General features: G+C 47.7%; 35 protein-coding genes and 2 pseudogenes (2 of these 37 running past the window's edge). 19 read left to right on the forward strand and 18 right to left on the reverse strand.

Annotation, left to right across the window (positions count from 1 at the left end; genetic code table 11):
- From cobA to nirB, 5 genes are all read right to left on the reverse strand, one after another.
- Positions 1-722, reverse strand: the 5' end (the start) of a protein-coding gene (gene cobA, locus JMN17_RS18185) for a uroporphyrinogen-III C-methyltransferase (protein ID WP_202328824.1). It extends 724 nt beyond the left edge of the window; 722 of the gene's 1446 nt are visible here — the first part of the coding sequence; its start codon is at positions 720-722; its stop codon lies off the left edge, out of view.
- Positions 723-786: 64 nt separating this feature from the next.
- Entirely contained in the window at positions 787-1107 is a 321-nt protein-coding gene (nirD, locus tag JMN17_RS18190; RefSeq protein WP_087993151.1) for a nitrite reductase small subunit NirD, read from the reverse strand.
- 32 nt (positions 1108-1139) lie between these two features.
- Positions 1140-3557: an NADPH-nitrite reductase gene (gene nasD / locus JMN17_RS18195; RefSeq protein ID WP_087993152.1), complete on the reverse strand. Its 2418-nt coding sequence runs from the start codon at positions 3555-3557 to the stop codon at positions 1140-1142.
- Between the two features lie 120 nt (positions 3558-3677).
- Entirely contained in the window at positions 3678-5810 is a 2133-nt protein-coding gene (nasC, locus tag JMN17_RS18200; RefSeq protein ID WP_087993153.1) for an assimilatory nitrate reductase catalytic subunit NasC, read from the reverse strand.
- Positions 5811-5816: 6 nt separating this feature from the next.
- Positions 5817-8132 carry a nitrite reductase large subunit NirB gene (nirB, locus tag JMN17_RS18205; RefSeq protein WP_202328825.1) on the reverse strand — a complete coding sequence of 772 codons (2316 nt, stop codon included), beginning with the start codon at positions 8130-8132 and terminating at the stop codon, positions 5817-5819.
- A gap of 180 nt (positions 8133-8312) precedes the next feature.
- On the opposite strand from nirB, the gene JMN17_RS18210 reads away from it, so the two are divergent.
- The 5 genes from JMN17_RS18210 (at position 8313) to zinU (ending at position 13603) form a co-directional block, all read left to right on the forward strand.
- The gene (locus JMN17_RS18210) at positions 8313-9518 is read left to right on the forward strand and encodes an MFS transporter (RefSeq protein WP_087993155.1); all 1206 of its coding nucleotides are present in this window, start codon (positions 8313-8315) and stop codon (positions 9516-9518) included.
- 112 nt (positions 9519-9630) lie between these two features.
- Positions 9631-10545 carry a GTP cyclohydrolase FolE2 gene (gene folE2 / locus JMN17_RS18215; protein ID WP_202328826.1) on the forward strand — a complete coding sequence of 305 codons (915 nt, stop codon included), beginning with the start codon at positions 9631-9633 and terminating at the stop codon, positions 10543-10545.
- Entirely contained in the window at positions 10542-11117 is a 576-nt protein-coding gene (locus JMN17_RS18220; RefSeq protein WP_087993157.1) for a L,D-transpeptidase, read from the forward strand. The genes folE2 and JMN17_RS18220 overlap by 4 nt, the downstream gene beginning before the upstream one ends.
- Before the next feature lie 83 nt (positions 11118-11200).
- Positions 11201-12373 carry an NAD(P)-binding domain-containing protein gene (locus JMN17_RS18225; protein ID WP_202328827.1) on the forward strand — a complete coding sequence of 391 codons (1173 nt, stop codon included), beginning with the start codon at positions 11201-11203 and terminating at the stop codon, positions 12371-12373.
- Positions 12374-12409: 36 nt separating this feature from the next.
- Positions 12410-13603, forward strand: coding sequence for a zinc metallochaperone ZinU (gene zinU / locus JMN17_RS18230; RefSeq protein WP_202328831.1), 1194 nt, complete (start codon positions 12410-12412; stop codon positions 13601-13603).
- A 227-nt stretch (positions 13604-13830) separates the two neighbouring features.
- On the opposite strand, the gene JMN17_RS18235 is transcribed toward zinU, so the two are convergent.
- Together JMN17_RS18235 and JMN17_RS18240 are read right to left on the reverse strand one after the other, a co-directional pair.
- The gene (locus tag JMN17_RS18235) at positions 13831-14511 is read right to left on the reverse strand and encodes an amino acid ABC transporter permease (RefSeq protein WP_087993160.1); all 681 of its coding nucleotides are present in this window, start codon (positions 14509-14511) and stop codon (positions 13831-13833) included.
- Positions 14512-14520: 9 nt separating this feature from the next.
- Positions 14521-15384, reverse strand: coding sequence for a transporter substrate-binding domain-containing protein (locus tag JMN17_RS18240; RefSeq protein ID WP_087993161.1), 864 nt, complete (start codon positions 15382-15384; stop codon positions 14521-14523).
- A gap of 166 nt (positions 15385-15550) precedes the next feature.
- On the opposite strand from JMN17_RS18240, the gene JMN17_RS18245 reads away from it, so the two are divergent.
- From JMN17_RS18245 to bglC, 7 genes and pseudogenes are all read left to right on the forward strand, one after another.
- A complete protein-coding gene (locus tag JMN17_RS18245; RefSeq protein WP_087993162.1) occupies positions 15551-15778 on the forward strand; it encodes a hypothetical protein in 228 nt (75 codons plus the stop codon).
- 20 nt (positions 15779-15798) lie between these two features.
- Positions 15799-16255, forward strand: a pseudogene (locus tag JMN17_RS18250) (RDD family protein).
- A gap of 82 nt (positions 16256-16337) precedes the next feature.
- Positions 16338-16670 (forward strand): YckD family protein, encoded by a 333-nt coding sequence (locus tag JMN17_RS18255; RefSeq protein WP_087993163.1) that lies wholly within the window; start codon positions 16338-16340, stop codon positions 16668-16670.
- 135 nt (positions 16671-16805) lie between these two features.
- Complete coding sequence (locus JMN17_RS18260) at positions 16806-17228, forward strand: MarR family winged helix-turn-helix transcriptional regulator (protein ID WP_202328833.1); 423 nt, start codon at positions 16806-16808, stop codon at positions 17226-17228.
- The gene (locus tag JMN17_RS18265) at positions 17216-17557 is read left to right on the forward strand and encodes a DUF3147 family protein (RefSeq protein ID WP_087993165.1); all 342 of its coding nucleotides are present in this window, start codon (positions 17216-17218) and stop codon (positions 17555-17557) included. The genes JMN17_RS18260 and JMN17_RS18265 overlap by 13 nt, the downstream gene beginning before the upstream one ends.
- Positions 17558-17576: 19 nt before the next feature.
- On the forward strand, positions 17577-18305 hold the full coding sequence (locus JMN17_RS18270) for an AAA family ATPase (RefSeq protein ID WP_087993166.1): 729 nt from the start codon (positions 17577-17579) through the stop codon (positions 18303-18305).
- Between the two features lie 72 nt (positions 18306-18377).
- The gene (gene bglC, locus JMN17_RS18275; RefSeq protein ID WP_087993167.1) at positions 18378-19811 is read left to right on the forward strand and encodes a 6-phospho-beta-glucosidase; all 1434 of its coding nucleotides are present in this window, start codon (positions 18378-18380) and stop codon (positions 19809-19811) included.
- A gap of 36 nt (positions 19812-19847) precedes the next feature.
- Here the strand turns inward: bglC and JMN17_RS18280 are convergent, their stop codons facing one another.
- From JMN17_RS18280 to hxlA, 5 genes are all read right to left on the reverse strand, one after another.
- Positions 19848-20246 (reverse strand): competence protein ComJ, encoded by a 399-nt coding sequence (locus JMN17_RS18280; RefSeq protein ID WP_087993168.1) that lies wholly within the window; start codon positions 20244-20246, stop codon positions 19848-19850.
- Between the two features lie 27 nt (positions 20247-20273).
- A complete protein-coding gene (gene nucA / locus JMN17_RS18285) occupies positions 20274-20723 on the reverse strand; it encodes a DNA-entry nuclease (protein WP_141113425.1) in 450 nt (149 codons plus the stop codon).
- 173 nt (positions 20724-20896) lie between these two features.
- Positions 20897-22624, reverse strand: a complete 1728-nt coding sequence (gene tlpC, locus JMN17_RS18290; RefSeq protein ID WP_202328834.1) for a methyl-accepting chemotaxis protein TlpC — start codon at positions 22622-22624, stop codon at positions 20897-20899.
- A gap of 113 nt (positions 22625-22737) precedes the next feature.
- Positions 22738-23295: a 6-phospho-3-hexuloisomerase gene (gene hxlB / locus JMN17_RS18295; RefSeq protein WP_087993170.1), complete on the reverse strand. Its 558-nt coding sequence runs from the start codon at positions 23293-23295 to the stop codon at positions 22738-22740.
- Positions 23296-23299: 4 nt separating this feature from the next.
- The gene (hxlA, locus tag JMN17_RS18300; protein WP_087993171.1) at positions 23300-23932 is read right to left on the reverse strand and encodes a 3-hexulose-6-phosphate synthase; all 633 of its coding nucleotides are present in this window, start codon (positions 23930-23932) and stop codon (positions 23300-23302) included.
- 230 nt (positions 23933-24162) lie between these two features.
- On the opposite strand from hxlA, the gene hxlR reads away from it, so the two are divergent.
- The 6 genes and pseudogenes from hxlR to JMN17_RS18330 form a co-directional block, all read left to right on the forward strand.
- The gene (gene hxlR / locus JMN17_RS18305) at positions 24163-24525 is read left to right on the forward strand and encodes a transcriptional activator HxlR (protein WP_087993172.1); all 363 of its coding nucleotides are present in this window, start codon (positions 24163-24165) and stop codon (positions 24523-24525) included.
- Between the two features lie 576 nt (positions 24526-25101).
- The gene (srfAA, locus tag JMN17_RS18310) at positions 25102-35865 is read left to right on the forward strand and encodes a surfactin non-ribosomal peptide synthetase SrfAA (protein ID WP_202328835.1); all 10764 of its coding nucleotides are present in this window, start codon (positions 25102-25104) and stop codon (positions 35863-35865) included.
- Positions 35866-35877: 12 nt separating this feature from the next.
- Entirely contained in the window at positions 35878-46629 is a 10752-nt protein-coding gene (gene srfAB, locus JMN17_RS21835) for a surfactin non-ribosomal peptide synthetase SrfAB (protein ID WP_202328840.1), read from the forward strand.
- 36 nt (positions 46630-46665) lie between these two features.
- Positions 46666-50496: a surfactin non-ribosomal peptide synthetase SrfAC gene (gene srfAC / locus JMN17_RS18320; RefSeq protein ID WP_202328842.1), complete on the forward strand. Its 3831-nt coding sequence runs from the start codon at positions 46666-46668 to the stop codon at positions 50494-50496.
- Between the two features lie 27 nt (positions 50497-50523).
- Complete coding sequence (gene srfAD, locus JMN17_RS18325) at positions 50524-51252, forward strand: surfactin biosynthesis thioesterase SrfAD (protein WP_087993067.1); 729 nt, start codon at positions 50524-50526, stop codon at positions 51250-51252.
- A gap of 208 nt (positions 51253-51460) precedes the next feature.
- Positions 51461-51631: pseudogene (locus JMN17_RS18330) on the forward strand (MFS transporter); the annotation flags it as partial.
- A gap of 14 nt (positions 51632-51645) precedes the next feature.
- Here the strand turns inward: JMN17_RS18330 and JMN17_RS18335 are convergent.
- Both JMN17_RS18335 and JMN17_RS18340 read right to left on the reverse strand, forming a co-directional pair.
- Complete coding sequence (locus JMN17_RS18335; protein ID WP_202328844.1) at positions 51646-52203, reverse strand: YcxB family protein; 558 nt, start codon at positions 52201-52203, stop codon at positions 51646-51648.
- Positions 52204-52256: 53 nt separating this feature from the next.
- The gene (locus JMN17_RS18340) at positions 52257-53195 is read right to left on the reverse strand and encodes a DMT family transporter (RefSeq protein ID WP_202328846.1); all 939 of its coding nucleotides are present in this window, start codon (positions 53193-53195) and stop codon (positions 52257-52259) included.
- A 124-nt stretch (positions 53196-53319) separates the two neighbouring features.
- Between JMN17_RS18340 and JMN17_RS18345 the strand changes: the two genes are divergently transcribed.
- Positions 53320-54654 (forward strand): aminotransferase-like domain-containing protein, encoded by a 1335-nt coding sequence (locus JMN17_RS18345; protein ID WP_202328848.1) that lies wholly within the window; start codon positions 53320-53322, stop codon positions 54652-54654.
- Here JMN17_RS18345 and JMN17_RS18350 read toward each other — a convergent pair.
- From JMN17_RS18350 to JMN17_RS18365, 4 genes are all read right to left on the reverse strand, one after another.
- Positions 54649-55323 carry a 4'-phosphopantetheinyl transferase gene (locus JMN17_RS18350; protein WP_202328856.1) on the reverse strand — a complete coding sequence of 225 codons (675 nt, stop codon included), beginning with the start codon at positions 55321-55323 and terminating at the stop codon, positions 54649-54651. The two genes, JMN17_RS18345 and JMN17_RS18350, sit on opposite strands and share 6 nt — an antisense overlap.
- A gap of 53 nt (positions 55324-55376) precedes the next feature.
- Complete coding sequence (locus JMN17_RS18355; RefSeq protein ID WP_087993060.1) at positions 55377-56234, reverse strand: TIGR03943 family putative permease subunit; 858 nt, start codon at positions 56232-56234, stop codon at positions 55377-55379.
- A 12-nt stretch (positions 56235-56246) separates the two neighbouring features.
- Entirely contained in the window at positions 56247-57242 is a 996-nt protein-coding gene (locus JMN17_RS18360) for a permease (protein WP_087993059.1), read from the reverse strand.
- A gap of 120 nt (positions 57243-57362) precedes the next feature.
- Positions 57363-57671 carry the end of a YczE/YyaS/YitT family protein gene (locus tag JMN17_RS18365; RefSeq protein WP_202328858.1) on the reverse strand. The gene runs 339 nt beyond the window's last position, so 309 of the gene's 648 nt are visible here — the last part of the coding sequence; the start codon falls outside the window, past its right edge; the stop codon is at positions 57363-57365.

Raw genomic sequence — 57671 nt, forward strand, 5'->3', positions numbered from 1 at the left:
TGAAAATTGACGATATCCCCGATGACGATAATCGCAGGGTTTGTGATCTGGTGTTCCTGTATTTTCTGCTGAATGTTCACAAGCGAGCCTTTCACACTCCGCTGGCGGCCCCACGTTCCCCATTGGACCACAATGACAGGAACGGAAGGAGATTTTCCGTACGCAATGAGCTGCTGGCAAATATAAGACAAATTCTTAACGCCCATGTAAAAGACAAGGGTTTGAACGCTTCTGGCAAGCCCTTCCCAATCGAGATTCGGCGTTCCTTTTAATGATTTATCATGTGCTGTAATCATGGCAAAAGATGATGCGAAATCCCGATGCGTGACGGGGATGCCCGCATATAACGGCGCTGCAATTCCGGAGGTGATACCCGGCACCATTTCATAGCGGATGCCGTGCTCATAGAGAGCTTCTGCTTCCTCGCCGACTCTGCCGAATACGCTCGGATCTCCGCCTTTCAAACGGACGACGGTTAATCCTTTTGATGCTTTTTCAACCAGCAGGGCATTAATTTCTCTTTGTTTCATAAAATGGCGGTCTGGCAGTTTTCCGCAATAAATAAATTGGCAGGCTGGTGATGCGAATTCGAGCAGCTTCGGGTTGGCGAGCCGGTCATATAAAATAACATCTGCTTTCTCCAGCGCCTGTTTCCCTTTGATGGTGAGCAGCCCCGGATCGCCGGGGCCTGCTCCCACGAAATATACGATTCCGTTCTTCATGTCATGTCATCCTTCCGTCACTGTAAAAATGAAGGATCACTTGAAAAGTGATCCGGTCTTTTGATCAATATACGAGATAAACATGTTCTCCTTCGATCAGCGTTTCGTATGTTTTGACGCATCCGTGATCCGGTGCTTGGACGGTTCCATCTTCTAAGGAGATTTTCCAGTCGTGCATCGGGCAAAAAACATATTCGCCGCTGACGATACCTTCCGCCAGAACGCCGCCCTTGTGCGGACAGCGGTTTTCGATGGCACGGACGCTTCCGTTTGAAAGCTTAAAAACCGCGAGTTCCTTATCTTCAATATACACTGTTTTGCCTAATTGTTCAGGCAATTCTTCAATTTTTCCGATCCATACTTTTGTTGCGCCTTTGTTTACCATGTTCATTCCTCCTTCATGTTTGTTTTTTGTCATTATGATGTGGTCACGACGTTTTCAAATAATTCTTTAGAGGTTTGTTTATTTTCCAAAAAGCCCTTCCACGGATCCTTGTGGACAGAGAGTGTTTCATTCATTCGGTCGTTCAGCTCCTGCCGTTTTTCCGGATCGTTTAACACGGATTGGACATGGGATAAACCGACGCGCTCAAGCCATGCGGATGTACGCTCCAGATAGTTTGCGGTTTCGCGGTAGTATTGCAGATAAGCGCCTGCGTATTCTAAGACTTCTTCATTTGTTTTCACCTTCATCAGCAAATCGCCGGCACGTAAATGAGTTCCGCCGTTTCCGCCGACATAAAGCTCCCAGCCTCCATCAATGCCGACAACGCCAAGGTCCTTAATGCCGGATTCCGCACAGTTTCGCGGGCAGGCAGACACGGCCATTTTCACTTTATGAGGCGTGTTCAGCCCTTCGAATTTTTTCTCAAGCGCAATGCCCAGTGCCATGGAGTCTTGCGTGCCGAAGCGGCAGAATTGCTCGCCTACGCACGTTTTTACTGTGCGGAGCGTTTTCCCGTACGCGTAGCCTGACGGCATATCGAGATCTTTCCATACCCTCGGAAGGTCTTCTTTTTTCACGCCGATGAGATCAATTCGCTGGCCGCCGGTCATTTTAACGAGCGGGATCTCATATTTGTCGACGACATCGGCAATCTTGCGCAAATCTGTGGAGTTGGTCACGCCGCCGTACATCCGGGGCACGACTGAATATGTTCCGTCTTTTTGAATATTGGCGTGCATTCGTTCGTTAACAAAGCGGGAAGTCCGGTCATCTTCGTATTTGGTTGGATTGATCATGCCTAAGTAGTAGTTCAAAGCCGGCCGGCATTTGGAACAGCCTTCTGGCGTTTTCCAGCCGAGTACGTTCATGATTTCTCTTGTATGTGACAGCCCTTTGGCTTTGATTTCTTCTACGATTTCATCTCTCGACAATGTCGTGCAGCCGCAAATCGCTTCTTTTTGCGCTGACGCATCAAAGTCTGATCCGAGTGTATGCTGGAGGATTTCTTCTACGAGTGGTTTACAGCCTCCGCATGAACGGGATGCACCGGTGCATGCTTTGATCTCGTCCGTTGACGAGCAGCCTTTTTCCTGTATGGCTTGAATAATCGCACCTTTTGACACGCCGTTACAGCCGCAGATGATTTCATCGTCGCTCATCGCCGCGGTAATGCTTGTGCCTGCTTCTTGGTTGAGAGGCTGTAAGATTGATATTTTAGAGGTTTCAGTGATGTCGGCTTCTTTTTGAATCATAGAAAACAGGCGATTGCCTTCGCTGCTGTCGCCGAATAAAACAGCACCGACAATTTGATTGCCCCTCAGGACGATTTTTTTATAGATGCCGTCCTGCTCATCGAAGACTTTAACTGCTTTTTTCTCCTCTGATTCATCAAAGTCACCGGCAGAGAAGACCTCGACGCCTGATACCTTTAACTGAGTGGAGAGAACGGAGCCTTCATACGGTTTTGTTTCGATGCCGCACATATGCTTCGCCAGCACTTTTGCCTGTTCATAGAGCGGCGCCACGAGCCCGTATGCGATCCCCCGATGCTCAGCGCATTCGCCGACCGCATAAATGTGCGGGATTTCAGTTTCCATATAATCGTTGACGATGATTCCGCGGTTCACCGGAATGCCGCTTTCGGCTCCGAGCGCTGTATTCGGGCGGATGCCTACGGCCATGACGACTAAATCTGCTTCAATGCTTGTGCCGTCTGTGAAGCGGAGGCCTTCAACACGGCCATCACCGATAATCTCTTCGGTTTGTTTTTCAAGCAAGAATGTCATTCCTTGTTTTTCTAGCTCGTTTTGCAGCAGGCGTCCCGCCGCTGCATCAAGCTGTCGTTCCATCAAAAATGGCGCGAGGTGGATGACGGATACCTCCATGCCGAGATTCAGCAGTCCGCGGGCGGCTTCTAAACCGAGCAGGCCTCCTCCGATGACGGCTGCTTTTTTATATTGTTTTGACGCGGCGAGCATCGTGTCTGTATCTTTTATGTCCCGGAAAGCGGTGACGCCTTTTTTGTCTGCGCCCGGAATCGGAAGGATAAAAGGGACAGAGCCTGTCGCCAGAATCAATTCGTCATAAGGCTGGATTCTGTCTGCATCTGTGATGACCGTTTTGTTTTCCGGGTCCACCTTGATGACTGTTTCATTTGTATACAATTGAATATTGTTTTCTTCGTACCAGTCCCAATCATTTAACGTAATATCTTTAATGTCGGTATCGCCTTGAAGCACTTTTGACAAAAGGATTCGGTTGTAATTGGGATGCGGTTCGGCACCGAAAATTGTGATCTGAAACTCGTCTTTTGCAACACTCAGTATCTCTTCAATGGCTCTTACCCCGGCCATTCCGTTTCCAACAAGAACTAGTTGTTTTTTTCCCATCAGATGATCCGCTCCTTATCAATGTTTTTTCCAGCGTAGCACAGCAAAAAGGAATATTTAAGATACATGTTATAAAATGTAACAAAATATACGAAAAGTTCTAAAAATTTTATGAAAAATTTAAAAAGGTCTGATTCGGACGGCGCATACTTTGAAACCGGGCATTTTACAGGCTGGATCTAAGGCTTCGCCGATTAAATCATTCACATTTTGAGCATCTGCCCAATGAATGGGAACAAAAACGGTGTCTTTTCTGATTTGTTCCGATAATTTGCTGCGGACGGTGATGCTTCCCCGCGGGGATTCTATTTTTACGAGCACACGGTCTTCAATATGGAAGGACGCCGCTGTTTGCGGATGAATTTCCATAAACGATTCAAAATGTCTCGCGGCAAGGGCGGCGCTTTTTCTCGTTTGAACGCCTGTTAAGTAGTGAGACATGACTCGGCCTGTCGTTAAATAAAGCGGATAATCGGCTGTCGGCTTCTCTTTTGGAACGGCCGGGTCGTTTGGAATCACACTTAGTGCCGCTTTTTGATCCGGATGGGCGAATGAGTCCGCAAACAAGCGCCCGGTTCCGGGGTGATCAGCTTCGGGACACGGCCAATGAATGCCGCCTTCACGTTTGAGTCTGTCGTATGTGATGCCCGAATAATCGGCAATCCCGCCTCGGCTCGCTTCTCTCAATTCATTAAAAATATCCTTAGCTGACGTGTAAGAAAAGTAGCGGCCTTTCCCGAGAGCGGATGCGATGTCACAAATAATCTGCCAATCATGCTTTGTTTCACCGGGACATGGCCGGGTTGCTTCTCTTAATGTCACGCGGCCTTCGACATTTGTCATGGTGCCCTCATCTTCTAAATAAGAGGAGGCGGGCAAAATCACATCTGCGTATGCCGCAGTCTCAGACATAAACAAATCGATCGCAACAAAGAATGTCAGTTTTCTCAGAGCTTTTTTTACGAAATTTGCATTTGGGCTGGAGACAGCAGGGTTGGAGCACATAAGGAACAGTCCTTTGATGTCGCCGTCATTGATTTTTTCTATCATTTCATAGGCCGAGACACCTTTTCGAGGGAGTTTATCCTGATGAATTCCCCACACTTTCGCAATATGCGCGCGGTGTTGTTCATTTTCGATAGAACGGTAGCCCGGAAGCTGATCGGCTTTTTGTCCATGCTCTCTTGCGCCTTGTCCGTTGCCTTGTCCGGTGATCGCCCCGTAGCCCGAATAAGGTTTGCCGATTTTTCCTGTGATCAGCACCATGTTTAAAAAGCCCTTTACAGCCGCTGTTCCATCGGTTTGCTGTTCAATCCCGCGCGCCGTAAACAGCATGCCGGACGTTTCCTTGGCAAACTTTACAGCGGCTTTTCGCATGTGCGCCAGCGGGACACTTGTCTGATCAGCGATATCATTCAGGCTCAACGTGTTAGTATGCTTCCTCAGCTCCTCGAAACCGTTTGTTCGTGATCGAATGAAATCAGTGTTTACGAGCTGTTCGTCGATGATGATTTTGACGAGACCGTTGGCAAGGGCAGCGTCTGTGCCGGGCTTGATTTTCAGATGAAGATCGGCGATTTTTGTTGTCGGTGTTTCGCGCGGATCAATAGCAATGATGTAAGCGCCGTTTTCCTTCGCTTTTTCAAAGTACGGCATCATCGTAGGCTGGCATTCCGCGATATTGGTGCCGGCCAAAATGATCACACGGGTGTGGGGGATGTCTGATAAGGGATTCGTTAAACCTCTGTCCGCACCGAATGTTTGATTGGCTGCGGTTGAAGCGGCGGACATACATAGCCTCCCATTGTAGTCGATATATTTTGTCTGTAAGCCAACCCGTGCGAACTTCCCTAACAAATACGCCTCTTCATTCGTAATTGAGGCGCTTCCGTATACAGCCAGGGCGTCATGGCCGTGTTCTGCTTGAATCATCGTCACTTGGTCTTTGATGTGATTCAGTGCTTCTTCCCAGGAAACAGGCAGAAATTCGCCGTTTTTCTTCAGCAGCGGCCGGGTGATGCGGGAGGAGTTCAAGGCATGCTGGTGGGCGTTCATGCCCTTCAGGCATAACCGGCCCTGTGTCGTAGGGTTATCAATCCCGATCGCTGTGTACTTTTTCCGCGTGACGATGGTTTGTTCCACGAGCTGCATTTTGCACTGCATACTGCAAAACGGGCATTGGGTGTCATACGTTTTTTCTGATTGGATGTCTTGCTGTTTATCACGGAAATATCTAAGCAGTCGTTCAGTCAAAATGCCTCATCCTTTCTTATGTGCGCCAGCCTGTATGGGCGGGTTTTGAATCAGTGACAGGTCAGTTTGGAGGTTTTCCAGAAGCTGTGTCCCAAGGTTCTCTTCAAATAGCACTTCTCTGATATGAACGATCCCGAGACGGTCCATCCACTGATGAACGGCTTCTAAGTAATGAGCCGTTTCACGGTAATACTGAACCAGTCCTTTGATCATGCCGGCAGTGCTGTCTGCGCTGTCTGTCACACAAAACAGAGCTCCGGAACGGGCATGAGTTCCCCGGACGCCGCCGATGTAAATGTCCCAGCCAGCTTGCGTTCGAATCGCGCCGACATCTTGTATGGCGGCATCGGTGCAGTCTGTTTCACATGATAAGCTGATAGACATGGAAGCGGGCATGGAAAGCATCTCAAGATGTCTTTCAATCTGGGCTGCCAGCTGCTGAATCGACCGGTTTTGCCCGCATGTACATGCTTTGACACTTTGCAGCGCGCGACGGTGTTCATGGGTGCAAACGGGCATTTTTAGGTCTTCTTTGATGTTCGGGAGATCCGCAGGCTTGATCCCGGAAAGCTTCAGTCTTTGGCTGTGAGTGATGGATACGTCAGGGATGCTGTATGCTTCGATGATGTCGGCGATGTTTCTTAGCTGCTCCGCGTTTGTCATCCCGCCGTACATTTGCGGTATGAGGATGCATGTGTCTTCTGAGGATGATTCCGGCTGAACAAAACCGGCATGCAGCTTTTCCAGATAGTATTGAATCGCCGGGACACATTTGCGGCATCCGTTTTTCGTTTTCCAGCCAAGCTGGCTCATCGCTTCTGCAGGATCAGTGAATGGTCTGCGCTGAAGCTCAGCAATGATGTCGTCTTCCGTCAAATCGGTGCATGCGCAAAATGCAGGTGAACCGGCGGGCTCTGTATATTCGCCGCTGGCCATGTACCTCAAAAAGTCTTCAACAAGCGGCTTGCATCCTCCGCAGGAGCCGGATGCTTTGGTGCAGTGTTTGACATCCTCAACAGTTGTTAAGCCTTTCGTGTGCACCGCTTCTTCAATCGCGCCTTTCGTCACTGAGCTGCATTGGCAAATCGTTTCACTGGAGGGCATGGATTCAAATAATCTGCCGGTTTTCTCCGGTTCGATGATCTGCTTTTTGACAATGGAGATATCTCGTTGTTTGAGCAGGCTGTCGAGAAGCCGCTGCTTGTCACGTGTGTCTCCGAACAAAATAACGCCGGCCGGTTTGTCATCCTCAAAGAGTGCTTTTTTATAGATGCCTGCTTGTTCATCGTAGATGTTAATACTCGTCGTGCGTTCATCTTCGTGAACTTTTCCGGCTGACCACACATCAATTCCGGCTATTTTTAAAGCGGCAGATGGTGATGAGCCTTGATATCCTTCGCACGGAACGCCGCAAATATGTTTGGCGAGAACGTTTCCCTGTTCATAAAGGGGTGCCGCCAAGCCGTACACCGTTCCGTTATGCTCGGCGCATTCCCCGATTGCAAACACATTCGGTTCGCTCGTCTGCATGCAGTCATTCACGATGATCCCGCGGTTCACTTTGATTCCGGCGGATACAGCCAATTCAATATTCGGCCTCACGCCAGCCGCCATCACAATCAAGTCTGCTTTCAGTGAAGAGCCGTCTTTAAAACGGACGCCGTCTGCCCACGCGGCACCAGAAATAGATACGGTTTCTTTCTCCAAAAGAAAGGTTAAGCCTTTCCGTTCCAGCTCCGTCTGCAGCAGCCGCGACGCGGTGTGATCGAGCTGTTTTTGCATGATGGCGGAGGAGTGGTGAATGACGCTGACATCCATGCCGAGATGCTTTAACCCGACTGCAGCTTCCAGCCCTAATAAGCCGGCTCCGATCACCGCTGCTTTTTGATGGTGTTCGGCCATGCTCATCAACGCTTGGCAGTCTTCTATTGTCCGAAATCCATAGACGCCTTCTTTGTCCGCCCCGGGAATGGGGAGAATATGGGGGAAGGAGCCTGTTGCCAGAATGAGTTTGTCATAAGAAAGGGTTCGTTTGCGATCCGTGATGACCCGCTGCTGATCTGTATCAATTTGAACAACCGTTTCGCCCGCGTAAAGGGTAATCCCGTGCTTGGCGTACCAATCCTTGCTGTTCAGTGTAATGTCATCGAGTGACGCCTCCCCCTGCAAAACAGAGGATAAGAGAATCCGATTGTAGTTGGGATGCGGTTCGCTTCCGAAAATGACAATCTCAAACATTTGGCGATTCAGCTTTAAGACTTCTTCAATACAGCGGATGCCGGCCATTCCGTTTCCTGCCAACACCAGTCTTTGTTTCTTCATGTACCAGACCTCCTTTATTGCAGCGTGTAAGTTTTCTCTTATTAAAAATTATGTCAAAATGCTTTGTTAACGCATTAAACGTGTCACAAAAGCTTACACATGTCTTTTCTAGAAAAAAATGCTCATATATCCTTAATTCAGAAAATTTAAAATAATCGAGGGTCAAGAAAGGGGAATCTTATGAAGCTGTCGGAACTGAAAACTAGCGGTCATCCACTCACTTTACTCTGTTCCTTTTTATACTTTGATGTGAGTTTTATGATATGGGTTATGCTTGGGGCACTGGGGGTTTATATTTCTCAGGATTTTGGCCTGTCTCCTTTTGAGAAAGGGCTTGTGGTGGCCGTGCCGATTTTAGCAGGATCTGTGTTTCGTATCCTTCTCGGTATTTTAACGGATAGAATCGGACCGAAAAAAACGGCAGTGGTCGGGATGCTGGTGACAATGATTCCGCTGCTGTGGGGGACATTTGGCGGCCGTTCGCTGCCTGAGCTGTATGCCATCGGGATTCTGCTTGGCGTGGCGGGGGCAAGCTTTGCCGTTGCGCTGCCTATGGCAAGCCGGTGGTATCCGCCTCATTTGCAGGGGCTTGCGATGGGGATTGCTGGCGCGGGGAACAGCGGCACTTTGTTTGCAACCCTGTTTGGCCCGCGTCTTGCGGAGCAGTTCGGCTGGCACATTGTCATGGGAATTGCGCTTATTCCTTTGCTGATCGTCTTTATTCTTTTTGTATCCATTGCAAAGGATTCTCCTGCACAGCCGGCGCCGCAGCCGCTCAAAAACTACCTGCATGTGTTCGGGCAGAAGGAAACATGGTTTTTCTGCCTGCTGTACAGCGTCACATTCGGGGGATTTGTCGGACTATCAAGCTTTTTATCTATTTTCTTCGTCGATCAATACCAGCTGTCAAAAATTCACGCGGGCGATTTTGTTACATTATGTGTGGCGGCGGGGAGTTTTTTCCGGCCTGTCGGGGGCTGGATTTCAGATCGTGTCGGAGGCACAAAAGTGCTTTCTGTCTTGTTTGTCGTCGTGGCCCTGTGCATGGCCGGGGTCAGCAGCCTGCCGTCTCTTTCGATGGTCATCGTTCTTTTGTTTGTCGGCATGATGGGGCTTGGAATGGGCAACGGGGCAGTATTCCAGCTCGTGCCGCAGCGCTTCCGCAAAGAAATCGGCATGGTGACGGGAATCGTCGGCGCGGCCGGCGGCATAGGAGGTTTTTTCCTGCCGAACATCTTAGGATCGCTAAAACAGATGACAGGCTCATATGCTATCGGATTTATTACATTTTCCTGTATCGCACTGCTGGCGTTTGCGCTCGTACTTGCCGCAGGCTATTACTGGAGAAAAAGCTGGAGCGCGGAAAGCAGCCCGGCGGATATTTAGATTTTCACGGATACGCATTTGTGCGTGTCTTTTTTATTTTCTCTTGATTTTAATCGCTGAACCGATCAAAATAAATAGTAATTATTACGATTTATTGAGAGGGGTTTTCTGATTGAATCAACACACGCTGCTGCCGGAAAAACCGGAGCGTCTTCAATACTTTGGGTCGGTCAGTCCGATGAAAGGCGAAAAACCTGTAGAAAAAGAGAAAATGAAGGATTTGCAAAATATCAGGAAGGATTATTTTTTTGACATTCAGCATGTAGGTGTCGCTAACGTGTCCCATCCGGTCACAATCACTTCTGCCATGGCGCCTGCTGAGCAAACAACGGCTGCGAACTTTACAATGACTTGTGATTTGCGGAGAAATCAAAAGGGAATCAACATGAGCCGGTTAACAGAGCTGCTGCAAGTCTATCATCAAAACGGCTGGGTTCTCTCATTTTGCTCTCTTCAGCAATTTACGAAAGAGCTTGCAGAAAATATGGGTCAGTCATCAGCTTCAGTCGAAGTGCGGTTTCCATGGTTTTTCGAACGGAAAAGTCCGAAGCTTGAGAAATCGGGCCTGATGCATGCTGACATATTGATGTCTGTCACCTTTCAAGAAGATCAGCCGTTTAAACAGCGTGCCGGCATCTCAGCGAAAGTAACGACTCTTTGCCCCTGTTCCAAGGAAATCAGTGAATACAGTGCCCATAATCAGAGGGGAACGGTCAGCATTTGGGTTGATATTCATCAGGCTGCATCGCTGCCAAGCGATTTTAAAGCCGATTTGCTTGACGCCGCGGAATCAAATGCCTCCGCGAGACTGCATCCGGTGCTGAAGCGCCCTGATGAAAAAGCCGTAACGGAAACGGCGTATGAAAACCCGAGATTTGTTGAGGATCTCGCCCGGCTGATTGCCGCTGATTTGTATGAGCTTGAATGGGTGTCAGCCTTTGAGATTGAATGCCGCAATGAAGAATCGATCCATCTCCACGATGCCTATGCGAAGCTGCGTTTTTCGAAACAGGTGGATCAAATATGAAACTCTCATTATTCATTGCTGCGGTCCTGATGCCGGCCTGCCTGCTGTCAGCCTGCTCTGGCCATGCGGAAGAACACGCAAGCTCCGAAACGAAGAAAACGGACGAGCATATAACAACCGCTCAAAAAACAAGCATTAATTGGACAAAGCCTTCAGGCGGTGAATACCCGGATATCAAGCAGAAGCATGTCTGGATTGATGTGGATGTGAAAAAGCAGAAGGCTTACATCAAAGAAGAAAGCAAAACCCTATATACAATGATTGTCTCGTCAGGACTTGATCAAACAAAGGATGACGCTACGCCAAAGGGCACCTTTCATATCGAACCTGAACGGGGAGAATGGTTTTTCTCCGAAGGATATCAGGAAGGCGCGGAATACTGGGTCTCATGGAAAAACCATGGCGAATTTTTATTTCACAGCGTGCCAATGACAAAGGATAAAAAAGTCATTGAAAAAGAAGCTGAAAAACTAGGAACGAAAGCATCTCATGGTTGTATCAGGCTGACCATCCCGGATGCGAAATGGATATATGAAAACATCCCTGGCCATACGAAAGTTGTGATCAGCTGAATGGAAAGGTGGTTGACAAAAATGAAAAAAGAACATACGATTTAAATCGTAACAATTACGTTTTGAAAAGAGGGGATTCTCTCATGTATAAATGGCTGATCATTGGCGGTGGCATCCAAGGCTCAACCTTGGCTGTGCATCTGGTGAAAAGCGGAAAGGCAACAATTGAGGATCTTGCCATCATTGATCCTCATGAACGGCCTCTTGAATGCTGGAAACGAAACACAGCCCGCATTCAGATGAAATATTTGCGCTCTCCTTCGGTTCATCACGTAGACACAGAGCCGTTCAGCCTGCAAATGTATGCGGATAAAAGCCAATGGCCGGAAGTGTTTTTCGGTAGATATAAGAGGCCCTCGCTGTCGCTCTTCAATGAGCACTGCGAGACTGTGCTGGACGAGTTACATATTGATCGAGCGTGGAAAACAGGCATGGTGACAAATTTGAGAAGGAAAAATGGGTTATGGGAAGCGGAGACAGATGCCGCTGGAACACTCACGGGGGAACGAGTGGTTTTAGCCATGAGTTTTTCTCATCAGCCTTCTTGGCCGGAGTGGGCAAAACCATTTCAGAATGACGGCATTTATCATGTGTTTGACAGAGACGTGTATGATGTTAGGGATGAAAGTGTGCAAATCGCAATTGTGGGCGGAGGGATAACGGCGGCTCACTACGCCATAAAACTCGCGGATGACGGCCATGATGTCACGATGCTAGTGAGGCATCCGTTCCGAATCTATGACTTTGACAGTGATCCGGGCTGGCTTGGTCCGAAATATATGAAAGCATTCAGTAAAACGTCAGACTATCAAAAGAGAAGGCAATGGATTACAAGCGCCAGGCATCGCGGCTCTTTTCCAAAGGACATTTCAAGAACGCTTGCTGTCTATAGGGAAGAGGGCAGAGTAAAAGTTATTCAGGATGACATTGATTCTTGCCAAAAAACAGTTGACGGTAAGATACAGATACACGGTAAGAACAGCGAATCGCCATACGAATATGAGCGTATCGCATTGGCAACAGGTTTTACTTCGGACATCAGCCGGTTCGTGTGGGTACAGAGAGCGGCGGAAGCGGAGCAATTGCCGTATGCAGGCTGCGGTTTTCCGATTGTCGGCCAGGATTTGCAATGGGGAAAAGGATTATATGTGATGGGGGCCTTGGCTGAATTAGAAATCGGGCCGACAGCGAGAAATATTTCCGGAGCGCGAAAAGCTGCTTACACCATTGCACATACGGCGAAGCATACAATTTAAATCGTAATCATTCTATTTTATAAGGAGGACATTACCATGAAAAAAATTCCGGTTACCGTACTGAGCGGTTATCTTGGAGCGGGAAAAACAACATTGCTGAACAGCATTTTGCAAAATCGCGAAGGCTTAAAAATAGCAGTCATCGTCAACGATATGAGCGAGGTGAACATTGACGCGGGTTTGGTTAAGCAGGAAGGAGGCCTTTCCAGAACAGATGAAAAGCTTGTGGAAATGTCAAACGGCTGTATTTGCTGTACGCTTCGCGAAGATTTATTAATTGAAGTCGAGAAGCTGGCGAAGGAAGGGCGGTTTGATTATATCGTCATCGAATCAACGGGAATCAGCGAACCGATTCCGGTGGCCCAGACTTTTTCTTATATCGATGAAGAGATGGGAATCGACCTTACAAAATTCTGTCAGCTGGATACGATGGTGACAGTGGTTGATGCCAACCGTTTTTGGCATGATTACCAGTCAGGCGATAGCCTGCTGGACCGCAAAGAAGCATTGGGAGAAGGGGATGAAAGAGAAATTGCCGACCTCTTGATCGACCAAGTCGAGTTTTGTGATGTTCTGATCTTAAATAAATGTGATTTGGTCAGCGAGCAAGAGCTCGAGCAGCTTGAAAAAGTTCTTCGCACACTGCAGCCTAGGGCAAAATTCATTCGATCCGTCAAAGGAAATGTAAAACCGCAGGAGATTTTGCATACAGGATTATTTAACTTTGAGGAAGCGAGCGGATCGGCCGGCTGGATTCAAGAGCTGACTGCGGGTCATGCGGAACATACCCCGGAAACAGAAGAGTACGGCATCTCTTCATTTGTGTATAAGAGACGTTTACCGTTTCATTCCACACGGTTTTATCGCTGGATGGATCAAATGCCAAAGAACGTAGTTCGCGCCAAAGGAATCGTCTGGTGTGCATCTCATAACAACCTTGCTTTGCTGATGTCGCAAGCCGGGCCGTCCGTTACGATTGAGCCTGTATCCTATTGGGTGGCGGCGCTGCCTAAGCTGGAACAGGAGCAAGTCAAACAGCAGGAACCGGAAATTCTGGAGGACTGGGATCCGGAATTCGGCGACCGACTGACACAGCTAGTGTTGATCGGAACAGATTTGGATGAAGAAGAGATTACGAAAGAGCTTGATCAATGCCTGCTGACTGAGTATGAATTTGATTCAGATTGGTCGCTGTTTGAGGACCCGTTCAAGTGGAAGCTGAATCAATAGAAACAGCGTGTTGGCAACCCCCGCATTCGTTGTCAAGCCTGCGCGCCGGTGCTCACATTAAAAAAGATCAGCGTCTAAATGCTGGAGCGTCCTGCTCAAACGCCGCTGTCACCGACTTCAAGGGTCTGAAAAGAAAACAAAATCCTAAAACGAAAACCGTTTTAGGATTTTGTTAATAATCTGAAAGCCGTCTCCTGCGGAGCGGCTTTTTTTAATGAAACGTTTGTTTAAACATAATGAGCGTATTTCTTCTCAAGGATATTTTGAAAAGCTGCCGCTGCTGAGCAGATGGCCCAATAGATGAGAGCGGTCAGAATATACATGGTCATGTAATCAAACTCTCTGCCGCCGATGATTTTCGCATGCTGGAGCAATTCCGGCACTGTGATCATCGCAGCGAGAGAGGACGCTTTGATTAAGTCAAGCAATACATTGGCAAGCGGAGGCAGCGCAATACGGATCGATTGCGGCAAAATAATGCCCCTCATCGTCTGCCAATAGGAAAGGCCGAGCGAGGATGCGGCTTCCCACTGTCCTTTTTCAACGGATGAAATGGCTGAACGGTTAATTTCCGCAATGTAGGCGGCGCTGTTAAGGCTAAAGCCGATTAAAGCGGCCGTGACAGCGGAAAATTCAATGCCGATATAAGGAAATCCAAAATAAAGGATAAACAAGATGACCAAGATCGGAACGCCTCGCATAAAGGAGATATAGAGCTTCGCCGGCCATCTTAACAAGCCAAGTGTAGACATTCTGGCGAGTGATATGAACAGGCCGATCGCCGTTCCCGCAAACATGCTCACAAAAGAGATGAGCAGCGTGTATCCAATGCCTTGTATGACATAAGGAAACGATTCAATCGCCAGCTTCGTGTTGAAAATATATTCCCACTGAATACTATTTATCATGGCGTCCGATTACAAATCAACGTCCTGAACGTCGACATCCAGTTTCTTTGATACATCTGCTTTATTGAAGAATTGTTTCGAGAGCTTAGTCAAAGTGCCATCTTTGCTCATCTCTTTCAGTGTTTCGTTCATCTTTTTCTGAAGTGCCGCATTGCTTTTTTTCATGACAAGCGCCTGTTGATTCGGCATGTACTTGATGTCCGGGTGGATCGTAATGTTGAGATCCGGGAATGCTGCGAGCGCAAGTGTCTGCAGGTAATAGTCGTTTAAAATGACATCAGTGCGTCCGTTGGCAACATCTTTTAAATACTGCTCGTTGGTCGCATTATCATATATCACTTCTTTGGCGCCGTATTTTCTCGCTACATCCATGTAGACAGTTGTAGCCGCGCCAGCCGCTTTCTTCCCTTTTAAATCCTTAAGGGTTTTAATCCCTGATAAATCGTCTTTTCGGACAATTGCTGTGCCATATGAATATTTATATGGAGTGGAAAACGCAAACTTCTTCTCTCGGTCTTTCGTTACGTCGATGTCATTTGCGGCTGCGTCAACCTGGCCGCTGTTGACAGCTGTCAGCATCCCGTCAATGCCCATCTCCTTAAATTCAACCTTCAGTTCCAAGCGTTTTGCCGCTTCGCGAACAACTTCAACCTCGTAGCCCGTCAGCTTATCGGAACCAGAATCGGTTTCGTGATAAGAAGTGGGATAAAGCGTACCGGATGTAGCGACAACGATCTTCCCTTTGTCTTTAATCTGATCCCAGCCTGTATCCTTGGAATCGGCTTCATTTTTGCCGGAACAAGCTGCCAATATAAGAAAGAAAGCCATTGTGAAACTGAATATAACGGCTTTTGATTGCATGAATGATTTCACCTTTGTTTCCCCCAATCTGTTAATCAACTAAAAAGATAGCATTGAACATAGAGGGTTGCAATATGTTGATGACGTTTTCAAAAAGTTCGAATTGTGTATACAAAAGCGTTTTGGCGTTTAAATGCGGTGATGAAAGGAAGGGGGATAAAAAAGGAGTTGTTCAAGGATGAATGCATTGACATACCAAGGGAAAGAGCATGTTGAGCTGATCTCAGGCCATTATACGTATCCGCACCGATGTGCCGGGCATCCGTCATTCATCTGCTGCCACTGCTGTATGACATGGGGAAGAAGTATGAAATCGGTCTCCCGGATAAAGTTAAATCTTGCTGATGCTCCTAAGGCATATGTTATAGTCGATAAGAAAGAAGATGGAACATCAAAGTCATATTGAAGACATAATGGGGAGTCAAATTGAATATTTACAAACCAGCAGGATTCTGGATCAGACTGGGAGCTTCATTGCTGGATTATATGATTGTCTCGGTGCCTCTTTTGCTGATCTATTGGCTGATTACAGGAAAAGACCCGAACGACAGCATGTTCATCAGCTTGATTGTTCTGCTGTACTCTATTTTGCTGCCTGTGTTTTGGAACGGCTACCTTATCGGAAAAAGAATCTGCGGTATCAGAATCGTAAAAAAAGACGGATCACAAGTCAGTCTTCTAACGATGTTTTTGCGAGTTATTGTTGCCGGTCTGGTTTACGGCATCACCTTCGGACTCGGCTTGATCGCCAGCCTGATTCTGATCGGCGTGCGAGAAGACAAACGGACACTGCATGATTTAATCTCGGGAACGTATGTCACTTACGCGGCACCGGGTGAAGAAGAACTTTATACTGGACGAACAGATCGGAAAGAGCGAATAATGGTTCGCTCTTTTTATTTTGGATGCATAAAAAATTCAATGCAGCAAAACATATGAAAAATAGGATTGGAGGAATAAATTGGATGAAACGAATGAAAAACAACATCATCACAATGTTCATCGCTGTGGCTGTCATTTCTTTGTCCGGTACAGCTGAAGCGGCTGAAAAACAGCAGCAGCCACCCGCAAATGTCAAACTGACAGAACAGGAAAAGAAAGAAATTGAACAGCTCGAAGCAGACATACTCAAAAAGCGCAAAGACGTTATTTCAAAGTACGTACAATACGGTGTCCTGCCTAAAGAAAGAGGAGAACACATCAAAAATCACATGGACAAACACTTTGAAATGATGAAACAAAACGGCTTTGTTCCAAAGGCTCACCCCCATCCGCATAAATTTGAAAAAAGACATTAAGACGGTAAGCATCCAAGGGGAATTGGGTGCTTTTTTATTGTGAAAAAGCTGCTAGTAATCAATAAGTGTAATTTTAGAAAGTAGTATCGTAGTTATAATTTATATCGTATAATACGATATAAAGGGGTGTGTATGATGGAAATGGATTTCATAGCTAAACTAAATCAGCAGTGGACAGATATTTATTATTCATTACATTACAAACATAAAGAAAATATTTCTCACCAGGCAATACGTCTTATGCAGCATATTGAAAAGCAAGGCGAATCAACAATAGGTGCTTTGGCTGAATACTTGTCTGTCTCTCATAATACAGCGTCAGAGCATACTAAACGTTTAATTCAAAAGGGATTTGTAGCTAAACGGCGAAGTCACCAAGATGAACGAAAGGTTTTAGTTTTCTTAACACAAGAAGGAAGCTCTGTTCTTGAACAGCATACACAGCTAGATAAAGAGAAGTTAAAAGAAATCATTGAACGAATGAGCACATCAGAAAAGGAATTACTTGAACAGGCCTTTGAACTTTTAAGTAAGGAAGCTAAACAATGGCAGTTTTAAGCAAAGTAATCATCTCAGCGTTGATTATCGGTTTTGTTACTGAAATATCAAAAAGACATCCGACCTATGGAGGGATTATTGCCGCTTTACCCTTGGTCAGTTTATTAAGTCTTTTTTGGATGCAAGTACAGGGGGGAAAAACAGCTCAATTAAGTCAATTTGCATCGGGTGTGCTTACTGGAATCCCTGCTACAGTTTGTTTACTCGCTATTTTGGCGTTTTTGCTGAAAATACATGTGCCGTTCTGGTTAGCGTTATGCGTTGGAATACTAGGATGGGTTGTGTTTTTATGGATACAGAAGATTTTTCTCAATATATTATGTAACTGAGTGATAGAAAGGAGATGCCATGTTTTTAAAAAAGGTTACTCTTCTTCGAGATAAGATTTCGGACTTTGACAGATTTCCTTTTTCTATCCCGGCTATAAGTCAATTAAATGAAGTTTTATTTACTAGCCAAGTGACTTTTTTTGTGGGGGAAAATGGATCTGGTAAATCTACTTTGCTTGAAGCGATAGCGGATAAGTGTGAATTCAATACAGCGGGAGGAAGCCGAAATAATCTCTATGAATTACAGGAGTCAGACTCTCTTTTAGGAGATTACATACGCTTATCTTGGCTTCCAAAGGTAACAAATGGCTTCTTTTTAAGAGCTGAATCGTTTTATCATCTTTCTCTTCATCTTGATGAGATGGAAAAAGATGCTCCGCAGCCATACCGTTCTTATGGAGGGCGGCCGCTGCACAAGCAATCACATGGAGAGTCTTTTATGTCTCTATTCCGTCATCGTTTTAAAGAAAAATCGATTTATCTTTTAGATGAGCCGGAAGCGGCACTTTCTCCGGCTAGGCAGCTCGCTTTTTTGAGAGTTGTATATGATTTGGTGAAGGGTGGAAATGTACAGATGATCATTGCGACTCACTCTCCGATCCTGTTGGGATATCCCAATGCTAATATTTTAAGCTTTGATGGTGGAAGAATACATCATACAGAGTATGAGAATACAGAACATGTTCAATTAACACGATATTTTCTTGGACAAAGAGAAAAAATATTGGCTGAGCTGTTCCGCGATTAACATCGAGTTGATATGAAACGCGTTTCATAACCTATGATAGGTTTATCAAATAGTTCAGGAGTGATAAACACTATGATCCACCAGCATCCAGAATCTTTTCCGAAACATTTTTTGTGGGGCTCTGCTTCTGCAGCGTACCAGATTGAAGGCGCTTGGAACGAAGAAGGCAAAGGCCCTTCTGTTTGGGACGTGTTTACAAAAATACCGGGCAAAACGTTTAAAGGAACCAACGGCGATATTGCGGTTGACCATTATCACCGTTATAAAGAAGATGTCGCTCTGATGGCTGAGATGGGCTTAAAAGCGTATCGATTTTCCGTCAGCTGGCCGCGGATTTTTCCAAAAGGAAAAGGGGAGATCAATGAAGCGGGCCTAGCGTTTTATGATCATTTGATTGATGAATTGCTTTCTCATAACATCGAGCCGGTTCTGACTTTATATCACTGGGATTTGCCTCAGGCGCTTATGGACGAGTATGGCGGTTTTGAATCAAGAAACATCATAGAGGACTTTAATAACTACTGTATTACTCTTTATAAGCACTATAGAGACAGAGTGAAATACTGGGTTACGTTAAACGAACAGAACTACAATTTTAATCACGGCTTTATTACAGCCATGCATCCGCCTGGAGTGAAAGACAGAAAACGTTTTTACGAAGCAAACCACATTGCGTTTCTGGCAAATGCGAAAGCCATTGAATCTTTTAGGGAATATGTTCCTGAAGGCAAAATTGGTCCGAGCTTTGCTTATTCGCCAGCTTATCCTCTATCAAGCCATCCAGAGGATATACTGGCATTTGAAAATGCTGAAGAATTTATGAACAATTGGTGGCTGGATATGTACAGCTGGGGAACCTACCCGCAAATTCCTTTCCGTTATTTAGAAAAACAGGGCTGGGCACCAACAATCGAAGCGGGAGATATGGAGCTGCTTGCGAAAGGGACGCCTGATTTTATAGGTGTCAATTATTATCAGACCATCACCTATGAACGAAATCCGCTTGATGGTGTGTCTGAAGGGAAAATGAATACAACAGGCCAAAAGGGGACCAATCAGGAAACAGGGATACCCGGGGTATTCAAAACGAAAAAAAATCCGCACCTGACAACGAGCAACTGGGATTGGACAATTGACCCAATTGGATTGCGTACCGGCCTTCGCCGCATTACAAGCCGTTATCAGCTTCCAGTGTTTATCACAGAAAACGGTTTAGGTGAGTTTGATAAGGTTGAAGACGGTACTGTGCTGGATGATTATCGAATCGATTATTTGCGTTCGCATCTTGAGCAATGCAGACAAGCCATCAGCGACGGTGTCGATGTGATCGGCTATTGCAGCTGGTCATTTACTGATCTGTTAAGCTGGCTGAACGGCTACCAAAAAAGATACGGATTCGTTTATGTCAATCGCGATGAAGAACATACACATGATTTAAAACGCTTGAAGAAAAAAAGCTTTTATTGGTACCAGAATTTGATTAAGACGAATGGAGAAAGTTTATAAAGAGTCCCTGAGAGTCATTCTCTCAGGGCTTTTTCATTACACAGAAACAGCATCAATAATATAAGTGTCGGCATGAAAATCTGACCTCTCAGCCGGTACAGTCCAGCATGTCAATTGATAGTCTCCTTTAGGAAGATCAAAGGACAGCCTTTTAGACATAATACTTTCAATTTGAATTCCGTTCTCTGTGACATGAAAGGGAACAGTCACTTTTTTTTCGTAGGAGTCTACAGTTTCTGAACTGTTAAGACGCAAAAGAATAAAGGCCTTTGCATTTCTCTGCGCTTCAAAGGAAATGGCTCCGTCCGCCGAAGCATATCCTTTTTCAATGGCTTCGTCAGTCCAATCCATTACAGGAGGTGCAGAATCCTTTTGAAATACAGTAAATTGATGATATGAAATCGACAGTTCTTGCGGCTTCCATGACTTGATCAATGTGCTGTTCCTCCTCTTTTAACATATTTACTGAATTGCGAATAAAACCTTTGTGCCGTCGGGATAATCGGTAAGCTGATGCCCAACCCAAGAGCCTGCACCGCGGTTGTCAGCGGGGGAAATATATTCTACAGAAGCCCCCTCACCGCCTTCTTTGCACATGGCCATTGGCCATTCATCTCTGTCATACCCCGTTTTAGGAGGTACGTCTTTTAATGATTGCTCGCGGCGTTCTTCAGCTCCGTCTCTGTCGATGGTGCACACATCTGAGTGCCCCTCATTTATCGCATCCTTAATATGTTTGGCCGTTTCGGGATAACGGTCAGAAGGGAGGGCGATTGTTTCGTCATATTCTTTCGTTTGAGACGTTTTTTGATCAGTTGGGAAAAAGTCCCCCTTTATCAGGCCGACAGCTGCAGCTGCTATGACGACGATGACGAGAAGTAAAGTTTTTATGATGTCCATCGTGATGTTCACCTCCCGCTTTTAGCAACTTTAAAACTGACCCAAGAGTAATCCAGAAAGCGTTTGGTGTAAAGGTTGAAAAATTTTGTTTTACACTTATTTTATTGCTGAAATTGTAATTTTAGCAGGTCGAAATATTTGTTTTTAGTAATATGCTGTTTCTAATTTACAATAATGATACTGAGTCATCGGCCGTTTTCAGGTTGATCAATCATTTTAAATTGGCTTATGATACCGGTAAGCTCCTCAGCTAATTGGGATAGCGTTTCAGAAGCGGCAGTAATCTCTTCCATTGCAGCAAATTGCTCTTCTGTTAGTGCAGCCGCCTGCCGGGTATTTTCTGTAGATTCTTTTATGTCGACCGTATTGGCTGCAAAGGAATCGTTTATGCTATGCGCACTGGCTGAAATGTTTGATACCGATGCTGATAAATCACTAATCTCGGCGCTGATTTCACCTGTTGCGGCTGCAATTTCCTTAAATGCATCTCTGGTGCGCTGAATCATAGTGACACCTTCTGCAGCCTCTGTTTTCACATGCTCAACAGATCTAGCAGATAGGTTCATATTATCATTTTGTATTTCTGTAACCAGTTTTGAAATCTGTCCCGCAGATTGTTGAGATTCTTCCGCTAATTTACGTACTTCATCGGCAACAACTGCAAAGCCTTTGCCATGTTCACCGGCTCTGGCAGCTTCAATCGCTGCATTTAGCGCAAGGAGGTTTGTCTGATCGGCAATTTGGGTGATGACGGATAAAATGTGTTCAATTTGTTTAGAGCGGCCGTCCAGCTGCTGTATGATTTCTCCGCTTTTCTGAATCGAATGGTGAATCGCATCCATTTGTGCCTGTACATTTAGAATTTCCTTTTGCCCAATGTCGGCTTTTGTTTGCGCAAGCTGTCCTTTGTCAGCGATTGCAGCCGTATTTGAAGAAATATCCCGGATGTCTGCTGAAGCTTGTTTTAGTGAGCTTTCACTGTTTTCAATTCGGTTGATCTGATGCTGAGCCCCGTTTGCAATGTGCTGTACAGCCTCTGTGATCTTTTCTGAAGCTTGATTTGTTTCCTCTGCTCCGGCTGAGAGCTGCTGAGAGGCGGATGCAAGCTGAAGGGCTGATTGCTGCACAGTCTGGATGGTATCGTTCAGTTTCATTCTCATCTTATTGTAATAGACGCTGAGTTCTGATAGCTCGTCACCGGATCGGTCTGATACCTCTATTGTCATATCTCCGTTTCCGGCGCTTTCAAAGGCGAATTTTAAAGTGTTCAGCCGCTTATTGATCCTTCTGGTGAAAAGCAGGACAAGGATGACTGATACAATAATGACGATAACAAGAACGATAACGAATTGAGTGAAGAGTGATTGCGTAAGTGATGCTAAAATGCTTTGATTGGCTCCTGTATACAGCATGCCGATGATATTCCCGTTTTGATCTTTTAAAGGCATGTATGCCGTCTGATAAGAAGAGCCTGCTACGTCTGCTTGTCCGTAGAATCGTTTTCCATTCTTTAAAACAGCGTCAGTAACTTCATTAGAAGCCTGAGTGCCAACAGCTCTTTCGCCGTTCTTCATGACATTGGTTGCAACACGAGTATTTCCTTGGAAAATAGTAACGGTATCACCTGTTTTTTCGCCAAGCAGATCAACGATATCTTCATTTCCGTTGATTAGTGTTTGCCCTTTATAAAGCTCATTGTTTTTTACATGCCAGTCCCCTGAAATGATATCATCAATATAAACGCTGCTTAAAGCGAGATCGCCTTTCGCTTTTTCAGTCGCCATTTGTTTCATGCTGTCTGTAATGTCCTTAAGCATTACAGTACCGACTGATATCGAAAACAAAAGAATAATCACGAAAACGAGACAGAGAATTTTAGTTCCGAGCTTAAGCTTTAGTTGTTTTATCAACATAATTCCTCCTTTTTATGATTTGTGGGTCATATTACTTATCGGGTTTTTGGATCTATAGGTTTATTTTTAGAAAATATAAAAACCGGCCTGATCGCCAGGCCGGTTGTGTAACACTATTCTAGGTTTGCGTGGTAAGTGAACATGGTTTCAGAATTGAGTCCTTTTTTCTCCATGAGTTTTAAAATCACTGCATCATAGAATAGCAGTAAAGTTTGCTCAAATAATGAACCCATTGGCTGAATGGTTTTATCGCTTCCGTTTGACCGGTCTTTAGGAGAACCGGGCATTTTAACGATGAGATCCGCTTGTTTGCCAATGCTTGATTCCGGATTGATGGTTAAAGCGGCAACAGCCCCGTGTAAGCTTTTTGCTTTTGCTGCTGTATGGATCAGGCTCTTTGTCTCGCCTGATCCTGAACCGATAATGACGAGATCTCCTTTGCGAAGCGGGGGAGTGAGAATCTCACCGACGATATGAGCGTTGAAGCCCATGTGCCTCAATCTCATTGCGAAGGATTTTGCCATCAGGCCAGACCGCCCCGCTCCCGCAGTGAAAATTTGATTGGAAGAGAGAATGTGATCGGCAAGCTGATCTGCTTCTTCATCAGAAATATAAGCCGCTGAACGGTGTAACTCGTTAAGAATTTCCGTTACGTATTCAGTCGTTTTCATATCATTATCCTTGGGCAATAAGCTGCTTCATTTTTGAAGCTGTTTCCGCTTTATCGGCTGCGCTTGTAATTCCGCCCCCAACAATGACAAGGTCAGGCTTTTGTTTGACCACTTCTGGCAATGTATCAATTTTGATGCCGCCCGCAATTGCGGTTTTTGCGTTTTTAACGGTATTTTTGATAGTCGTTAATTCTTCGAAAGAGTTTTTGCCCTCTGCTTGAAGATCATATCCAGTGTGGACGCAGATGTAGTCAACACCGAGTGCGTCAATTTCTTTCGCACGGGATTCAATATCTTTTACGTTAATCATGTCCACTAAGATTTTCTTCTTCTGTTTTTTAGCTTCTTCTACTGCTCCCTTAATTGTTGCATCGTCTGTAGCCCCTAAAACGGTGATGATGTCAGCGCCTGCTTCCGACGCTTTCATGATCTCGTATCCGCCGGCATCCATGATTTTTAGGTCTGCTAGAACCTTCAATTGCGGAAATGCCTCTTTTACTTCTTTAACGGCTCTGAGGCCTTCATTAATGACAACCGGTGTTCCGATCTCTACCACGTCGATGTATTGTTCCACTTCTTTGACGAGCTCGATGGCTTCCGGGATATTTACGAGGTCTAATGCTAGCTGTAATTCCATTGTTGATCCACTCCCTTTTCGAATTATTTTTCATTCTATAGGTTCTCTCTTTTGATGAGAAGTAGGCACTTTAAAGTCAACTAGTTACTTGGAGGATACTATGAGAAGAGGCAATCAGATTACTTTCGCTTGGTTTTATGAGTGAGTATAATAAAAAGGAGTCTGCAAAAAAGTAAGTAAGTGATGATACGTATCTAACATATAAAAAGTATGCTAAGGGGGGATTACTTTTGAGCCGGATGGACGACAAAAAGTTTAACTGTGAGAAGGAATTAACGCTTGCAGTGATCGGCGGTAAATGGAAAATGCTCATTTTGTGGCATTTAGGAAAAGAAGGTACAAAACGGTTCAATGAATTAAAAGCTTTGATTCCTGATATTACACAGAAGATCCTCGTGAATCAGCTGAGAGAGCTTGAGCAGGATATGATTGTTCACAGAGAAGTGTATCCGGTTGTCCCGCCGAAGGTTGAATATTCCTTGACCCCGCAAGGAGAAAGCCTGATGCCTATTCTTGATGCGATGTATGAGTGGGGGAAAGGTTATATGGAATTGATTGATATCGATAAAAATGTCATTAAGGAATCATTGTAAGGCGCTCTTCGCAGGGGTGTCTTTTTTTTTTGCCTGTTTTTCGGTTTTTGCGCGGTAACAGATGGGATGTAAATAATTGTAAATGACTTTCAGCAAATAAAGGAATTGAAAGGAGCAATACGTTTTAAGAATTTTTATTTTTCTGTAAATAATGTTAAGTGGAAATTGTTGCGGCATCACGCAAAAATATCCCAGTAAATAAACTGGAATCTTTCGGTATCCCGCATGAAACTTTTCACCTATTTTTCGGTGATAAAAACATTTTTTTCATTTAAAGTGAACGGTAGCAATGTAAAAAAATATTGAAAACAATGAATAAATAGCCAAAAATGTTTCGGGTTAGGATGAAGGGTTTTGCGGTCTTTATCCGCTTGTGTTAAACACTGCAAAGATGATTGATGGCAGCCGTTTTGATAGCGGCAATCTGTTTTTTGTTTGGATGCACTGCTTTTTAAGCGTAGTACTTTGGGCTTTTTCGGCTGTTAGTTCATAAGAATTAAACGCTTATATGGTTAAGAAAGGGAAATACGCTGCACATGTTCACTGCTTATTGAAGATTAGGGGAGGTATGACAATATGGAAATAACTTTTTACCCTTTAACGGATGCGCAAAAACGAATTTGGTATACAGAAAAATTTTATCCTCATACAAGTATTTCAAATCTTGCGGGGATTGGTAAGCTGGTTTCAACTGAAAAGGTTGACTGGGTGCTGGTTGAGCAGGCGATTCAAGAGTTTATCCGCAGAAATCACGCCATGCGCCTTCGTTTGCGGCTCGATGAAAATGGGGAGCCTGTTCAATATATAAGCGAGTATCGGCCTGTTGATATAAAACATACTGACACCACTGGAGATTCGAATGCGATAGAGTTTATTTCACAATGGAGCCGGGAGGAAACAAAAAAGCCTTTGCCGCTGTACGAGTGTGACTTATTCCGTTTTTCCACCTTCACCATCAAGGAAAATGAAGTGTGGTTTTACGTAAATGTTCATCACGTGATTTCTGATGGGATTTCTATGAATATTCTTGGAAATGCGATTATGCGCATTTATTTAGAATTAGCGGGCCGCTCAGAAACAAACGAAGGAATCTCGCATTCATTTATCGATCATGTTTTATCTGAACAGGATTATGCTCAATCAAAGCGGTTTGAAAAGGACAAGGCGTTTTGGAACAAGCAATTTGGAACGGTGCCTGAACTTGTTTCTCTAAAAGGGAATGCTTCCGGTGGAGGGAGTTTAGATGCTGAGAGGTTCTCTAAGGATGTGCCTGAAGCGCTTCATCAGCAGATCCTATCGTTTTGTGAGGCAAACAAGGTCAGTGTTCTTTCAGTGTTTCAATCGGTGCTTGCCGCCTATTTGTACAGAGTCAGCGGCCAGAATGATGTCGTGACGGGAACCTTTATGGGCAACCGGACAAATGCGAAAGAGAAGCAGATGCTTGGCATGTTTGTTTCCACAGTTCCGCTCCGGACAAACATTGACGGCGGGCAGGCGTTCTTAGACTTTGTCAAAGACCGGATGAAGGATCTCATGAAAACACTTCGTCACCAAAAGTACCCGTATAACCTCCTGATCAACGATTTGCGTGAAACAAAGAGCTCTCTGACCAAGCTGTTTACGGTTTCTCTTGAATATCAGGTGATGCAGTGGCAGAAAGAAGAAGAACTTGCCTTTTTGACTGAACCGATTTTCAGCGGAAGCGGATTAAATGATGTTTCGATTCATGTAAAGGATCGATGGGATACTGGGAAGCTTACCATTGATTTTGATTACCGCACTGATTTGTTTTCACGTGAAGAAATCAACATTGTTTGTGAACGCATGATTGCGATGCTCGAGAATGCGTTATCGCATCCAGATCATACAATTGATGAATTAACGCTGATTTCTGAAGCGGAAAAAGAGAAGCTCTTTGCGAGGGCCGGCGGTGAACCTGTCAGCTATCGCAAGGGCATGACGATTCCAGAGCTGTTCCAAGAACAGGCTGAACTGCTTTCTGATCACCCGGCTGTTGTTTTTGAAGATCGAACATTGTCCTATCGAACGTTACATGAACAATCTGCACGCATCGCCAATGTGCTGAAACAGAAAGGGGTTGGCTCGGACAGACCTGTCGCGGTTCTGATTGAACGCTCTGAACGGATGATTACGTCTATCATGGGGATTTTAAAGGCCGGCGGAGCCTATGTGCCAATTGATCCCGGATTTCCGGCGGAACGCGTGCAATATATTTTGGAGGACTGCGGGCCGGATGTCATCCTGACTGAATCGGGGATTGCGGCTCCTGCAACTGATGCTGAGCTGATTGATTTTGATCAGGCGATTGCGGAAGGTGCAGACGAAATTCCGGCTGCTGATATAAACGCACGGAACCTTGCCTACATTATTTACACATCGGGAACAACCGGACGTCCGAAAGGCGTTATGATCGAGCATCGCCAGGTCCATCACTTGGTTGAATCTTTGCAGCAGACGATTTACCAAAACGGCAGCCAAACGCTGCGGATGGCATTGCTTGCGCCGTTCCACTTTGATGCGTCAGTGAAGCAGATTTTCGCGTCGCTTCTTTTGGGACAGACTCTTTACATCGTACCGAAGAAAACAGTGACGAACGGGTCTGCGCTTGCCGCGTATTATCGCAGGCACAACATTGAGGCAACGGACGGGACACCGGCCCACCTGCAAATGCTGATAGCGGCGGGCGATCTCAGCGGCCTCAAACTGAAGCATATGCTGATCGGAGGAGAGGGCCTATCGTCTGTTGTTGCGGACAAGCTGCTAAAGCTGTTTAAAGAAGCAGGCGCGTCGCCGTGTTTGACCAATGTGTACGGGCCGACTGAAACGTGTGTTGACGCGTCCGTTCATCCGGTTATCCCGGAGAGTGCTGTTCAATCAGCGTATGTGCCGATCGGGAAAGCGCTGGGGAATAACCGCTTATATATTTTAGACCAAAAAGGCCGGCTGCAGCCGGAAGGCGTGGCGGGCGAGCTTTACATCGCTGGCGATGGTGTCGGCCGAGGCTATTTGCATTTGCCTGAATTGACGGCTGAAAAGTTTTTACAAGATCCATTTGTCCCAAGCGATCGCATGTACCGGACCGGAGACGTGGTGCGCTGGCTGCCAGATGGAACAATCGAATACTTAGGAAGAGAGGATGACCAAGTAAAAGTCCGCGGATACCGGATTGAACTTGGGGAAATTGAGGCTGTGATTCAGCAGGCGCCAGACGTTGCGAAAGCCGTTGTTTTGGCACGTCCTGACGAACAGGGAAATCTTGAGGTTTCCGCATATGTTGTGCAGAAGCCTGGCAGCAAATTTGCTCCGGCCAGCCTGCGGGAACATGCGGCCAGACAGCTTCCTGACTATATGGTGCCGGCTTACTTTACTGAAATGACAGAAATCCCGCTCACGCCAAGCGGCAAAGTCGACCGCCGCCAGCTGTTTGCACTAGAGGTGAAGGCGGTCAGCAGCACGGCCTATACGGCGCCGCGCAATGAGACGGAGAACGCAATCGCAGCCATTTGGCAGGACGTGCTGAATGTTGAGAAGGCGGGGATCTTTGACAATTTCTTTGAAACGGGCGGCCATTCATTGAAGGCCATGACGCTTTTAACAAAGATTCATAAGGAAACAGGCGCTGACATTCCGCTTCAATACTTGTTTGAGCATCCGACGATTGCGGCTCTTGCAGAGGAAGCCGAACACAGAGAAAGCCGGACATTTTCAGCGATTAAACCTGCGGAAAAACAGGAGCATTATCCGCTTTCGTTGGCACAGCAGCGAACTTATATCGTCAGCCAGTTTGAGGATGCGGGTGTCGGTTACAACATGCCGGCGGCAGCGATTTTGGAAGGACCTTTAGAGGTTCAAAAGCTGGAGCGCGCATTTCAGGGGTTAATCCGCCGCCACGAGTCTTTGAGGACATCATTTGTTCTTGAAAACAGCACGCCGAGTCAGAAAATTCATGACAGCGTCGATTTCAACATCGAGGTGATTGAAAGAGGCGGCCGATCCGAAGAGGCAATAATGACTTCATTCGTACGGAGATTTGATCTGGCGAAAGCGCCGCTGTTCAGAATCGGCTTGATGGAGCTTGAAGAGAACCGTCATATGCTTCTGTTTGACATGCATCATTTGATTTCTGACGGTGTGTCCATCGGCATTATTTTGGAGGAGTTAGCACGGATATACAAAGGCGAACAGCTTCCTGAACTTCGTCTTCAGTATAAGGACTACGCCGTGTGGCAAAGCGGCCAGGCTGCTGAAGGATACCGGAAGGACGGGGCGTATTGGAAGGAAGTCTTTGCGGGCGAGCTTCCGGTGCTTCAGCTGCTGTCCGATTATCCGAGACCGCCTGTTCAAAGTTTTGAAGGGGATCGGGTGTCAATCAAGCTGGATGCGGGATTAAAGGATCGTTTAAATCGTTTGGCTGAACAAAATGGCGCCACGCTGTATATGGTGATGCTGTCCGCTTACTATACGCTTTTGTCAAAGTATACGGGACAGGATGACATCATTGTCGGAACGCCGTCAGCGGGCAGAAACCACTCTGATACAGAGGGCATTGTCGGGATGTTCGTCAATACGCTCGCGATACGCAGTGAAGTGAAGCAGGACGAGACGTTTACCCATTTGATCACGCGTGTCCGTAAACAGGTGCTGGATGCCTTTTCTCATCAGGACTATCCGTTTGAGTGGCTTGTAGAAGACTTGAACATTCCGCGTGATGTAAGCAGACATCCGCTGTTTGACACGATGTTCAGCCTTCAAAATGCGACAGAGGGCATTCCGTCTGTCGGCGATCTGGCCTTGTCTGTTCATGAGACCAACTTCAAGATTGCCAAATTTGATTTGACGGTACAGGCGAGAGAAACGGATGAAGGCATTGAGCTTGATTTGGACTACAGCACGAAGCTGTTTAAACAAAGCACGGCTGAAAGGCTGCTCAACCATTTTGCGCGTGTGCTTGAAGATGCCGCGGCTGAGCCTGAGAAACAGATATCTGAATACAAGCTTCTTTCTGAAGAGGAGGCTGCTTCGCAAATTCAGCAGTTTAACCCGGGAAGAACACTTTATCCGAAAGACAAAACGATTGTTCAGCTGTTTGAAGAGCAAGCAGCGAAAACGCCAAACTATCCTGCACTTCAATATGAAGGCGAATCACTCACTTATCGTGAGCTGAATGAACGGGCCAATCGTTTAGCCCGCGGAATTCTTTCTTGTGGAGCGGGAGAAGGAAGAACAGCGGCTGTCTTATGCGAGCGGTCAATGGACATGATTGTGTCGATTCTCGCGGTTTTAAAAGCTGGCTCGGCTTATGTTCCGATTGATCCGGAACATCCGGTTCAGCGGATGCAGCATTTCTTCCGCGACAGCGGAGCGAAGGTGCTTCTCACCCAGAAAAAATTAAAGGCTTTAGCAGAAGAAGCCGAATTTGGCGGCGTTATCGTACTTGCAGATGAGGAAGAAAGCTATCATGCTGATGCGCAAAATCTCGCACTGCCTCTTCAGTCAACGGCAATGGCCAACCTGACGTATACGTCAGGAACGACAGGGACACCAAAGGGAAATATCGTGACACATGCCAATATTCTGCGCACGGTGAAGGAAACGAATTATCTCAGTATTACAGAACAGGATACGATTCTCGGGCTTTCCAATTACGTGTTTGACGCGTTTATGTTTGATATGTTCGGTTCTTTGTTAAACGGAGCCAAGCTTGTGCTGATACCGAAAGAAACCGTTCTGGATATGGCTCGCCTGTCTCGTGTCATTGAGCGGGAGAACATCAGCATTCTCATGATTACAACGGCTTTGTTCCACCTGCTTGTCGACATGAATCCGGCGTGCTTGTCAACGCTGCGCAAGATTATGTTTGGCGGGGAGCGGGCTTCGGTTGAGCATGTAAGAAAGGCTTTGCAAACGGTTGGAAAAGGCAAGCTCCTTCACATGTACGGACCGTCTGAAAGCACGGTTTTCGCGACATATCATCCGGTTAATGAATTGGAGGAGCACACGCTGTCTGTACCGATTGGAAAACCGGTCAGCAATACGGAAGTATACATCCTTGACCGGGCGGGACACGCGCAGCCTGCCGGGATCGCCGGGGAGCTTTGCGTCAGCGGCGAAGGCCTCGTGAAAGGCTATTACAACCGTCCCGAACTGACTGAGGAGAAGTTCGTTCCACATCCGTTTACATCCGGCGAACGCATGTATAAAACAGGTGACCTTGCCAGATGGCTGCCGAATGGCGACATCGAATTTATCGGGCGGATCGACCATCAGGTGAAAATTCGCGGACAGCGCATCGAGCTTGGGGAAATCGAACATCAGCTGCAAACCCACGATCGCGTGCAGGAGACTGTCGTGCTTGCTGTTGATCAAGGAGCGGGAGACAAGCTGCTCTGCGCGTATTTTGTCGCAGAGGGAGAAATCTCATCTCAAGAGCTGAGAGAGCATGCGGCGAAGGATCTGCCGGCTTACATGGTTCCTGCGGTGTTTATTCAAATGGACGAGCTGCCGCTGACCGGAAACGGAAAAATCGACCGGAGAGCGCTGTCGCTTCCTGATGCCAGCGTCTCAAGAGGTGTGTCATATGTAGCGCCTCGAAATGAAACGGAACAAAAAGTCGCAAACATTTGGGAGCAGGTGCTTCAGGCTGAAAAGGTCGGCGTTTATGACCAATTCTTTGATATCGGCGGACATTCATTAGCAGGCATGAAGATGCTTGCCCTGGTTCATCAGGAACTGGGTGTTGAGCTGTCACTCAAAGATCTCTTCCAGTCACCGACGGTTGAGGGCTTAGCACAGGTGATTGTCTCTTCTGAAAAAGGGGCGGCCATCAGCATCAGCCCGGCAAAGAAACAAGATACGTATCCTGTTTCTTCACCGCAAAAACGGATGTACGTGCTCCAACAGCTTGAAGGAGCGCAAACGAGCTATAACATGCCTGCGGTTCTGCGCCTTGCAGGTGAGCTTGATGTTGAAAGGCTTAACAGCGTCATGCAGCAGTTGATGCAGCGTCATGAAGCCTTTAGAACCACGTTTGAAATAAAAAATGGAGAAACGGTGCAGCGGATCTGGGAAGAAGCTGAATGTGAGATGGCCTATTTCGAAGCCGCAGAAGAAGAGACAGAGCGGATCGTTTCTGAATTTATCAAGCCTTTCCAAATCGATCGGCTTCCGCTGTTCAGAATGGGGCTGATCAAGCTTTCCGAAACTGAGCATCTGCTGCTGTTTGATATGCACCATATTATTTCAGACGGAGCGTCTGTAGGCGTGCTGATTGAGGAGCTTTCGAAGCTGTACGACGGAGAAACCCTTGAGCCGCTCAGCATTCAATATAAGGATTATGCCGTGTGGCAGCAGCAGTTCATTCAGTCCGAGCTTTACAAGAAGCAAGAGGATCATTGGCTGAAGGAGCTGAACGGAGAGCTGCCAGTGCTGACGCTTCCGACTGACTGCAGCAGGCCTGCCGTTCAAACATTTGAGGGAGACCGCATTGCATTTTCATTAGAAGCAGGAAAAGCTGATGCTCTGCGCAGACTTGCAAAAGAAACGGATTCCACGCTGTACATGGTGCTTCTGGCTTCATACAGTGCGTTTTTATCGAAGCTAAGCGGTCAGCACGATATTATCGTCGGTTCACCTGTAGCCGGGCGCTCTCAAACAGACGTCAGCCGCGTTATCGGAATGTTCGTCAATACATTGGCGCTGCGTACGTATCCGAAGGGTGAAAAGACGTTTGCTGACTATCTCAGTGAAGTGAAAGAAACCGCGCTCAATGCTTTTGATGCGCAGGATTACCCGCTTGAGGACCTGATCGGAAACTTGCAGGTTCAGCGTGACACGAGCAGAAATCCGCTATTCGACGCCGTATTTTCAATGCAAAATGCGAACATCAAGGATCTGACGATGAAAGGGATTCAGCTTGAGCCTCATCCGTTTGAACGGAAAACGGCCAAGTTTGATATCACGCTGACGGCTGATGAAACGGACGGAGGGCTTACGTTCGTATTTGAATACAATACAGCGTTGTTTAAGCCGGAAACAATCGAACGATGGAAGCGATACTGGATGCAGCTTCTAGACGCGGTCACCGACAACCCGAACCAGCCGCTTTCCAGCCTGTCACTCGTCACCGAAACAGAAAAACAAACGCTTCTTGAGGCATGGAAGGGCAAAACATTGCCTGTGCCGACAGACAAAACTGTTCATCAGCTATTCGAAGAAACGGCTCAGCGCCACAAAGACCGCCCGGCTGTCACCTACAACGGCCAGTCGTGGACGTACGGCGAGCTGAATGCCAAGGCGAATCGTCTCGCCCGGATTTTGATCGACTGCGGTATCAGCGCGGATGAGCGCGTCGGTGTTCTCACGAAGCCGTCGCTTGAAATGTCCGCCGCGGTGCTCGGCGTCTTAAAGGCGGGGGCGGCGTTTGTGCCGATTGATCCTGACTATCCGGATCAGCGGATTGACTACATTTTACAAGACAGCGGCGCAAAGATTCTCTTGAAACAGGAAGGTATTTCAGTACCGGATAGCTTCTTGGGAGAGGTCATTCTTCTTGACGGCGACCGCACGATTCTGAGCCTGCCGCTTGATGAAAACGACGAGGAAGATCCGCTCACAGCTACAAAAACGGAGAACCTCGCGTACATGATTTACACGTCTGGAACGACCGGACAGCCGAAGGGTGTCATGGTCGAGCACCATGCGCTTGTGAACCTGTGCTTTTGGCACCATGACGCGTTCAGCATGACAGCGGAGGACCGCAGTGCGAAGTACGCGGGCTTTGGATTCGACGCCTCCATTTGGGAGATGTTCCCGACGTGGACAATCGGCGCCGAACTTCACGTCATTGATGAAGCGATCCGCCTCGATATCGTCCGCCTGAACGACTATTTCGAAACGAACGGCGTGACGATCACGTTCCTGCCGACGCAGCTGGCGGAACAGTTCATGGAGCTTGAGAACACGTCACTCCGCGTCCTCTTGACCGGAGGAGACAAGCTGAAGCGCGCGGTCAAACGGCCGTACACGCTCGTCAACAACTACGGGCCGACAGAAAATACAGTCGTCGCCACAAGCACAGAGATCAATCCGGAGGAAGGCTCACTTTCCATCGGGCGGGCGATCGCCAATACGAGAGTATACATTCTCGGCGAGGGCAATCAAGTGCAGCCGGAAGGCGTGGCCGGAGAGCTTTGCGTAGCGGGTCGCGGGCTGGCACGCGGTTACCTGAACAAGGAAGACGAAACCGCGAAGCGGTTTGTCGCCGATCCGTTTGTGCCGGGTGAACGCATGTACCGCACCGGCGATTTGGTGAAATGGGTGAACGGCGGCATCTCGTACATCGGCCGGATCGACCAGCAGGTCAAGGTTCGCGGCTACCGGATCGAGCTGTCAGAAATCGAAGTCCAGCTCGCCCAGCTTTCTGAGGTGCAGGATGCGGCGGTGACAGCTGTCAAAGATAAAGGCGGCAATACAGCGATCGCGGCGTACGTGACACCGGAAACAGCTGACATAGAAGCACTGAAATCAGCACTGAAAGAAACCTTGCCGGATTACATGATCCCGGCGTTCTGGATGACATTAAATGAACTTCCGGTTACGGCAAACGGCAAAGTAGACCGCAAATCCCTGCCTGAGCCGGACATCGAAGCGGGAAGCGGAGAATACAAAGCGCCAACAACCGACATGGAAGAGCTGCTTGCCGGCATTTGGCAGGATGTGCTCGGCATTTCGGAGATCGGTGTCAGTGACAATTTCTTCTCACTCGGCGGAGATTCCATCAAAGGAATACAAATGGCGAGCCGCTTGAATCAGCACGGCTGGAAGCTGGAAATGAAAGATCTCTTCCAGCATCCGACAATCGAGGAGCTCACCCAATACGTGGAGCGTGCCGAAGGCAAACAGGCGGACCAAGGGCCTGTGGAAGGCGAAGCCATTCTGACGCCGATTCAGCGCTGGTTCTTTGAAAAGAACTTCACAAACAAGCACCACTGGAACCAATCGGTGATGCTTTACGCCGCGAAGGGTTTTGATCCTGAACGGGTGGAGAAAGCATTACAGGCGCTGATCGAGCATCATGACGCGCTTCGCATGGTTTACCGTGAGGAGCCGAAAGAGGTCGTTCAATATAACAGAGGACTTGATGCTGCTTTAGCTCAATTGGAGATCATCCAAATTGAGGGCCAAGCGAAAGATCATGAAGACCGCATAGAGAGAGAAGCGGAACGGCTGCAAAGCAGCATTGACTTACAGGAAGGCGGCTTGTTAAAAGCCGGCTTGTTCCAAGCGGAAGATGGAGACCACTTGCTTCTTGCCATTCACCACTTAGTGGTAGACGGCGTGTCGTGGCGGATTTTACTGGAGGATTTCGCCGCGGTTTATACACAGCTTGAGCAAGGCAATGAACCGGTTCTCCCGCAGAAAACACATTCATTTGCGGAGTATGCGGAGAGATTGCAAGACTTCGCGAATTCCAAAGCCTTTTTGAAAGAAAAAGAGTATTGGAGACAGCTTGAAGAACAGACTGTCGCGGCAAAGCTTCCGAAGGATCGCGAATCTGGTGATCAGCGAATGAAACATACAAAGACAATCGAATTCTCGCTGACTGCTGAAGAGACAGAACAGCTCACCACAAAGGTGCATGAGGCATATCACACAGAAATGAATGATATTTTGCTGACGGCATTCGGATTGGCGATGAAGGAGTGGACAGGTCAGGATCGAGTAAGTGTTCATTTAGAGGGGCATGGACGTGAAGAAATCATAGAAGACCTGACCATTTCCCGCACAGTCGGCTGGTTTACGAGCATGTACCCGATGGTGCTCGATATGAAGCATGCGGATGATCTGGGCTACCAGCTGAAGCAAATGAAAGAAGATATCAGACATGTACCGAATAAGGGAGTCGGATACGGCATTCTGCGCTATCTGACGGCGCCGGAACACAAAGAAGATGTGGCGTTCTCGCTTCAGCCGGATGTCAGCTTTAACTATTTAGGACAGTTCGACGACATGTCGGACGCAGGCTTGTTCAAGAGATCAGAGCTGCCGTCAGGACAGTCGTTAAGCCCGGAAACAGAAAAACCGAACGCGCTCGATGTTGTCGGATATATCGAAAACGGAAAACTGACGATGTCACTGGCCTATCATTCTCTTGAGTTTCATGAAAAAACGATACAGACATTCAGCGACAGTTTTAAAGCCCATCTTCTCGGAATCATTAAACATTGCCTATCTCAAGATGGAACGGAACTGACGCCGAGCGACCTTGGCGACGACGATTTGACGCTGGATGAACTAGATAAATTAATGGAAATTTTCTAATAGAGGTGGCATATGAGCAAAAAGTCGATTCAAAAGGTGTACGCACTGACACCAATGCAGGAGGGAATGCTGTATCATGCGATGCTTGATCCGCATTCTTCCTCGTACTTCACACAATTAGAGCTTGGGATTCACGGTGCTTTTGATCTTGAAATCTTTGAGAAAAGCGTCAATGAACTGATTCGGTCTTATGATATTCTCCGTACGGTATTTGTGCATCAGCAGCTGCAAAAACCGCGTCAGGTTGTGTTAGCTGAACGCAAAACAAAGGTGCACTATGAAGATATTAGTCATGCGGACGCAGACCGCCAGAAAGAGCACATTGAGCGTTATAAACAAGATGTGCAGCGCCAAGGTTTTAACCTGGCAAAAGACATGTTGTTCAAGGTGGCGGTTTTCCGTCTTGACGCAGATCAGCTGTATCTTGTCTGGAGCAATCATCATATTATGATGGACGGCTGGAGCATGGGCGTGCTCATGAAAAGCCTGTTCCAAAACTACGAGGCGCTCAGAGGAGGCCGGACACCGGCAAACAGTCAGGGCAAACCTTATTCCGACTACATCAAGTGGCTCGGAAAACAAGACAATGAAGAAGCAGAGAGCTACTGGAGCGAACGCTTGGCGGGTTTTGAACAGCCGAGCGTGCTTCCGGGCCGCCTGCCTGAGAAAAAAGACGAGTATGTCAATAAAGAATACTCATTTACATGGGACGAAACACTGGTTGCCCGCATTCAGCAAACTGCAAACCGTCACCAAGTGACAGGGCCCAACCTGTTTCAGGCTGTTTGGGGTATTGTTCTCAGCAAATACAACTTTGCGAATGACGTTGTCTTCGGCACGGTCGTATCGGGACGGCCGTCTGAAATCAACGGGATTGAAACGATGGCGGGGCTGTTTATCAACACCATTCCGGTGCGGGTAAAAGTTGATCGTGATGCAGCTTTTGCTGATATTTTCTCAGCTGTCCAGCAGCATGCGGTAGAGGCGGAGCGCTACGATTACGTGCCGCTATATGAGATTCAAAAACGCTCAGCCCTTGATGGCAATCTCTTGAACCATTTGGTCGCGTTTGAAAATTATCCGCTTGATCAAGAGCTTGAAAATGGCAGCATGGAAGACCGCCTCGGATTTTCTATCAAGGTAGAAAGCGCATTTGAGCAAACAAGCTTCGACTTCAACCTGATTGTATATCCGGGCAAAACGTGGACCGTCAAAATCAAATATAACGGAGCCGCCTTTGATTCCGATTTTATCGAACGGACAGCGGAGCACCTCACCCGCATGATGGAAGCGGCTGTCGATCAGCCGGACGCTTATGTGCGTGAGTACGGGCTTGTGAGAGACGAAGAGCAGCGGCAAATGGTCGAGGTGTTTAACCAGACAAAAGCCGAATTCCCTGAAGGGGTGGCCGTTCATCAAGTGTTTGAAGAGCAAGCGCAACGGACACCGGCAAGCCCTGCCGTTGTATATGAAGGAGCCGAGCTGACATACCGTGAGCTGAATGCAGCGGCAAACCGTCTGGCGAGAAAGCTTGTCAAACAAGGTCTTCACAAAGGGGAAACAGCCGCGATTATGAACGACCGCTCGGCAGAAACCGTTGTCGGTATGCTGGCTGTGTTAAAAGCAGGCGCCGCCTATGTGCCGCTTGATCCGGCGCTTCCTGAGGACCGTCTACGTTTCATGGCGGAGGACAGCATGATTCGCATGGTATTGGCCGGAAAGTCTTATACAGAGCAGGCGCATCAGCTGCAAGTGCCGGTTCTTACACTGGACAGCGGTTTTGAAGAGAGCGAAGCGGCTGACAATCTCAATCTGCCATCCTCGCCGTCTGATTTGGCATACATCATGTATACATCTGGTTCGACGGGCAAACCGAAGGGCGTCATGATTGAACATAAAAGCATCTTGCGCCTCGTCAAAAATGCCGGTTACGTTCCTGTTCACGAGGAGGACCGCATGGCGCAAACGGGAGCTGTCAGTTTTGATGCAGGCACCTTTGAGGTATTCGGCGCACTGCTGAATGGCGCAGCGCTTTATCCGGTCAAAAAAGAGACGCTGCTTGATGCCAAACCATTTGCGGCCTTCCTGCGTGAACAGAAAATCACGACCATGTGGCTGACATCACCTTTATTCAACCAGCTTGCCGCAAAGGACGCCGGCATGTTCGGCACATTACGCCATTTAATCATCGGCGGAGACGCGCTCGTGCCGCATATCGTCAGCAAAGTGAAACAGGCATCGCCGTCGCTTTCGTTGTGGAACGGATATGGCCCGACAGAAAACACGACATTTTCAACAAGTTTTCTGATCGACCGTGAGTACAGCGGCTCTATTCCAATTGGGAAGCCTATCGGAAATTCAACTGCCTACATCATGGATGAACAGCAGCGTCTGCAGCCAATTGGCGCGCCGGGTGAGCTGTGCGTCGGAGGAATTGGTGTAGCGCGAGGATATGTCAATCTCCCTGAACTGACGGAGAAGCAATTTCTCGAAGATCAGTTCAGACCGGGTGAAAGGATTTATCGCACTGGCGACTTGGCGAGATGGCTGCCGGACGGGAATATCGAGTTTTTAGGCAGAATCGACAATCAAGTGAAGGTGCGCGGCTTCCGAATTGAGCTTGGCGAAATTGAAGCAAAACTGAACATGGCGGATCATGTGACAGAGGCTGCGGTGATCATCCGCAAGAACAAAGCGGATGAAAATGAAATTTGCGCGTACTTTACGGCGGACCGCGAAGTATCTGTGAGCGAGCTGAGAAAAACGCTGTCTCAGGCTTTGCCTGATTATATGGTTCCCGCCCATTTGATTCAGATGGACAGCCTGCCGCTCACGCCGAACGGAAAAATCAACAAAAAAGAACTGCCTGCGCCTCAATCAGAAGCTGTACAGCGGGAATACGCAGCACCAGAGACAGAGAGTGAAAAGAAATTAGCGGAGATTTGGGAAGGGATTCTCGGCGTCAAAGCAGGCGTTACCGATAACTTTTTTATGATCGGCGGCCATTCGTTGAAAGCGATGATGATGACGGCGAAAATCCAAGAGCAATTTCATAAGGAAGTGCCGATAAAAGTGCTTTTTGAAAAGCCGACCATTCAAGAACTGGCGCTGTATTTGGAAGAGAACGAAGGCAAGGAGGAGCAGACGTTTGAACCGATCAGGCAAGCACCTTATCAGCAGCATTATCCTGTATCCCCAGCCCAGCGGAGAATGTATATCCTCAATCAGCTTGGACAAGCAAACACAAGCTACAACGTCCCCGCTGTACTTTTGCTGGAGGGAGAAGTAGAGAAAGACCGGCTTGAAAACGCGATTCAGCAATTAATCAACCGGCACGAAATTCTCCGTACATCGTTTGACATGATCGACGGAGAGGTTGTACAAACCATTCATAAAAACATATCGTTCCAGCTGGAGGCTGCCAAGGGACGGGAAGAAGATGCGGAAGAGATAATCAAAGCGTTTATTCAGCCGTTTGAATTAAACCGCGCGCCGCTCGTCCGTTCGAAGCTTGTCCAGCTTGAAGAAGAACGCCACCTGCTGCTCATTGATATGCACCATATCATTACTGACGGCAGTTCAACAGGCATTCTGATCGGTGATCTCGCCAAAATGTATCAAGGCGCTGATCTTGAGCAGCCGCAGATTCACTATAAAGATTACGCTGTTTGGCATAAGGAACAGGCTGATCTTCAAAAGGATGAAGCATACTGGCTCGATACCTTTAAAGGCGAGCTGCCGATTCTTGATCTTCCGGCGGATTTCGAGAGGCCTGCTGAACGGAGCTTTGAAGGAGAGCGCGTGATGTTCGGGCTTGATAAACAGATGACGGCTCAAATTAAGACACTCTTGGCCGAAACGGATACGACAATGTACATGTTTTTGCTGGCGGCGTTCAATGTCCTTCTTTCTAAGTACGCGTCACAGGACGATATCATTGTCGGCTCGCCGACTGCGGGAAGAACACATCCTGATCTGCAAGGTGTGCCGGGCATGTTTGTCAACACGGTGGCATTAAGAACGGCGCCTGCGGGGGATAAAACCTTTGCGCAATTCCTTGAAGAGGTCAAAACAGCCAGCCTTCAAGCTTTCGAGCACCAGAGCTATCCGCTTGAGGAGCTGATTGAAAAGCTTCCGCTTACAAGGGATACCAGCCGAAGTCCGCTGTTCAGCGTGATGTTCAACATGCAGAATATGGAGATTCCTTCATTGAGATTAGGAGATTTGAAGATTTCTTCGTATTCCATGCTTCATCACGTCGCGAAATTTGATCTCTCCTTGGAAGCAGTCGAGCGTGAAGAGGATATCGGCCTAAGCTTTGACTATGCGACTGCCCTGTTTAAGGACGAGACGATCCGCCGCTGGAGCAGCCACTTTGTCAATATCATCAAATCGGCCGCGGCTAATCCGAACGTCCGGCTGTCTGATGCAGACTTACTTTCACCAGCAGAAACGGCTGCTTTGCTTGAAGAAAGGCATATGACTCAAAAGACTGAAGCAACCTTTGCAGCTCTTTTCGAAAAACAGGCCCAACAAACACCTGATCATCCTGCGGTAAGGTCTGGGGGAAATCTGCTGACCTATCGCGAGCTTGATGAACAGGCGAACCAGCTGGCGCATCATCTTCGCGCGCAAGGGGCAGGGCGTGAAGACATCGTCGCGATTGTCATGGATCGGTCAGCTGAGGTTATGGTATCGATTCTTGGTGTCATGAAAGCGGGGGCGGCTTTCCTGCCGATTGATCCTGATACGCCTGAAGAACGAATCCGTTATTCACTAGAGGACAGCGGAGCGAAAATTGCGGTCGTGAACGAAAGAAACATGACGGCCATTGGGCAATATGAAGGAACAATCGTCAACCTTGATGACGCGAAATGGAGAAATGCGAGTAAGGAGCGCCCCTCACCGATCTCCGGGTCTCATAATCTTGCATACGTCATTTATACGTCCGGTACGACCGGGAAGCCGAAGGGCGTGCAGATCGAGCATCGCAATCTGACAAACTATGTTTCTTGGTTTAGTGAAGAGGCGGTTCTAACGGAAAGCGATAAGACTGTATTGCTTTCGTCTTACGCATTCGATCTGGGCTATACGAGCGTGTTCCCTGTGCTTCTGGCAGGGGGCGAGCTCCACATCGTGCCGAAGGAAACCTATACGGCGCCGGATGAAATGGGGCGTTATATCAAGGAGCACGGGATCACTTATATCAAACTGACACCGTCTCTGTTCCATACGATGGTGAATACGGCCAGCTTTACAAAAGAGCCAAACTTTAAATCCTTGCGCTTGATTGTCTTGGGAGGAGAAAAAATCATTCCGGCTGATGTTCTCGCCTTCCGCAAGGTGTACGGACATACCGAATTTATCAATCACTACGGCCCGACTGAAGCAACGATCGGCGCCATCGCCGGACGGGTTGATCTATCTGAACCGGATGCGTTCGCGAAACGCCCGACAATCGGACAGCCGATTGCGAATGCCGGCGCGCTTGTCTTAAATGAAGCATTAAAGCTTGTGCCTCCGGGAGCGAGCGGCCAGCTCTATATCACGGGACAGGGGCTTGCGAGAGGGTATCTCAACAGGCCTCAGCTGACGGCGGAGAGGTTTGTTGAAAATCCATATTCACCGGGCAGCCTCATGTACAAAACCGGAGATGTCGTGCGGAGACTTTCTGACGGTACACTTGAATTTATCGGCCGGGCTGATGATCAGGTGAAAATCCGCGGCTATCGCATTGAGCCAAAGGAAATTGAAACGGTCATGCTCAGCCTCAGCGACATTCAAGAAGCGGTTGTGCTGGCGGTTTCCGAGGGCGGGCTTCAAGAGCTTTGCGCGTATTATACGGCGGAGCAAGCCATTGAAAAAGCAGAGCTCCGGAACCAGCTTTCACAAACACTGCCGTCTCATATGATTCCTGCTTTTTTTGTGCAGATGGACGCCATTCCGCTGACCGCAAACGGGAAAAGCGACAGAAACGCATTGCCAAAGCCGAATGCGGCACAATCCGTACGCAGGGCCTCAGCCGCACCGGAAACAGCGCTTGAAGAGAGCCTATGCCGCATTTGGGAGAAAACGCTTAGCATAGAAGCGATCGGCATCGATGACGATTTCTTCGATTTAGGCGGCCATTCATTAAAAGGGATGATGCTCATCGCCAATATTCAGGCCGAATTGAGGAAAACCGTACCGCTTAAAGCCTTGTTCGAGCAGCCGACTGTCCGCCAGCTGGCGGCTTATATGGAGGCGTCGGCGGTTTCAGGCGCCCATCACTTTCTCAAACCGGCTGACAAACAGGAGATGTACCCACTGTCATCCGCACAGAAACGGATGTATGTACTGAATCAGCTTGACCGGCAGACGATTAGCTACAACATGCCATCTGTTCTTCTGATGGAAGGCGAGCTTGATATTTCTCGTCTGCGCGACTCGCTCAATCAGCTTGTGAACCGCCACGAGTCATTGCGTACGTCATTTGTAGAAGCAAATGGTGAGCCTGTTCAGCGCATTATGGAGGAGGCGGCGATTGATCTTCACGTGTTTGAAGCGGAAGAAGATGAAGCGGAACAAAAAATCAAGGAATTTATCCAGCCATTCGACTTAAACGATGCACCGCTCATTCGCGCGGCATTGCTTCGAATTGAAGCGAAAAAACATTTGCTGCTGTTGGATATGCATCATATTATCGCAGACGGCGTATCAAGAGGCATTTTTGTAAAAGAATTGGCACTGCTTTACAAAGGAGATCAGCTTCCGGAGCCGGCGCTTCATTATAAGGATTTCGCCGTTTGGCAAAATGAAGCGGAGCAGAAGGAGCGGATGAAGGAGCATGAAGCGTACTGGCTCTCGGTTCTTTCAAGCGAGCTGCCTGAGCTTGATCTTCCGCTCGATTACGCCCGTCCGCCTGTGCAAAGCTTTAAAGGGGACACGGTCCGTTTCCGTACGGGGAGTGAGACGGCAAAGGCGGTAGAAAAACTGCTCTCGGAAACTGGGACGACCTTGCACATGGTGCTTCACGCTGTTTTCCACGTCTTTTTAAGCAAAATTTCCGGACAGCGTGATATCGTCATCGGCTCCGTTACTGCCGGCCGGACGAATGCTGATGTCCAAGACATGCCGGGAATGTTCGTTAATACGCTTGCCTTAAGAATGGAAGCGGAAGAACAGCAAACATTTACAGAGCTCCTCGAGCAAGCGAAGCAGACGAACCTGTCAGCGCTGGAGCATCATGAATATCCGTTTGAGGATTTGGTCAATCAGCTTGATCTCCCTCGGGATATGAGCCGAAATCCATTGTTTAACGTAATGGTGACGACAGAAAATCCTGATAAAGAACAGCTCGCATTGCAGAATCTAAGCATTTCACCTTACGAGTCCCATCAAGGAACGTCTAAGTTTGATCTGACATTAGGCGGATTTACTGATGAAAACGGCATCGGCCTGCAGCTCGAATATGCGACTGATCTGTTCTCAAAAGAAACGGCTGAGAAATGGAGCGAATATGTTCTGCGTTTACTGAAGGCTGTTGCGGAAGATCCGAACCAGCCGCTTTCCAGCCTGTCACTCGTCACCGAAACAGAAAAACAAACGCTTCTTGAGGCCTGGAAGGGCAACACGCTGCCTGTGCCGACAGACAAAACCGTTCATCAGCTATTCGAAGAAACGGCTCAGCGCCACAAAGACCGCCCGGCTGTCACATACAACGGCCAGTCGTGGACGTACGGCGAGCTGAATGCCAAGGCGAATCGTCTTGCCCGGATTTTGATCGACTGCGGTATCAGCGCGGATGAGCGCGTCGGCGTTCTCACGAAGCCGTCGCTGGAAATGGCCGCCGCGGTGCTCGGCGTCTTAAAGGCGGGGGCGGCGTTTGTGCCGATTGATCCTGACTATCCGGATCAGCGGATTGACTACATTTTACAAGACAGCGGCGCGAAGATTCTCTTGAAACAGGAAGGCATTTCAGTACCGGATAGCTTCTTGGGAGAGGTCATTCTTCTTGACGGCGACCGCACGATTCTGAGCCTGCCGCTTGATGAAAACGACGAGGAAGATCCGCTCACAGCTACAAAAGCGGAGAACCTCGCGTACATGATTTACACGTCAGGAACGACCGGTCAGCCGAAGGGTGTCATGGTTGAGCACCATGCGCTTGTGAACCTGTGCTTTTGGCACCATGACGCGTTCAGCATGACAGCGGAGGACCGCAGTGCGAAGTACGCGGGCTTTGGATTCGACGCCTCCATTTGGGAGATGTTCCCGACGTGGACAATCGGCGCCGAACTTCACGTCATTGATGAAGCGATCCGCCTCGATATCGTCCGCCTGAACGACTATTTCGAAACGAACGGCGTGACGATCACGTTCCTGCCGACGCAGCTGGCGGAACAGTTCATGGAGCTTGAGAACACGTCACTCCGCGTCCTCTTGACCGGAGGAGACAAGCTGAAGCGCGCGGTCAAACGGCCGTACACGCTCGTCAACAACTACGGGCCGACAGAAAACACAGTCGTCGCCACAAGCACAGAGATCAATCCCGAGGAAGACTCACTTTCCATCGGGCGTGCAATCGCCAATACGAGAGTATACATTCTCGGCGAGGGCAATCAAGTGCAGCCGGAAGGCGTGGCCGGAGAGCTTTGCGTAGCGGGACGCGGATTGGCGCGCGGCTATCTGAACAAGGAAGATGAAACCGCGAAGCGGTTTGTCGCCGATCCGTTTGTGCCGGGTGAACGCATGTACCGCACCGGCGATTTGGTGAAATGGGTGAACGGCGGCATCGCATACATCGGCCGGATCGACCAGCAGGTCAAGGTCCGCGGCTACCGGATCGAGCTGTCAGAAATCGAAGTCCAGCTCGCCCAGCTTTCTGAGGTGCAGGATGCGGCGGTGACAGCTGTCAAAGATAAAGGCGGCAATACAGCGATCGCGGCGTACGTGACACCGGAAACAGCTGACATAGAAGCACTGAAATCAGCACTGAAAGAAACCTTGCCGGATTACATGATCCCGGCGTTCTGGGTGACATTAAATGAACTTCCGGTTACGGCAAACGGCAAAGTAGACCGCAAATCCCTGCCTGAGCCGGACATCGAAGCGGGGAGCGGGGAATACAAAGCGCCGACAACCGACATGGAAGAGCTGCTTGCCGGCATTTGGCAGGACGTGCTCGGTATTCCGGAGATCGGTGTCAGTGACAATTTCTTCTCACTCGGCGGAGATTCCATCAAAGGAATCCAAATGGCGAGCCGCTTGAATCAGCACGGCTGGAAGCTGGAAATGAAAGATCTCTTCCAGCACCCGACAATCGAGGAGCTCACCCAATACGTGGAGCGTGCCGAAGGCAAACAGGCGGACCAAGGGCCTGTGGAAGGCGAAGCCATTCTGACGCCGATTCAGCGCTGGTTCTTTGAAAAGAACTTCACAAACAAGCACCACTGGAACCAATCGGTGATGCTTCACGCCGCGAAGGGTTTTGATCCTGAACGGGTGGAGAAAACGTTGCAGGCGCTGATTGAACATCATGACGCGCTCCGCATGGTTTATCGTGAGGAAAACGGGGACATCATTCAAGCATATAAACCGATCAGTGAAAGCAAGGTCAGCTTCGAGATCGTTGATTTGTACGGCACTGATGAAGAGATGCTGAAAAGCCAGATCAAGATTCTCGCGGACAGGCTGCAAAGCAGTCTCGATCTGCAAAACGGACCGCTTCTGAAAGCCGAGCAATACCGTACGGAAGCTGGCGATCACCTGCTCATCGCTGTACACCATCTCGTGGTCGACGGCGTATCATGGCGGATTTTACTTGAAGATTTTGCTTCAGGCTACGTGCAGGCTGAGAAAGAAGAGAACATTGTCTTCCCGCAAAAAACAAACTCCTTCAAGGACTGGGCGGAAGAACTGGCGGCATTCAGCCAATCAGCAGATCTTTTACAACAGGCTGATTACTGGGCGCAAATGGACGCTGAACAAGTTTCTCCTGTGCCGAAGGACTACGAAACAGAGCGGCGGATTGTCAAACATACCTCATCCGTCCTCTGTGAATTAACGGAAGAAGACACCAAACATCTCTTAACAGATGTTCATCAGCCATATGGAACCGAAATCAATGATATTCTTCTCAGCGCGCTCGGTTTAACGATGAAAGAATGGACAGAAGATGCCAAAATCGGCATAAACCTGGAGGGACACGGACGGGAGGACATCATCCCGAATGTGAATATCTCCAGGACGGTCGGCTGGTTTACCGCACAATATCCTGTTGTGCTCGACATATCTGAAGCAGACGCCTCAGCCGTGATCAAATCAGTCAAAGAAAACCTGCGCCGCATTCCGGACAAAGGTGTTGGCTACGGCATTCTCCGTTATGTCACAGAAACAGCGGAAACCAAGGGCTTTACGCCAGAGATCAGCTTTAACTATTTAGGCCAATTCGACAGTGATGTAAAAACCGACTTTTTTGAGCCGTCCGTTTTCGATATGGGGCGTCAGGTAAGCGAAGAATCAGAAGCGCTGTACGCTTTAAGCTTCAGCGGCATGATCAGAAACGGCCGGTTTGTGCTTTCCTGCTCCTACAATGAGAAGGAGTTTGAAAGAGCTACAGTCGAGGAGCAAATGGAACGGTTTAAAGAAAACCTCCTGATGCTGATCCGCCATTGCACGGAAAAAGAGGACAAGGAGTTCACGCCAAGCGACTTCAGCGCCGATGATCTTGAAATGGACGAAATGGGCGATATCTTTGACATGCTTGAGGAGAATTTAAAATAAGACGCAAGGGAATTACAGGAGGCGGGAGCGAAGCATATGAGTCAATTTAGCAAGGATCAGGTTCAAGATATGTATTATCTATCGCCGATGCAGGAAGGGATGCTGTTTCATACCATCCTGAATCCCGGCCAGAGCTTTTACCTTGAACAAATTACGATGAAAGTGAAAGGCAGCTTGAATATCAAATGCCTTGAAGAAAGCATGAATGTGATCATGGGCCGGTACGATGTATTTCGTACCGTGTTCATTCACGAAAAAGTAAAAAGACCTGTCCAAGTCGTATTGAAAAAACGCCAGTTTCATATAGAAGAAATCGACCTGACGCACTTAACGGACAGCGAGCAAACAGCAAAAATCAATGAATACAAAGAACAGGATAAGATCAAGGGCTTTGATTTGACCCGGGATATCCCCATGCGGGCAGCCATTTTCAAAAAAGCTGAAGAAAGCTTTGAATGGGTGTGGACCTACCACCACATCATTTTGGACGGCTGGTGCTTCGGCATCGTCGTGCAGGACCTATTTAAGGTATACAATGCCCTGCGCGAACAAAAGCCGTACAATCTGTCGCCTGTCAAACCGTATAAGGACTATGTCAAGTGGCTCGAAAAACAGGATAAACAAGCGTCACTCCGTTATTGGCGCGAGTACTTAGAGGACTTTGAAGGGCAGACGACGTTTGCGGAGCAAAGAAAGAAACAAGGGGGCGAATACGAGCCGAAAGAACTGCTCTTCTCGCTGCCGGAGGCGGAAACAAAGGCCTTTGCCGAGCTTGCGAAATCGCAGCATACCACTTTAAGTACGGCGTTGCAGGCAGTTTGGAGCGTGTTGATCAGCCGCTATCAGCAGTCTGGCGATTTGACCTTCGGCACAGTCGTTTCCGGGCGCCCCGCGGAAATCAAAGGCGTTGAACATATGGTCGGGCTGTTTATCAACGTTGTCCCGAGACGTGTGAAATTGTCTGAGGATCTCACATTTAACGGTTTGCTCAAGCAGCTGCAGGAGCAATCGCTTCAGTCCGAGCCGCATCAATATGTGCCGCTTTATGACATCCAAACTCAGGCCGATCAGCCAAAACTGATTGACCACATCATTGTCTTTGAAAATTATCCGCTTCAGGATGCGAAAAATGAAGAAAACAGTGAAAACGGCTTTGAGATGGAGGATGTACATGTTTTTGAGAAGTCGAATTATGATCTCAATCTGATGGCTTCTCCGGGGGATGAGATGCTGATAAAGCTTGCCTATAATGAGAATGTGTTTGATGAGGCGTTTATCCTGCGCTTGAAATCTCAGCTTCTCACCGCGATTCAGCAGCTGATCGAGAAGCCGGATCAGCCAGTCAGCACGATCAGCCTTGTTGACGAAAAGGAGAGAGCGTTTTTACTAACCGGCTTAAACCCGCCGGCTCAAACTCATGATGCAAAGCCTCTGACGGATTGGTTCAAGGAAGCGGTGAACGTCAATCCGGATGCACCGGCGCTTACGTATTCCGGCCAGACGCTGTCCTATCGCGAATTAGATGAGGAAGCGAACCGCCTTGCACGCCGTTTGCAAAAGCAAGGCGCGGGCAAAGGCTCCGTTGTAGCGTTGTATACGAAGCGTTCGCTTGAACTGGTGATCGGCATTCTCGGCGTATTAAAAGCGGGAGCGGCTTATCTGCCGGTTGATCCGAAGCTGCCGGAGGACCGAATTTCGTATATGCTGACTGACAGCGCGGCAGCCTGCCTGCTGACACATCAGGAGATGAAAGAAAAAGCGGCTCAGCTGCCGTATACAGGAACAACGCTCTTCATCGACGATCAAACTCGGTTTGAGGAGCAGGCAAGCGACCCTGCAATCGCGATTGAACCCGATGACCCGGCATATATCATGTACACGTCCGGCACAACCGGAAAGCCGAAGGGCAATATCACCACTCATGCCAATATTCAAGGATTGGTCAAGCATGTAGACTACATGGCATTTTCTGAAAAAGATACGTTCTTATCTGTTTCGAATTACGCCTTTGACGCATTTACCTTTGATTTCTACGCTTCAATACTGAATGCGGCACGGCTGATGATCGCAGATGAACAAACGCTGCTTGATACAGAACGTCTAACCAATCTGATTCATCAAGAGAATGTCAATGTCATGTTTGCGACAACCGCACTATTTAACCTACTCACCGATGCGGGAGAGGATTGGATGAAGGGGCTTCGCTGCGTGTTATTCGGCGGGGAGCGGGCGTCAGTGCCTCACGTCAGAAAAGCGCTGCGGATCATGGGGCCGGGCAAGCTGATTAACTGCTACGGGCCTACTGAGGGCACGGTATTTGCGACAGCTCACGTTGTACATGATATACCGGATTCCATTTCCTCATTGCCGATCGGAAAGCCGATCAGCAATGCCAGTGTTTATATTCTCAATGAGCAAAATCAGCTCCAGCCATTCGGAGCGGTTGGTGAACTGTGCATCAGCGGAATGGGCGTATCAAAAGGGTATCTAAACCGTCATGACCTGACGAAGCAAAAGTTTATCACGAACCCGTTTAAGCCGGGAGAAACACTTTACCGCACAGGGGACTTAGCACGCTGGCTGCCGGATGGAACGATTGAATACGCCGGCCGTATTGACGACCAGATCAAAATACGCGGACACCGGATTGAACTTGAAGAAATCGAAAAACACCTGCAGGAATACCCGGGTGTGAAAGATGCGGTCGTTGTGGCGGACCGCCATGAGTCTGGCGATGCGTCAATCAACGCTTACCTCGTGAACCGAACGCAGCTTTCAGTTAGGGACGTAAAGGCGAATCTGAAAAAACAGCTTCCTGCTTACATGGTGCCGCAAACCTTTACGTTCTTGGACGAGCTTCCTTTAACAACAAATGGAAAGGTCAATAAACGGCTGCTGCCAAAACCGGATCAGGATCAGCTGGCGGAAGAATGGATCGGGCCCCGAGACGAGACGGAAGAAACGATCGCGCAAATCTGGTCTGAAGTTCTCAGCAGACAGCAGATCGGCATTCATGACGATTTCTTTGCGCTCGGCGGGCACTCTTTAAAGGCAATGACCGCCGCTTCCCGCATTAAGAAAGAGCTCGGGATTGATCTACCGGTGAAGCTTTTGTTTGATGCACCGACGATCGCCGGCATCTCAGCATATTTGAAAAACGGGGGCTCAGATGGATTGCAGGATGTAACGGTCATGAATCCCGATCAGGAAGATCAGATCATTTTCGCATTCCCGCCGGTATTGGGCTATGGCCTCATGTACCAAAACCTGGCCAGCCGCCTGCCGTCATATAAACTGTGCGCCTTTGATTTCATTGAGGAGGAAAACCGGCTTGACCGCTATGCGGATTTGATCCAGAAGCTTCAGCCGGAAGGGCCTTTAACATTGTTTGGATATTCAGCGGGATGCAGCCTGGCGTTTGAAGCTGCCAAAAGGCTTGAGGAACAAGGCCGTATAGTTCAGCGGATCATCATGGTGGATTCCTATAAAAAACAAGGTGTCAGCGATCTGGACGGGCGCACGGTTGAAAGTGATGTCGAAGTCCTGATGAATGTCAACCGGGACAATGAAGCGCTCAACAGCGAAGCCGTCAAACAAGGCCTCAAGCAAAAAACACACGCTTTTTACTCGTACTACGTGAACCTGATCAGCACAGGACAGGTGAAAGCGGATATTGATCTGCTGACTTCCGGCGTTGATTTTGACATGCCGGAATGGCTTGCATCGTGGGAAGAGGCCACAACAGGTGCTTACCGTGTGAAAAGAGGTTTTGGAACACACGCTGAAATGCTGCAGGGGGAAACGCTAGACAGGAATGCCGGAATTTTGCTCGAATTTCTTAATACACAAACCATAACGGTTTCTTAAATGAAGTGTGAAAGGAGGAGACGGCCAATGAGCCAGCTCTTCAAATCATTTGATGCGTCGGAAAAAACGCAGCTCATCTGTTTTCCGTTTGCCGGCGGCTACTCGGCATCATTTCGCCCTCTCCATGCTTTTTTGCAAGGGGAGTGTGAGATGCTCGCTGCCGAGCCGCCGGGACACGGCACGAATCAAACGTCAGCCGTTGAGGATCTTGAAAAGCTGACCGATTTGTACAAGCAAGAATTAAACCTTCGTCCTGATCGGCCGTTTGTGCTGTTCGGACACAGTATGGGCGGAATGATCACCTTCAGGCTAGCGCAAAAGCTGGAGCGTGAAGGCATCTTTCCTCAGGCGGTGATCATTTCTGCGATACAGCCGCCGCATATTCAGCGGAAGAAAGTGTCGCATCTGCCTGATGATCAATTTCTCGATCATATTATCAAATTAGGCGGGATGCCCGCGGAGCTCGTTGAAAACAAGGAAGTCATGTCCTTTTTTCTGCCTTCCTTCAGATCAGATTACCGGGCTCTTGAGCAATTTGAGCTTCACGATGTCGCCCCAATCCAATCACCTGTTCATGTCTTTAACGGGCTTGATGATGAAAAATGCATTAGGGATGCGGAAGGCTGGAAGAAGTGGGCGAAAGACATCACATTCCATGAATTTGGCGGCGGGCACATGTTTCTGCTGTCACATACGGAAGAAGTGGCAGAACGGATTTTTGCGATCTTGAATCAGCATCCGATCATTCAATCATGATCAAAAGCGGACAGCGCTGGCTGTTCCGCTTTTTTTTTTGAGGAGTGGGGATTTTTTCATGATTTAATAGTCGCAATACTCAAACAAAGGCAAGCCGAAACATGAGCGCGTCCCTAGGATGAATGATTTGTATTGCTGTTTACATTTGTTTTCGCCATAGGAATGAACTCATTCAGAAATTCCTTTCAATTTTTTATGCTGCCAATGGCGGATCGCCGGGGCTCTCAGCGTGTATGCGGGCGGGTTGTTTTTTGACAAGGCCCATGATTATCTGCTGATTGTTGTTGTGTGCATCGTGTTTGTAGGTGTATCGGCTGGAATAGAGCTGATGCCGTTTTTAGATAAACAGAAGGCAAAAGAAACGCATCAATCACTATAAAGGGATCAGCACTATCAGCGCTGATCCTTTTTGAATTTTACTTTTTTTGTTTCGGTATGATTAAGGATAATTCCTCGGAATCTGTTCATCTCCTCTTTGGAATGAAAAAAATGTTTTGGTATCGCAATATATTGGCTGCTGGATGTATTGATCCGGAAGATATTCTTATATTCGAAAACAGCCGTGATTTCATTCCAATGAAAAATGAGGTCATACTTTTTAGAACATATACGGATTCCTTCTTGATTGAGGGTATACGTTCTTTTGGATTTAATCCGTTCGTTCTTCTTGTATGCTCTAGAAAACTTTACATATAGAAGAAGGAGGAGCAGTAGTGTAAACAGAACTGACATCACGATAATCAAAATACTATTCACAAACAAGTTAAGCGCTTCGCTGCCATAAACAATACGGGGCCATCCGTTAATGAAATGAACTGCAGCAAAAATGGCGCAAAACAACAGAAAGTAAAAGAATGAGATTTTTCCGAGTTGATAAAAAAAGATTTCTCTTACGTCTTTAAAAGTAATTTCTCCTGGAAGATTAATACTTTCACTAGCATATTGAATCATACAGTACACTTACACCTCAAACCATGTTTTTCCTTTCAGTCTAGCATAATTTCTCATTTTTTTGCAGGGGCCCTATGGTGATTTGTCTTTTTCTGCAGATTCGTATTGCTCCCCACCACGCCAATCATAATACAAACGGCTCCAACAAGATGATACCAGGCAAGAGTTTCGTTTAGAATCACCACGCCCGCAATCATCGTCACGATGGTGGACACATGACTAAAAGCGCTCATTTTAAACGCCTCAATCCTCGAAAGTGTATAGTTGGACAGAAACGAAGTGACGAGTGAAGACAGCACGCCCAAATACACAATGGCGAGAACAAAGCCGGGCTCCTGGAATGGCTGAAAATAAGTGCTGACAGTTCCAGCCGCGCCGTGGCGAACAAGGGCGATGGCGTTGAAGACGACAAAGCCGATGGCTGACATGATGTAGGTGAGCTCGGTCAGCTTGAACCGCTGCGTCATTTTTCTGGCGGCGGTATTATACATCGCGGAGGACAAAGCTGACAAAAGGATCAGCAAAGATCCTTTTAAGCTCGCTGATTCCACATCGACGCCTTTCATCACAAAAATAAACATAACGCCGGCAACGGATAAAACCGTGAAACCCTTCTGCATCCACGTGGAGCGTTCTTTTAATAGATAACTGGCTAAGACCATTGTGAAAATCGGAATGGCTGCCTGAATAATTCCCGCTTCAGAGGAGGACGAGTGCACAAGGCCGAATGCCTGAAAGCTGAAAAACAACGCCGGGTACAGCAGGGCGAGCGGCAAAATGGCAATGACGTCTTTTACACGGATTGATAGCTTTACCCAGCCGAATAAGACGGGTACAGTGGCCGCGGCAAACGCAATGGTGAACCGGTGCGCGAGAATATCAAACGGTTCGGCTGTTTGCAGTGCGATTTTTACGAATAAAAAGGATAAACCGATAATGAACGAATATAAGATAGCCGCCATATAAGCGGAGGTTTGCTGATTTTTAAACATAATGGAAGGTGCTCCTTTACCTGATTTGCAGCGCCGGTCGCTCCTTTTATTGTATGGCTGTGAGCAGAAGGGTACAATGAGAAAAACAATGAACTGTACCGGTACAAAAACAGGGGGAGAATGCATGGAGAAATATATGACTCTATTGACGAGGATAGAGGAGATGATGCAAAGCAGCGCCTATCAAGAAGGAGACAGGCTTCCGTCCATCCGACAGCTGTCCGCCCGCTATCAAGTCAGCAACAGCACAGTGATCCGCGCACTTCAGGAGCTCGAAAAGCGCCATCTCATCTACTCCGTTCCGAAAAGCGGCTATTATATTGTGAAAAAGACGGGCACATTAAAAAGCGGAAAGCCGGGGCCCATCGACTTTGCCACATCTGCGCCGGACCCCGATGTGTTTCCGTATCTTGATTTTCAGCACTGTATCAACAAAGCGATTGATACATACAAAAACGATTTGTTTATTTATGGGACGCCAAAGGGGCTTCCGTCGCTTATTCGTGTACTCCAAAAACTGTTGGCCAATCAGCAGGTATTTGCGGACGAACGGCACATTTTCATTACATCAGGTGTCCAGCAGGCATTATCCCTGCTTTGCGCCATGCCATTTCCAAATGGGAAAGAGAAGATTGCCATTGAACAGCCTGGCTATCATTTGATGGTTGAACAGCTTGAGGCGCTTGGGATACCCGCCATCGGTGTGAAACGAACGGAAGAGGGGCTTGATATCACCGAGATTGAGCGGCTGTTTCAGACAGAATCGATCAAATTGTTTTATACGATGCCGCGCTTCCATAACCCGCTTGGCTGCTCTTTGTCAGAGCGTGATAAACAAGAGCTTGTAAGACTGGCGGAAACGTATGATGTCTATCTCGTTGAGGATGATTATCTCGGTGATCTGGAGGAAAACAAAAAGGCAGATCCGCTGTACGCATATGATCTGTCCTCGCGTGTCATCTATCTAAAAAGTTTCTCAAAAATGATGTTTCCAGGCCTTCGCGTAGGGGCCGCTGTTTTGCCGGATGCGCTGACTAACACGTTTCACACGTATAAAAAGCTGAACGACATCGACAGCTCTGTGATTTCTCAAGCAGCGTTAGAAATTTATATCAAAAGCGGAATGTTCAGCCGGCATAAAGACAAAATCCGAGAATCCTATAAGGAACGATCAATGAGGCTTCATCAAGCCATTCAAACGCACAGACAGCTGGGAAGCGGACGCTTTGCGTTTTCCAGCGGGCAGGCGCCCTGCATGCATACCCATCTGGTGCTTCCTCCCGATCTGCCGGCCTCAAGGGTGATGCAAAGGCTGAAACAACAAGGGGTTCTCCTTGAGGCGATAGATCGTCATTATTTATCAGATTATCCAAAAGAAAATCTATTAAAAATCAATATTTCCAATGTCAAAACGGAAGAAATTGAACGCGGCGTCAAGCTGCTGATGAGCCATCTATAAAAGCGCTTCGTACGAGACCATTGTGATATCCTCAGGGAAATCACAGTGCGCGGCGCATACGGCCATTTTGTAGCCGGGATCCACCTCATAGGTTTTGATATAGCATGGTGAATGGCTGTCCGGAAGCTCAATGGATACCCGTCCATCCTGATGCAGGCGCACCGAGAAGGAATCAAGCGGAAGCGATAAGCCTTTGCCTTCCTGTTTAATAAAGCTTTCTTTCATTGACCATAGATGATAAAAATAGTCTGTCTGCTCGTCTTTATTTTTGGCTGAAAGATCGCTGTACTCCGTTTTTGAAAAGAAACGTTTGGCGATGTCGAGGCTGATCGGTTTCGTTTTTTCAATATCGATGCCGATCGGCTGTGAATCAAACGCGCAAATGATCCAGCGGCCGGAGTGCGAAATGTTGAAATGGGCGTCAGGAAGATCAGGGATGCAGGGCTTCCCATATTCCTGCGCGCTGAAGCGGATACCGGATTTGTCCAGCTGATACTGTCCGCTGATGACTGAGCGAACGAGCACATCTCCCAGCAGGGTGCGGTGAGCATCTTCTTTATGATAAAATCTCCGGCATTTCTCCCGTTTTTCAGGTGATACGAATGACATGAACCGTTCAGTCTCTTCCTGTGAAAGCGGGCGGTCCATATAAATTCCGTAAATCTTCATTCTAGATCCTCCGTCTGCAAAAGATTGTCAAAACTATCCTATCATATTTTGTTTTACTTCGGAGTAAGATCCTCGATGATCTCATATACATAGGGGTTTTTGGGCGTATCGATCGTTTCCGCTTGTGTGACAGAAACGATGGGAAGCTGTTCGCCGTTTTTATGGAATAGATCAAGCCTTCCAGTGATCTGAACCCAGTCGCCTTCCTTTATCTCTTTATTTTCTGAGAAAGAAGCCGGCAGTCCGTAAACCGCGGCATCCGCAATGCAGCAGGATATCCCGTAACGTCCAACGATATAGTGATTCAGCTGTTCATCATAATAGACAAATCCTTTCATGCTGATCTCTTTTCCTGCATACGCTTCTGCATTCTCCAGCAATAGATTGACTATTGGAACATAATACTTATCTGAAATCGGAATGACATTCTTCCCCTCCAGCTCCCGCGCCAGTTCTTTTTCATACCCGCTTGGCAGTACCGCAGCCGTCCCTGCTTCATCAGTGGATTGCGTTTGAGCATCAGATTTCATCTCTTCCGGACTCTTGGCACTGTTTGCTGAGAAGATTCTGTTCTGTGCGACTTCCTTTGTCAGCACATGGTTAGGAAAAAGGAAACCGGTCATGATAGGGATCAGAAAAAAGCTGTACAGCCATGGGTGAGACGGAGAATGTGTTTGACTGCTTGCACATGCGCAGCACACGTGCGGACTATCTTGTTTTCTCCAGATCAATGACAGTATGCCAAGCGCAAAAGCAGCTACAATAAAGAACTTCGTAAACCAAAGCATACGCGGAGAAATGAAATGCAAAATATGTCCTGTCAGATAAAGTTTAAATGCCATTAAAGCAAAGCCGATTAATAGAAGCCCACGCACAACAGCATCAAAAGAATACGGTTTATTTTGTCTCATCTTACTCATCCTTTATGAGGTAATCAAACCATAAAGCCAGGCTATTGCAAGAACTGAAGCTGAAATGACAACAAAAAATACAAGCACAAAGCGTTTTTTGAAAAATGAAGCATACACAAACGTATTTTTTAAATCTAACATCGGGCCGTACAGCATGAAGGAGAGGAGGGAAGCGTGAGAATAGGTGCCTGAAAAAGTAGATGCGACAAACGCATCCGCATGTGAGCAAAGTGACAGGACAAATGCCAATCCCATCATGACAGCGGAACCAGACAGATCGCTTGTCCCCAGCTCAGCGAGAGATCCGCGGTTTAAAAACGTTTGAAACAGACTGGCGATAAATGCGCCCATGATCAAATAGCGGCCCATATCGAAAAACTCTTCAACAGCATGGGTGACGATAGGTTTCAAGCGTTTTCCTTGCTGCTGATGACTGTGTTCCGGCAAGGCAGCTGTTTTATGGGTTTTTAGCATGTTCTTGTTTCCGAATATCCAATACATCATGAGCCCGATGATGATACAAATGACGACGGCGAGCCCAATCCTCGCGTACACAATTTCCAAATGCTTGCTGAAGGCATAGTAGGTGGAGAGGATGACAATCGGATTTAATATAGGGGCTCCAACTAAGATAACAGCGCCGACGTGAAGCGGAAGCCCTTTTTGAATGAGCCGGCGCACCACCGGAATGACAGCACACTCACATACAGGGGAAAGAATACTGATGACGACAGCGGACCCTATCGCGCCATACGGGTTTTTGACGATCCATTTGGTCATCCATTCATCTGAGGCAAAGAATTCAATGCAAGAAGAAAAAAAGATGCCGAGCATGATAAATGGAATGGATTCTAGCAAAATACTCAGGAAAATGGTATTCACATTCAGCAGTGAAACCGGAATAGAAAAAGACAGCTTATTAGGTTCAAGCAGAATAAAACAGTACAGTAAAAAGAAAAAGAGCAATATGCTGAAGGAGCGTCTTGCAAAGTGTTGGAGAGCTTCCATCATGATACCTTCCGTCTCTAGTATTTCTCTTTCATCAGAGATAGTATCAATCTATGAGACAAGCCTGCAAAACATGAGTGAAAACAAAAAAACGGGCCATTGAACTGGTCCGTTTAAAGATTAATGCAGAGGCGGAGATGCTTTAACAGCGGCTGTCCGCCTTGCCACAGCATAATTCAGAAGCTGAATTGACTGCGGCAATGAAAAGCGCAAAATGATACCGGTGAGGATAGCGGTCAAAATAGTACCTACTCCGATCGGGCCGCCCATGCCCCAAGCCGCAAACAAGATTGTTATTTCCATGCCGTTCCGCACCCATTGCACATTCCAGCCGGTTTTTTCTGTAATCAGCATCATCAGTGAATCACGCGGCCCCGCGCCAAGGCCTGCTGATACATAAACACCGACGCCGTAGCCGATCAGCAAAAC

It is taken from the genome of Bacillus sp. RHFS10, from assembly GCF_016757475.1.
Classification (GTDB): Bacteria; Bacillota; Bacilli; order Bacillales; family Bacillaceae; genus Bacillus; species Bacillus subtilis_G.

Bases quoted from the DNA above. Each gene is read 5' to 3' on its own strand.
- srfAD (WP_087993067.1), top strand. From the start codon at position 50,524: ATGAGCCAGCTCTTCAAATCATTTGATGCGTCGGAAAAAACGCAGCTC.
- JMN17_RS18220 (WP_087993157.1), top strand. From the start codon at position 10,542: ATGAAACTCTCATTATTCATTGCTGCGGTCCTGATGCCGGCCTGCCTG.
- hxlB (WP_087993170.1), bottom strand. From the start codon at position 23,295: ATGAAAACGACTGAATACGTAACGGAAATTCTTAACGAGTTACACCGT.
- zinU (WP_202328831.1), top strand. From the start codon at position 12,410: ATGAAAAAAATTCCGGTTACCGTACTGAGCGGTTATCTTGGAGCGGGA.
- nirB (WP_202328825.1), bottom strand. From the start codon at position 8,132: ATGAAGAAACAAAGACTGGTGTTGGCAGGAAACGGAATGGCCGGCATC.
- JMN17_RS18225 (WP_202328827.1), top strand. From the start codon at position 11,201: ATGTATAAATGGCTGATCATTGGCGGTGGCATCCAAGGCTCAACCTTG.
- JMN17_RS18235 (WP_087993160.1), bottom strand. From the start codon at position 14,511: ATGATAAATAGTATTCAGTGGGAATATATTTTCAACACGAAGCTGGCG.
- hxlA (WP_087993171.1), bottom strand. From the start codon at position 23,932: ATGGAATTACAGCTAGCATTAGACCTCGTAAATATCCCGGAAGCCATC.
- JMN17_RS18255 (WP_087993163.1), top strand. From the start codon at position 16,338: ATGAAACGAATGAAAAACAACATCATCACAATGTTCATCGCTGTGGCT.
- JMN17_RS18345 (WP_202328848.1), top strand. From the start codon at position 53,320: ATGGAGAAATATATGACTCTATTGACGAGGATAGAGGAGATGATGCAA.
- JMN17_RS18245 (WP_087993162.1), top strand. From the start codon at position 15,551: ATGAATGCATTGACATACCAAGGGAAAGAGCATGTTGAGCTGATCTCA.
- srfAB (WP_202328840.1), top strand. From the start codon at position 35,878: ATGAGCAAAAAGTCGATTCAAAAGGTGTACGCACTGACACCAATGCAG.
- tlpC (WP_202328834.1), bottom strand. From the start codon at position 22,624: ATGTTGATAAAACAACTAAAGCTTAAGCTCGGAACTAAAATTCTCTGT.
- JMN17_RS18260 (WP_202328833.1), top strand. From the start codon at position 16,806: ATGGAAATGGATTTCATAGCTAAACTAAATCAGCAGTGGACAGATATT.
- srfAC (WP_202328842.1), top strand. From the start codon at position 46,666: ATGAGTCAATTTAGCAAGGATCAGGTTCAAGATATGTATTATCTATCG.
- JMN17_RS18335 (WP_202328844.1), bottom strand. From the start codon at position 52,203: ATGATTCAATATGCTAGTGAAAGTATTAATCTTCCAGGAGAAATTACT.
- JMN17_RS18270 (WP_087993166.1), top strand. From the start codon at position 17,577: ATGTTTTTAAAAAAGGTTACTCTTCTTCGAGATAAGATTTCGGACTTT.
- JMN17_RS18340 (WP_202328846.1), bottom strand. From the start codon at position 53,195: ATGTTTAAAAATCAGCAAACCTCCGCTTATATGGCGGCTATCTTATAT.
- nirD (WP_087993151.1), bottom strand. From the start codon at position 1,107: ATGGTAAACAAAGGCGCAACAAAAGTATGGATCGGAAAAATTGAAGAA.
- nasD (WP_087993152.1), bottom strand. From the start codon at position 3,557: ATGGGAAAAAAACAACTAGTTCTTGTTGGAAACGGAATGGCCGGGGTA.
- JMN17_RS18355 (WP_087993060.1), bottom strand. From the start codon at position 56,234: ATGAGACAAAATAAACCGTATTCTTTTGATGCTGTTGTGCGTGGGCTT.
- JMN17_RS18350 (WP_202328856.1), bottom strand. From the start codon at position 55,323: ATGAAGATTTACGGAATTTATATGGACCGCCCGCTTTCACAGGAAGAG.
- srfAA (WP_202328835.1), top strand. From the start codon at position 25,102: ATGGAAATAACTTTTTACCCTTTAACGGATGCGCAAAAACGAATTTGG.
- JMN17_RS18210 (WP_087993155.1), top strand. From the start codon at position 8,313: ATGAAGCTGTCGGAACTGAAAACTAGCGGTCATCCACTCACTTTACTC.
- bglC (WP_087993167.1), top strand. From the start codon at position 18,378: ATGATCCACCAGCATCCAGAATCTTTTCCGAAACATTTTTTGTGGGGC.
- JMN17_RS18265 (WP_087993165.1), top strand. From the start codon at position 17,216: ATGGCAGTTTTAAGCAAAGTAATCATCTCAGCGTTGATTATCGGTTTT.
- JMN17_RS18360 (WP_087993059.1), bottom strand. From the start codon at position 57,242: ATGGAAGCTCTCCAACACTTTGCAAGACGCTCCTTCAGCATATTGCTC.